The organism is Sphingobacterium anhuiense, from assembly GCF_042686355.1.
Classification (GTDB): Bacteria; Bacteroidota; Bacteroidia; order Sphingobacteriales; family Sphingobacteriaceae; genus Sphingobacterium; species Sphingobacterium anhuiense.
On record NZ_JBHUPE010000001.1, the window covers coordinates 57,672 to 115,342 of the forward strand.

The 57,671-nt window shown below is 34.7% G+C and carries 49 protein-coding genes and 1 tRNA gene (2 of these 50 cut by a window edge); 26 read left to right on the plus strand and 24 right to left on the minus strand.

The features are described from left to right. The 8 genes from ACFS6I_RS00240 to ACFS6I_RS00275 all read left to right on the plus strand — a co-directional run. Nucleotides 1-688, plus strand: partial view of a hypothetical protein gene (locus ACFS6I_RS00240; protein WP_380917281.1) — the 3' portion only. It extends 512 nt beyond the left edge of the window; the window shows 688 of its 1,200 coding nt (coding positions 513-1,200); the start codon falls outside the window, past its left edge; the stop codon is at nucleotides 686-688. 133 nt (nucleotides 689-821) lie between these two features. Then, nucleotides 822-3,245: a TonB-dependent receptor gene (locus tag ACFS6I_RS00245; protein WP_380917283.1), complete on the plus strand. Its 2,424-nt coding sequence runs from the start codon at nucleotides 822-824 to the stop codon at nucleotides 3,243-3,245. Nucleotides 3,246-3,267: 22 nt separating this feature from the next. Continuing rightward, nucleotides 3,268-4,491, plus strand: a complete 1,224-nt coding sequence (locus ACFS6I_RS00250) for a hypothetical protein (RefSeq protein ID WP_380917285.1) — start codon at nucleotides 3,268-3,270, stop codon at nucleotides 4,489-4,491. An 85-nt stretch (nucleotides 4,492-4,576) separates the two neighbouring features. Then, nucleotides 4,577-5,098, plus strand: a complete 522-nt coding sequence (locus ACFS6I_RS00255) for a hypothetical protein (RefSeq protein WP_380917287.1) — start codon at nucleotides 4,577-4,579, stop codon at nucleotides 5,096-5,098. A gap of 13 nt (nucleotides 5,099-5,111) precedes the next feature. Further along, complete coding sequence (locus ACFS6I_RS00260) at nucleotides 5,112-5,258, plus strand: hypothetical protein (protein WP_380917289.1); 147 nt, start codon at nucleotides 5,112-5,114, stop codon at nucleotides 5,256-5,258. Nucleotides 5,259-5,282: 24 nt separating this feature from the next. Further along, entirely contained in the window at nucleotides 5,283-6,623 is a 1,341-nt protein-coding gene (locus ACFS6I_RS00265; RefSeq protein ID WP_380917291.1) for a PepSY-associated TM helix domain-containing protein, read from the plus strand. 72 nt (nucleotides 6,624-6,695) lie between these two features. Beyond that, complete coding sequence (locus ACFS6I_RS00270) at nucleotides 6,696-9,053, plus strand: TonB-dependent receptor domain-containing protein (protein WP_380917293.1); 2,358 nt, start codon at nucleotides 6,696-6,698, stop codon at nucleotides 9,051-9,053. A 341-nt stretch (nucleotides 9,054-9,394) separates the two neighbouring features. Then, nucleotides 9,395-9,784, plus strand: a complete 390-nt coding sequence (locus ACFS6I_RS00275) for a hypothetical protein (RefSeq protein ID WP_380917295.1) — start codon at nucleotides 9,395-9,397, stop codon at nucleotides 9,782-9,784. 426 nt (nucleotides 9,785-10,210) lie between these two features. On the opposite strand, the gene ACFS6I_RS00280 is transcribed toward ACFS6I_RS00275, so the two are convergent. Beyond that, nucleotides 10,211-10,420, minus strand: coding sequence for a PepSY-like domain-containing protein (locus ACFS6I_RS00280; RefSeq protein ID WP_380917297.1), 210 nt, complete (start codon nucleotides 10,418-10,420; stop codon nucleotides 10,211-10,213). A gap of 736 nt (nucleotides 10,421-11,156) precedes the next feature. On the opposite strand from ACFS6I_RS00280, the gene ACFS6I_RS00285 reads away from it, so the two are divergent. From ACFS6I_RS00285 to ACFS6I_RS00300, 4 genes are all read left to right on the plus strand, one after another. Further along, the gene (locus tag ACFS6I_RS00285) at nucleotides 11,157-12,281 is read left to right on the plus strand and encodes a serine hydrolase domain-containing protein (protein WP_380917299.1); all 1,125 of its coding nucleotides are present in this window, start codon (nucleotides 11,157-11,159) and stop codon (nucleotides 12,279-12,281) included. Between the two features lie 107 nt (nucleotides 12,282-12,388). Further along, nucleotides 12,389-12,910: a DUF4269 domain-containing protein gene (locus ACFS6I_RS00290; protein WP_380917301.1), complete on the plus strand. Its 522-nt coding sequence runs from the start codon at nucleotides 12,389-12,391 to the stop codon at nucleotides 12,908-12,910. 351 nt (nucleotides 12,911-13,261) lie between these two features. Then, nucleotides 13,262-13,933, plus strand: a complete 672-nt coding sequence (locus ACFS6I_RS00295; RefSeq protein ID WP_380917303.1) for a hypothetical protein — start codon at nucleotides 13,262-13,264, stop codon at nucleotides 13,931-13,933. 182 nt (nucleotides 13,934-14,115) lie between these two features. Beyond that, the gene (locus tag ACFS6I_RS00300) at nucleotides 14,116-14,337 is read left to right on the plus strand and encodes a hypothetical protein (RefSeq protein ID WP_168126068.1); all 222 of its coding nucleotides are present in this window, start codon (nucleotides 14,116-14,118) and stop codon (nucleotides 14,335-14,337) included. A 196-nt stretch (nucleotides 14,338-14,533) separates the two neighbouring features. On the opposite strand, the gene ACFS6I_RS00305 is transcribed toward ACFS6I_RS00300, so the two are convergent. After that, complete coding sequence (locus ACFS6I_RS00305) at nucleotides 14,534-14,995, minus strand: hypothetical protein (RefSeq protein WP_380917305.1); 462 nt, start codon at nucleotides 14,993-14,995, stop codon at nucleotides 14,534-14,536. Between the two features lie 570 nt (nucleotides 14,996-15,565). Between ACFS6I_RS00305 and ACFS6I_RS00310 the strand changes: the two genes are divergently transcribed. Beyond that, nucleotides 15,566-17,101: an ArnT family glycosyltransferase gene (locus tag ACFS6I_RS00310; protein ID WP_380917307.1), complete on the plus strand. Its 1,536-nt coding sequence runs from the start codon at nucleotides 15,566-15,568 to the stop codon at nucleotides 17,099-17,101. A gap of 860 nt (nucleotides 17,102-17,961) precedes the next feature. On the opposite strand, the gene ACFS6I_RS00315 is transcribed toward ACFS6I_RS00310, so the two are convergent. The 3 genes from ACFS6I_RS00315 to ACFS6I_RS00325 form a co-directional block, all read right to left on the minus strand. Beyond that, nucleotides 17,962-19,053, minus strand: a complete 1,092-nt coding sequence (locus ACFS6I_RS00315) for an efflux RND transporter periplasmic adaptor subunit (RefSeq protein WP_380917309.1) — start codon at nucleotides 19,051-19,053, stop codon at nucleotides 17,962-17,964. Nucleotides 19,054-19,134: 81 nt separating this feature from the next. Next, on the minus strand, nucleotides 19,135-22,425 hold the full coding sequence (locus ACFS6I_RS00320; protein WP_168126064.1) for an efflux RND transporter permease subunit: 3,291 nt from the start codon (nucleotides 22,423-22,425) through the stop codon (nucleotides 19,135-19,137). Between the two features lie 10 nt (nucleotides 22,426-22,435). Next, nucleotides 22,436-23,824, minus strand: a complete 1,389-nt coding sequence (locus ACFS6I_RS00325; RefSeq protein ID WP_380917312.1) for a TolC family protein — start codon at nucleotides 23,822-23,824, stop codon at nucleotides 22,436-22,438. A 172-nt stretch (nucleotides 23,825-23,996) separates the two neighbouring features. Between ACFS6I_RS00325 and ACFS6I_RS00330 the strand changes: the two genes are divergently transcribed. Together ACFS6I_RS00330 and ACFS6I_RS00335 are read left to right on the plus strand one after the other, a co-directional pair. After that, entirely contained in the window at nucleotides 23,997-25,007 is a 1,011-nt protein-coding gene (locus ACFS6I_RS00330; protein WP_315398753.1) for a sensor histidine kinase, read from the plus strand. Nucleotides 25,008-25,009: 2 nt separating this feature from the next. Then, a complete protein-coding gene (locus ACFS6I_RS00335) occupies nucleotides 25,010-25,705 on the plus strand; it encodes a LytR/AlgR family response regulator transcription factor (protein WP_380917315.1) in 696 nt (231 codons plus the stop codon). Between the two features lie 346 nt (nucleotides 25,706-26,051). On the opposite strand, the gene ACFS6I_RS00340 is transcribed toward ACFS6I_RS00335, so the two are convergent. After that, nucleotides 26,052-26,510 carry a DoxX family membrane protein gene (locus ACFS6I_RS00340; protein ID WP_380917317.1) on the minus strand — a complete coding sequence of 153 codons (459 nt, stop codon included), beginning with the start codon at nucleotides 26,508-26,510 and terminating at the stop codon, nucleotides 26,052-26,054. Nucleotides 26,511-27,078: 568 nt separating this feature from the next. Between ACFS6I_RS00340 and ACFS6I_RS00345 the strand changes: the two genes are divergently transcribed. Next, nucleotides 27,079-28,335, plus strand: coding sequence for a hypothetical protein (locus ACFS6I_RS00345; RefSeq protein WP_380917319.1), 1,257 nt, complete (start codon nucleotides 27,079-27,081; stop codon nucleotides 28,333-28,335). A 345-nt stretch (nucleotides 28,336-28,680) separates the two neighbouring features. On the opposite strand, the gene ACFS6I_RS00350 is transcribed toward ACFS6I_RS00345, so the two are convergent. Next, on the minus strand, nucleotides 28,681-29,487 hold the full coding sequence (locus ACFS6I_RS00350) for a helix-turn-helix domain-containing protein (protein WP_132771406.1): 807 nt from the start codon (nucleotides 29,485-29,487) through the stop codon (nucleotides 28,681-28,683). A 447-nt stretch (nucleotides 29,488-29,934) separates the two neighbouring features. Between ACFS6I_RS00350 and ACFS6I_RS00355 the strand changes: the two genes are divergently transcribed. Beyond that, nucleotides 29,935-30,372 carry a hypothetical protein gene (locus ACFS6I_RS00355; protein WP_132771405.1) on the plus strand — a complete coding sequence of 146 codons (438 nt, stop codon included), beginning with the start codon at nucleotides 29,935-29,937 and terminating at the stop codon, nucleotides 30,370-30,372. Between the two features lie 213 nt (nucleotides 30,373-30,585). Here ACFS6I_RS00355 and ACFS6I_RS00360 read toward each other — a convergent pair whose 3' ends face one another. The 9 genes from ACFS6I_RS00360 to ACFS6I_RS00400 form a co-directional block, all read right to left on the minus strand. After that, the gene (locus ACFS6I_RS00360; RefSeq protein WP_380917322.1) at nucleotides 30,586-31,089 is read right to left on the minus strand and encodes a hypothetical protein; all 504 of its coding nucleotides are present in this window, start codon (nucleotides 31,087-31,089) and stop codon (nucleotides 30,586-30,588) included. Beyond that, on the minus strand, nucleotides 31,043-31,423 hold the full coding sequence (locus tag ACFS6I_RS00365) for a hypothetical protein (RefSeq protein WP_380917324.1): 381 nt from the start codon (nucleotides 31,421-31,423) through the stop codon (nucleotides 31,043-31,045). The genes ACFS6I_RS00360 and ACFS6I_RS00365 overlap by 47 nt, the downstream gene beginning before the upstream one ends. A gap of 5 nt (nucleotides 31,424-31,428) precedes the next feature. After that, nucleotides 31,429-31,878 carry a lysozyme gene (locus tag ACFS6I_RS00370; protein ID WP_132771402.1) on the minus strand — a complete coding sequence of 150 codons (450 nt, stop codon included), beginning with the start codon at nucleotides 31,876-31,878 and terminating at the stop codon, nucleotides 31,429-31,431. Between the two features lie 140 nt (nucleotides 31,879-32,018). Beyond that, nucleotides 32,019-32,207, minus strand: coding sequence for a hypothetical protein (locus tag ACFS6I_RS00375; protein WP_132841662.1), 189 nt, complete (start codon nucleotides 32,205-32,207; stop codon nucleotides 32,019-32,021). Between the two features lie 339 nt (nucleotides 32,208-32,546). Then, nucleotides 32,547-33,470, minus strand: a complete 924-nt coding sequence (locus ACFS6I_RS00380; RefSeq protein WP_132771401.1) for a Dyp-type peroxidase — start codon at nucleotides 33,468-33,470, stop codon at nucleotides 32,547-32,549. Between the two features lie 340 nt (nucleotides 33,471-33,810). After that, complete coding sequence (locus tag ACFS6I_RS00385) at nucleotides 33,811-34,968, minus strand: redoxin domain-containing protein (protein WP_380917327.1); 1,158 nt, start codon at nucleotides 34,966-34,968, stop codon at nucleotides 33,811-33,813. 542 nt (nucleotides 34,969-35,510) lie between these two features. Next, entirely contained in the window at nucleotides 35,511-35,732 is a 222-nt protein-coding gene (locus tag ACFS6I_RS00390) for a hypothetical protein (protein ID WP_132771399.1), read from the minus strand. 3 nt (nucleotides 35,733-35,735) lie between these two features. After that, a complete protein-coding gene (locus ACFS6I_RS00395) occupies nucleotides 35,736-36,740 on the minus strand; it encodes an SPFH domain-containing protein (RefSeq protein ID WP_380917329.1) in 1,005 nt (334 codons plus the stop codon). Nucleotides 36,741-36,743: 3 nt separating this feature from the next. Further along, complete coding sequence (locus ACFS6I_RS00400) at nucleotides 36,744-38,129, minus strand: hypothetical protein (protein ID WP_132771397.1); 1,386 nt, start codon at nucleotides 38,127-38,129, stop codon at nucleotides 36,744-36,746. Nucleotides 38,130-39,044: 915 nt separating this feature from the next. On the opposite strand from ACFS6I_RS00400, the gene ACFS6I_RS00405 reads away from it, so the two are divergent. Next, nucleotides 39,045-40,109, plus strand: a complete 1,065-nt coding sequence (locus ACFS6I_RS00405) for a S41 family peptidase (RefSeq protein ID WP_380917331.1) — start codon at nucleotides 39,045-39,047, stop codon at nucleotides 40,107-40,109. A 305-nt stretch (nucleotides 40,110-40,414) separates the two neighbouring features. Here ACFS6I_RS00405 and ACFS6I_RS00410 read toward each other — a convergent pair whose 3' ends face one another. Then, the gene (locus ACFS6I_RS00410) at nucleotides 40,415-42,154 is read right to left on the minus strand and encodes an alpha-L-rhamnosidase-related protein (protein WP_380917333.1); all 1,740 of its coding nucleotides are present in this window, start codon (nucleotides 42,152-42,154) and stop codon (nucleotides 40,415-40,417) included. Between the two features lie 530 nt (nucleotides 42,155-42,684). On the opposite strand from ACFS6I_RS00410, the gene ACFS6I_RS00415 reads away from it, so the two are divergent. The 4 genes from ACFS6I_RS00415 (at nucleotide 42,685) to ACFS6I_RS00430 (ending at nucleotide 45,464) form a co-directional block, all read left to right on the plus strand. Next, nucleotides 42,685-43,461, plus strand: a complete 777-nt coding sequence (locus tag ACFS6I_RS00415; protein ID WP_380917335.1) for an NIPSNAP family protein — start codon at nucleotides 42,685-42,687, stop codon at nucleotides 43,459-43,461. 191 nt (nucleotides 43,462-43,652) lie between these two features. Further along, complete coding sequence (locus ACFS6I_RS00420) at nucleotides 43,653-44,279, plus strand: YIP1 family protein (RefSeq protein ID WP_380917336.1); 627 nt, start codon at nucleotides 43,653-43,655, stop codon at nucleotides 44,277-44,279. 149 nt (nucleotides 44,280-44,428) lie between these two features. Beyond that, entirely contained in the window at nucleotides 44,429-45,097 is a 669-nt protein-coding gene (locus ACFS6I_RS00425; protein WP_380917338.1) for a hypothetical protein, read from the plus strand. 293 nt (nucleotides 45,098-45,390) lie between these two features. Then, nucleotides 45,391-45,464, plus strand: a tRNA-Ile gene (locus ACFS6I_RS00430). Between the two features lie 211 nt (nucleotides 45,465-45,675). On the opposite strand, the gene ACFS6I_RS00435 is transcribed toward ACFS6I_RS00430, so the two are convergent. Then, nucleotides 45,676-47,088: an MFS transporter gene (locus ACFS6I_RS00435; RefSeq protein ID WP_380917340.1), complete on the minus strand. Its 1,413-nt coding sequence runs from the start codon at nucleotides 47,086-47,088 to the stop codon at nucleotides 45,676-45,678. 143 nt (nucleotides 47,089-47,231) lie between these two features. Between ACFS6I_RS00435 and ACFS6I_RS00440 the strand changes: the two genes are divergently transcribed. Next, nucleotides 47,232-47,705 (plus strand): Lrp/AsnC family transcriptional regulator, encoded by a 474-nt coding sequence (locus tag ACFS6I_RS00440; RefSeq protein ID WP_132841647.1) that lies wholly within the window; start codon nucleotides 47,232-47,234, stop codon nucleotides 47,703-47,705. Nucleotides 47,706-47,797: 92 nt separating this feature from the next. Here ACFS6I_RS00440 and ACFS6I_RS00445 read toward each other — a convergent pair whose 3' ends face one another. After that, nucleotides 47,798-48,547 carry a DeoR/GlpR family DNA-binding transcription regulator gene (locus ACFS6I_RS00445; RefSeq protein WP_132771392.1) on the minus strand — a complete coding sequence of 250 codons (750 nt, stop codon included), beginning with the start codon at nucleotides 48,545-48,547 and terminating at the stop codon, nucleotides 47,798-47,800. A gap of 97 nt (nucleotides 48,548-48,644) precedes the next feature. Here ACFS6I_RS00445 and ACFS6I_RS00450 point away from each other — a divergent pair, with 97 nt between their 5' ends. After that, nucleotides 48,645-49,178 carry a 5' nucleotidase, NT5C type gene (locus ACFS6I_RS00450; RefSeq protein WP_380917342.1) on the plus strand — a complete coding sequence of 178 codons (534 nt, stop codon included), beginning with the start codon at nucleotides 48,645-48,647 and terminating at the stop codon, nucleotides 49,176-49,178. 201 nt (nucleotides 49,179-49,379) lie between these two features. Here the strand turns inward: ACFS6I_RS00450 and ACFS6I_RS00455 are convergent, their stop codons facing one another. After that, nucleotides 49,380-49,877 carry a GNAT family N-acetyltransferase gene (locus tag ACFS6I_RS00455; protein WP_380917344.1) on the minus strand — a complete coding sequence of 166 codons (498 nt, stop codon included), beginning with the start codon at nucleotides 49,875-49,877 and terminating at the stop codon, nucleotides 49,380-49,382. A 486-nt stretch (nucleotides 49,878-50,363) separates the two neighbouring features. Then, nucleotides 50,364-50,783 carry a MarR family winged helix-turn-helix transcriptional regulator gene (locus ACFS6I_RS00460; RefSeq protein ID WP_380917346.1) on the minus strand — a complete coding sequence of 140 codons (420 nt, stop codon included), beginning with the start codon at nucleotides 50,781-50,783 and terminating at the stop codon, nucleotides 50,364-50,366. A 50-nt stretch (nucleotides 50,784-50,833) separates the two neighbouring features. On the opposite strand from ACFS6I_RS00460, the gene ACFS6I_RS00465 reads away from it, so the two are divergent. Beyond that, entirely contained in the window at nucleotides 50,834-53,089 is a 2,256-nt protein-coding gene (locus ACFS6I_RS00465) for an ATP-binding cassette domain-containing protein (RefSeq protein ID WP_380917348.1), read from the plus strand. A 117-nt stretch (nucleotides 53,090-53,206) separates the two neighbouring features. Here ACFS6I_RS00465 and pepF read toward each other — a convergent pair whose 3' ends face one another. Together pepF and ACFS6I_RS00475 are read right to left on the minus strand one after the other, a co-directional pair. Then, nucleotides 53,207-55,117, minus strand: coding sequence for an oligoendopeptidase F (gene pepF / locus ACFS6I_RS00470; protein ID WP_380917350.1), 1,911 nt, complete (start codon nucleotides 55,115-55,117; stop codon nucleotides 53,207-53,209). 242 nt (nucleotides 55,118-55,359) lie between these two features. Continuing rightward, nucleotides 55,360-55,758 (minus strand): response regulator, encoded by a 399-nt coding sequence (locus tag ACFS6I_RS00475; protein ID WP_380917352.1) that lies wholly within the window; start codon nucleotides 55,756-55,758, stop codon nucleotides 55,360-55,362. A 408-nt stretch (nucleotides 55,759-56,166) separates the two neighbouring features. Here ACFS6I_RS00475 and ACFS6I_RS00480 point away from each other — a divergent pair, with 408 nt between their 5' ends. Beyond that, nucleotides 56,167-56,829, plus strand: coding sequence for an ankyrin repeat domain-containing protein (locus tag ACFS6I_RS00480; protein WP_031287579.1), 663 nt, complete (start codon nucleotides 56,167-56,169; stop codon nucleotides 56,827-56,829). 108 nt (nucleotides 56,830-56,937) lie between these two features. Here ACFS6I_RS00480 and acnA read toward each other — a convergent pair whose 3' ends face one another. Further along, on the minus strand, nucleotides 56,938-57,671 hold the 3' end of the coding sequence (gene acnA / locus ACFS6I_RS00485) for an aconitate hydratase AcnA (RefSeq protein WP_132841634.1). 2,041 nt of this gene lie beyond the right edge of the window; only the last 734 of its 2,775 coding nucleotides appear in the window; its start codon lies off the right edge, out of view; the stop codon is at nucleotides 56,938-56,940.

A 57,671-nucleotide genomic window follows, 5' to 3' on the forward strand; every position in this document is an offset into this window, starting at 1 on the left:
TGTCGATGTTGAAAATGAAGATCTTTGGTTAGCCTACTCCTTTTTTAAAGCTATTGGAAAATACGGACATACAACCTCCGATACAACCTATTACGCAACCATAAAATACGACAGCTTTAAACTTGTAAATATTCAGAAAGAAACCCGTTCAACTTATCCTGGAGGCTTCAATATCATACAATCCTATAGTTTTAAAGACGAACAGGGTGATTACTATTTTATGACTAACCCGGGTATAGCCCTAGGTAATAACCCCAATTTACCAACAGCTATCTTCAGAAAAAATAAAGGGAAGCAGCTAGTAGATCAAGACTATATGATCAATATTTCGAAGATAATCGGAAATCACGCTTACGGGATATGGTACGTTGGCAATGGAAAGGCTATTATCCGTAATGAGCAAAAGAAACTGTATACAGATTTCTCTAATTTTCATGCTGTCTATCAGTTTGAATATCGATTAGTGGATTTAAAATCCGGTTCCATTGAAAAAATCGACCTTCCTTTGGATAAAGGTACGCAGAAAGAAAATGTCTGGACTGACAAAAAATTCGTATATATAGCCATAGATGATTCAAATGACGAACATCGCGTTTGGAAATATAACCTGCAGACAAAAGAAATTTCGAAAGGAATTAAACTTCCAAATACGACGAACTTTACCGTCCGTATGAATTATTTGAAGTAATAACACATTCCTTATTAAAAAAAATAAACCTCATAATCAACCACTTGTATATTTTTTAAAAAAATAACCAATATCAACATTCGGTAATTGATAAGTATAGGCAACCCTCTTATATATACTTAATCTAAATAAAATGTTGAAGTCAACATCTACTTTTGTACTGTTATTCATTTTTACTGTATTTACTCAGGCACAAACCTCCAAAAAGAATGCTATTTCAGGTTTTGTCAAAGATAACTTTGGAAAACCGATTGTAGGAGCCACCATACTTCTTAAAGATCAACCCATGGGTACCTCGTCAGATGTAGACGGATATTATAAATTACAGAAAACAGTATCTAATGAAGCCATAATACGCGTGACCGCAGTTGGATATAGACCTCAAGAAAGAAGCCTAGACAATAAATTAATACAGGATTTTCAGCTTAAAGAAGATCACAATTATATCGATGAAGTGACTATATCCGCACGTGGAAAAACTGAAAATGAGCATCAAGTAGCATCGATAAAGCGTTCAGGATTCAATGTGAGCGTCATTAATATGAACAAGCATGCCAATGAAGCCGCAAATTTAACCCAAGTTTTGAAAAGAGCCACTGGAGTAACGATACGTGAAGATGGTGGATTGGGATCCAATTTTATATTTCGGATCAATGGATTAGATGCAAAAATTTACATCGACGGTGTTCCCATGGAGAACTTTGGTACATCAATGTCTTTAAATAATATCCCCGTCAATCTTATAGACCGTGTTGAAGTTTATAAGGGTGTAGTACCTGCATTTTTAGGTTCTGATGCCTTAGGTGGTGCCGTCAATATCATTACCAAACGTCGCGCAAGACCTTATTTGGACCTCAGTTATTCGCTTGGCTCCTTCAATACGCATCAAGCCGCAGTAGTGGGTACATTTACCAATCCGAAAAGCAAACTATCACTCCGAATGAATGCATTTTACAATCATTCTGACAATGATTATACTATGTACACAGCGGAAAAGTATAATGTTATTTTAGAAAAGACTGTCGATAATAAGTTTGTTCCCGTGCCCAAAGTCAAGCGATTTAACGATGCTTACACTTCTGCTATGGGACAGTTAGAAGCTGGTTTCAGGGATGTATCTTGGGCTGATCAATTTTATGCAGGTCTGACCTACTCCCAAAATCATAAAGAGAACCAACTAGGAGCTTCCATTAACAAGGTGTATGGCGGATCATGGTCTGAAAGTAACTATTTGATGCCAACCCTGAGTTACAAAAAAAGCAATTTCGTTGTAAACCGTCTTTACGCCGACGTTTTCACAAGTTATAGTTACGACACTCGATATGTAAGAGATACCGCATTATACAATTACGACTGGTCTGGAGGTTGGATATCAAATCAAATCGGTACAACGCCTAACCCGCAGAAAGATGTAAAGTATAATTTGTCCAATTACTTAGCGCGGGTCAATTTAAACTACGATTTTGATGAAGCCCGCAATCAAAGTTTAAACTTCAACTACAACTTTAACAACAACAACCAAAAAGAATATGATAGAATCGGGAACTACGACCGATCTGGATTACCATCCTATTTGGGAAGACATATTTTAGGTTTATCATGGCAAAACCAATGGTTTGATAAACGATTATCAAATGTTTTAGCGATAAAATATTATCGATTAGATGCATCCAAAGATATTGATGAACGAAAATTTGATGGAAATAACGAGTTGCTAAGTGGAGACATCATTCATCAAAAAAAACAAGGCAGTTATTATAGCATGAGTATTGCCTCAAGGTATAGAATCACAAAAGATGGTGGATGGAAGCTGTCGTATGAAAGAGCATACAACTTACCATCCATGACGGGCCTTTTTGGCGATGGCCAAAATATTACGTCCAATTGGGATTTAAAACCTGAACGCAGCGATAATATCAACACCGGATTTTACTACAATACTTTCATCAACCAGGATCATTTTATCAATGTAGATGTAACGGGTTTCTACAGATTAGCAGATCATTATATTAACACCCGCGCCGTTACACAGAATGGAAACGATTATTTTCAATATTACAACGTTGATGGTGTCAAGCTCTATGGCTTCGAAGCTGAAGTGAAATATGGATTTAAGGATCTTTTTGCTATTACGCTAAATGGCTCTTACGATAAAGCCATCGACAATGCAAAATACACAGATGATTCCGGTAATCAACAGGTCAGCTTAAATTATGGCCACCAACTTGCCAATCGTCCATGGATCTATGGAAACGTAGATGTAAGCCTTATCCAGAATAACTGGTTTCAAAAAGGAAGCAGAATACAATTATCCTATTTACATCAATATTCCCACTGGTTTTACCTTACAGAAGCATACCTCGGTTCTCTTGAATCCAAAGATCATATTCCGTCTCAAAATATCCATTCCGCTGTACTTAGCTATACTTGGGATCGTAATAAATACAACGTATCCTTTGAAGCCAGAAACCTGACAGATGAAAGAGCATACGACAATTTTCGCCTACAAAAGCCTGGACGTGCATTTTATGTCAAGCTGAGATTATCAATCATGTAAAAACAATAAATACATATTTTTTATGAAAATCAACAAATTCGCCATCGCAATATTCGCTGCGACAGTATTATTTTCTTCTTGTAAGAAGTCTCCTGACATCACCAGCCCTGAAAAGCCAACACAGACTTCAAATAGCTTATATAGTGTATGGGTGACAACCGCATCGGGTTCTTCCTACCTGCTCACTGCAGACAATTTGATGAAAGATACGCTATTGACTCCCAACAACAATCAAGGAATCGATATTACGTCTCACCTTCCCGCATCTTTTTATGCTATTTACGCCTATGCCTATGAAGGGAAATACTATATATCCAATGATGGTACACGATTTAGTCAATTTGAAATCCTAAATAGCAAATCCTGGAAAGAGACCAATAACTATGCCTTCCCTGGAAATTTTTATTTAGGAAAAGTTTTAAAAGATATCAGTACAAAAGATGAAATGGTCGTCACTAAAACGGCCGGTGTTACGAATAAAGAGAAAAATGTACTGGAACAACCCATCTACTTTATGAATGTCAACAACATGACCATCAATAAGACAGTTGGTGTGGAAATACCAATGATCAAATTTAATCCTAAAACTCCAGAAGGAAAAGATCATAACCCCTATATCGTACCGACAAGCTTCACGCAAAGAGGTGACAAATTATTTGTTGGTCACAAATATAGAAGTAATGAGACACGTCAGGATATCATCGATACAGCATATATGTATGTTTGCGATTACCCAAGTTTGGCCAATGGTAAAATTATAAAAGATGGACGCGGTGGCTTTACCGCTGGACACTGGGAGGTACAAACACTATCTTTCACAGACGATAATAACGACCTGTATATCGTAACTAAAAAAACCAATGCGGCTACCTATGCTCTTTTACGTATTAAATCGGGCGAAACGACCTTCGATCCAACTTATTTCTTCGATTTAAAAGATTATAACGTATTCAAAAATAGCACTGCACAGGTACAAAAATTAGGAAACGGTAAAGTTTATATCAGTCCATATGTCATAGATCCTTCAAACAAAAAAGTTATTGCGGATCTAAGAATTCTAGTTGGTGGCGGTGAATCAAAAACAACAATGAATTTTATGGAGAATGGTAAACTGTACGATGTATTCAAAACAGACGAATCGAAATGGTTTGTATATGAATACGATCCGGCTAATAATTCCGTAAAACGTGGCGCCGAGATCGACCCGGGAATTACGCAAGTTTATCATCTGAATAAACTCAAATAAAATTAAACAACTTTTAAGAAATACCGAGGAGGTATCACATTCCTGCTCGGTATTTCTCTATTCAAAAACCCGAAAGTTAAACTATATGAAAAAATTAATATTCACACTCCTCTCCTTTTTTATCGTTCTATCGGCTTCGGCACATGCGGTATTTATTGAAACCTCACTAAAGGGCATTCAAGGAAAATCCCACGCTATAAAAATAGTCTATGGCGAACCTGATGAACATGAAGTCATCTCCAAATGGTGGTGGTACAAAGCAGGTATGGAAATTACATTGACACTGATTAAACCGGATGGCAGCACCTCGTCTTTAACCACTACCGCACAGGATGATCACCTTTTGACGTCATTCATTCCTGACCAAGACGGCGTTTATCATGTTTCTCTAAAAAGAGATATTGAAAGGAAGGAAGGCGCCAAAACACAATATCAGATCAATGCAATAGCAACCATTCAAGTCGGAAATTCCACCATTGGCAATACAGCAACGCACCTTAATAATGAGTTATTTGTCTTCGCTGAACAAACTGCATTTAAAAATAAAAAAGAAGTCACTCTGACTTTATTCCAAAAAGGCAAGCCTGCATCCAATACCGCGGTTTAAATCATTGCACCGAGTGGCTGGATTAAATGGCTGGAAACAGATGAGCAAGGTCGAGTCAAAATTTACTCCCGAATGGAAAGGCAAATATTATGCTGAAGTCTCTAAAAGAGAAAAAGTAACAGGACAGGTTTTGAAGAGTACAGCCGAACGAGTTCGATGAGCTTTGCTGTAAAATAAATTGAGGATGGCTGTAAGAAAAAGGAAAAACACATCGATATTTCGATTGGTTAATAATTGGCTACACCTTTGGCTGGGATTAATTTCCGGGATTATTGTCTTTGTCATCTGCTTAATGGCTTGCCTCTGGGTTTTCAATCATGAAATCACAGATCTTGCCATTCCGAAAAAAGAAAGACAATATATCCTTGCTTCCAGCCAATCGTTGATTGCTCCATCGCGCATTTTTAGTCTTGCGGACTCACTCTATCCAAATACTGTTGTACGAGATATTACTTATACAAGGGATCACCCCGTTTCCTTTACCATTCATGTAAAAGACAAAGACGATACTAAAAAAACACAACCACAGGTGCACTTATTACACCCTTACACAGGTAAATACTTAGGCATGCAAATGGAAGATAATTCGGAAGAAGCACAGTTAAGAAAAAAATTAAATAGCTTTTTTGCTTGGACACTCAGTGGACACCGATTTCTCTGGCTTCCGAGAGATATTGGACGTCCAATTGTCAATTATGCGACGCTGATATTCAGTCTGACGTTAATCACCGGATTGGTGTGGTGGTATCCAAAAAAATGGACAAAATCCACACGTGAGAAAAGCTTCCGGATCAAGTGGAAGGCCGGCTGGAAAAGAGTCAACTTGGATCTCCATAATGTAGTTGGTTTTTATTCTTTCCTTTTGGTTCTATTACTGGCTGTAACCGGTATGTATTATGGTCTAGAATGGTTCAATAGAGCACTATATTGGTCTACAAACTGGGGAAAGCCTTTAGCCGAACGGACATCTGTTCATTCAGATTCAACGAAGATTGATCAATTGGCGCACTTTCCAAAAGCTTTTGATCGAGAAATCCGAACTGTACTTACGCAATATAAAGATCCACATTATTTGACAATCACCTATCCGGATAACTTAAAAAAAGATGCCACGATTTCAGTATACATTAGAAATGATATGGATAGGCAGTACAACAATCGCTATTATTCATTCGACCAGTATACGGGCACATTTTTACCGAACAATATTTCGCTATTTAATAAGGATTTTTATGAACTCCATGCAGGTGAAAAATTTAGAAGACTCAATTATGATATCCATGTTGGTTCCATCTGGGGGTTTCCCACGAAAGTGTTAGCATTTATTCTGACCTTCATCGCTGGCTCCTTACCCATTACAGGTTTTATAATCTGGTACAACCGGAAATGGGGAAAGAAAAAAGGGCGTAATAAACCTTTAAAAGGAACAGTTGCCCATGACGCTATGCATGTTCAAAATACGGAAGCAGATGCAACGATTAGAAAAACGTCGATACGTTTTCGGCCAAAAACCACAAACACATAGGCTTCCTAATCATCACTATTTAATTTATGCTTAAGAGGGTTCTTTCTTTAGAAAGAACAAGAGATACTATTTATGAAGAGATCTACATTATTAACGATTCTGCTTTCAAGTTCTTCTATGGGACTCGTAGCACAGACGAAGGTGTCTGGAAAAATATTTGACAAAGATGGACATTCAATTAAAGGAGCTACAGCAAGTCTTTTACGTTTACCCGATTCGGCATTAATCATGCAGGCAGATGCGGCAAAGGATGGATCATTTCAATTGCATGCGACCAAGGATGGCGATTATGTGATTCGTTACAGTTCCGTTGGCTACACGACGATGAACAGTAAAAAGTACAAACTGTCGGGAACAGATCAGACAATAGTACCCGCTTTTTTACAACCGTCCGAACATAGGATGGAAACCGTCCAGGTGATCGGAAAGCAAGCCAGTGTACGGCAGTACGCCGACAAGATGGTTGTTGATGTCGAAGGAAGTGTATTGGCTGAAGGAAATAATGTCCTCGAGCTCCTCGAAAAGACCCCTGGTCTTGTCTCTGACGGAAAAGGGAATTTTTCAATTCAAGGCCGTGCCGGTGCTAATGTGCGTATCAATGGCCGCGATATGTATGTATCTGGAGAACAGCTCGCGAGTATCTTGCGTGGACTTCAGGCATCTGAAGTTTCAAAATTGGAGTTGATCAGCAATCCTTCGGCTCGTGAAGATGCTTCGGGAACAGCAGGGATTATTAATATCGTGACCACGCGAAATACAAAGGTAGGCTTTGGTGGGAATGCTTTTGTCCGAGCTGGACAAGGGCGAGCGTTTTATGGTGGTTTTGGAGGAGGACTGCATTATAAGGTCAATGGTCTCGATATGTACGTTCAGGGCAATAAGAGTTATGACCGCAGCAATAGTCACAATCTGACCGAAAGAAGCTTTTTTGATCAAGGAAACTTAACTTCCTTTCAACGGCAACAAGAAAACAAAAAACTCGATGACGCCGCTTTTCATAGCGTTCGGGCAGGCGCAAAATATGAATTTTCCGATGGCGGAATCCTTGATGGAAGTGTGCACTGGATGAGGGGTAATTATAAGCCATACGCATCCATCGAGATGGATAGCTGGAATTATCCGGAAAACATACAAACTGAACGCGCAGTTAGCAATAATCATTTTGATGAGTCTTTCAAGAATTGGACATTTAATATTAATTATGTCAACAAATACGAGGGTGAAGATCACTTTTTAAAATTTAATTTTGACTTCGCTCCTCACGGTAATGACTATAATAATCGCTTTGAGACCGAACAATTCAATTTACTAACGGATCAAAAAACCGCTATCGGACGGACCAATGTACAGGATTTGAGTAATACGACATATTCCGGAAGATTAGATTATAGTAAACCACTAACTGATTCGAGTAAAATTGAACTTGGCTGGAAAGGCACGTACTTTTTTATCAATAACGATGTGGTCAATACCCTACTGGATAAGGGTTCATGGATACGCGATCATGCCACTTCAAACCGTTTTCAATATACACAACACATTGAAGCCCTATATGCCATCTACTCTGGTAAATTCAAGAAGATCGAATATCAAGCTGGCCTCCGTGGTGAATATACATTTATAGATGCCAATCAAGTCACCTTGAATAAGAAAAATGATCAGCGCTATTTCGATCTGTTTCCGAGTGGGTCATTGTTATACCACCTGAATGACAAAAACACATTAAGAACATCATTCAGCAGCCGTATTGAACGACCGGGCGATCACGACATCAATATCTTTCGGATCTATGAAGATGCTTATAGTTACAATGAAGGGAATCCAGATTTAAAACCGGAGAAGAGTTACATCACTGAAATAGGTCATGGGTATAAAAATAAATTATTCACCACATTAGGCGTTTCCTATGGACGTGACATCATCAACTGGATTGTTCGTCAAGGTGATCAAGTTGGAGAAAATTTATCGAGACCCGAGAATATTGGACGTTATCTGAATTATAGCGCAAGTATCATGTACAATCAGACATTACGTCCTTGGTGGACAGCAAGTCATTATGTCAATGCATTTTACAACAACTATTCTGGAGAAATCGGAACGATCAACCTAGATTCAAAAGGATCCAGCTGGACAGCCAATAGCCGTCATACACTGCAATTTAAATATGGATTGCGTGCCGAAATAGCAGCTTACTATCGATCGGGAGTTACAACAGGACCTTCAAGAACTGACAAAAGGTATGGTCTGGATTTGGCCGCAGAAAAGAAAATGTTCGGAGAACGAGGCATGATTAAGCTGACCGCAAATGGCTTAATCAGAAATGCTAACCCACAACTGGTAAGTGAATATGGAGATCTAAAAGTATTTTATTCAGATTTTCCAGATAACAGAAAAGTGTTATTGTCATTGAGTTATCGATTTGGTAATTAAAAAACAATAGCGTAAATAATATACTATTATGTTATCTCAGTAAGAAATTTGTCAAATTAGCCAGTCGTAAGGCGCTATTTGACAAGGTCCGCTGTTGATCGACTTCGTACTATAGCTGGACTATAACTCATTTCAAAAAAAAATTAGAAAAAGAAAAATACCGCTCATTGAAAATAGAACCAAATCAATTTGGGAACAAGATATTTGTTTGGTATCTTAGGTATACACTTTACTGTATGGAAAAGTCACTGAATAATTTCAGTGTAATTAAAAAAACAACAACATAGTAAATTATCTTTCAATAAATTTTTTAAATATTTAGGTAGCATATAAAAAGTAATATGGAAATTTTTTTAGGAGTAGACGGAACATATCACTCAGAAGGATCTTTTCTTGGAACTGATGGTAAATATCATCCGGCAGGATCTTTTCTCGGAACTGATGGACAATATCACCCAGAAGGATCTTTCCTTGGAACTGATGGAAAGTATCATCCAAAAGGATCTTTTCTCGGAACTGATGGACAATATCACCCAGAGGGATTCTTTCTTGGAACGGATGGACAATATCACCCAGAAGGTTTTTTTCTTGGAACGGATGGACAATATCACCCAGAAGGTTCTTTCTTAGGAACTGATGGACAATATCACCCAGAAGGAAGTTTCATTGGAGCAGATGGCAAATATCATCCAAAAGGATCTTCCCTTGGAACAGATGGAAAATACCATTAATTTGGCTTTTAACTCTTGAACACAAGTGGGTATTATGCCCACTTCTTTTCATACACTTAATTAAGTCTTTATAGATAATTTAAAGAATTCGGAAATAATCCTTTCAGATTCGTTAAAGTATGAATCCCAACTTATTTAAAATAGGTGAATTGTATCAAGGCAATTATTGAAAAACAATGTGAGATCAATCTACGAGAAAAGTTGGTCGGCTTAGTAACAACGCTATTAAGAAAATAATGGAAATATACTTTGTTATAATTGCTAAAAAACAATAATAAGTGAAACTGCCATATCGAATGTAAATATTCGATATGGCAGTTCTTCTACAGAGCTTTATCTTCTAGAGCCTCTTTAAAGTTCTATCCAGTAAAAAGAGATACTGACAGAACTAATTCTGTATTAGGCAAATGCTAATGATAGCGTTCCCTAATTAAATGCCTTTACAAATTGTCCTTTTAAATCGAAAATAAGATTCGCTCCTCCTCTAATATCTACTTTATAATTGTTATACTCTTTTTCGATAAATTCAACCTGGCTTGCAGGATAATTTCGTATAATGTAAGACAAAATATTTTTTCTGATATCCTGTGCAGAAAATTTTCCTCCTAGTCCGTTTATTACATTCCAATTAGTCATATACTTCAAGTTTTAAAATGTTAAATATTATGATGGCTCTCTAATCATGTCATCTAATTTCCAATCTTCATCTTTTATAATAACCTAAAGCTAAATATCAATTTGGGAAAGAATTAGGAAAGCCCATAGTTATGATTTTTATTTGAATGGCTTTGTATGTATTTAATATGATATAATTTGAAATTCATTTCTCATTTTGCAATAGTCAATAACTAAATCAAAAATTTTGATACCAATTTTTCAATTGAAATTTTCCTAACCCCTTACTCCTATATTTCTCATGCTCATTACACTCATAATAGCAATGCCTATAGTTTGATATTAACTTGCATCAGCCTTTCATCCACCAAGTCATCCTCTGGTACTTAAGCAATTTTTGATTCGTTTGTAGGCTGTAAATTGTCCCTCATCTATGACGCTTAGCCTGACATATTAAAAACCTGCTAAATAAAGGAAATGGATAGATTAAATTATGAGGACTTTTTGACCCCCAAAAATTAAGGTGATGTCTAATTTATTAAGTGGAAGATATAATACTTATTTGCATCAAATAAACGATTTTTGGCAATAAATACTGAACTTCTCAATAAACAAAGATTATATGTGTTCCAATTTTGCGACAAATTTCAATGAATATCGTGATATATTACTAACTGGTAAAAGTGATTTAGATTATTAACTTTGACAAATATTGGATATTCAAATCAATTTAGAAAAATATAATCAATTATAAATAATGAGAAATATTGTACTTTTTATTTTCTTGCTATCATCTGTTTTTTGCTTGGCTCAACCCTCAGAAGGAGAAAAAATCAAGATTAATCTTTTAATTGATACCGTAGCAAACAAAATGCTTAAAAAACCTTTAATTCATTCTACGTCAATCGCGATCGTTTATCAAGGAAAAGAATATATTGGTCACTATGGAGAATTAGAGAAAGGAAAAAATAACTGCCCTAATAATGAAACATTATATGAAATTGGTTCTCTAAGTAAAACTTTTGCAGGAACACTTGCCGCGAAGGCTGTCTGTGAAAATAAATTGAATATTGAAGATGAAATCCAAAAATATTTACCGGAAGGCTATCCAAATCTAAAATATAAAAGTCACCCCATTCTTGTAAAACACCTGCTTTCGCACACAAGCGGTTTTCCAAACATGATTCCACTAGAAGCAAATATAATACTTCAGGATTTCACCAACCATGATACTCCTGCTAAAATCAATGAACTTCATCGTAACTATAGGCAAAAAGATTTCCTTAGAGATCTCCATAAAGTCAAGATTGATACAGTTCCAGGTTACAAATATGCCTACTCTAGTGCAGGCAGCGAAATTATCGCTTTTATATTAGAAAAAGTATATAAAACTAAATATGAAAAATTATTAACAGATTACCTTGCTAAAAGTATCGCAATGCAGAAAACAAAAATCAGCCTTTCTGATCAAGAAGCTATAAAACTTGCAGTAGGTTACCACAGTGATAATAGCATGATCACCTCAGCAATGCCACAATTACCTTGGGGAGCATCCGGTAATATGAAATCGACAATACCTGATATGGTTAAGTATATGAAATTTCAATTAAAAAATAATAAGATCGTTGCCAAATCACATGAATCAATTTTCAAGGTTGATCCTGAGTTCAGCATTGGATATTTTTGGAATATTGCCACTGATGATAAAAAATTAGGTACATACTATGTGCATCACGGTGGCGTGCCTCGCTCCCAATGTTATATCTACATTATTCCAAAATACGATTTAAGTACATTTATTATTACCAATCAAAGCGGTATGAACACAGCCAAGGTTATGGAAGATGCATTAAATGAAATATTTGAAAAAATAACACAGTAAGGTCGAGATGGATAAGGCTATCAAAGATACGGGAGTTTTTTATGAAAAATACTGCTAAACTAAATACAGTCCCTGCAAGCTTTTAACTTTAATAGCTTTATAATCAAATGAAAATTGACTTCAGAAATATAGATTACCTTAAACTTGGAAATACCAAACAAAGGAAAATACATAAAATAATAACCGAATATCATCTTTTCGAAATTCTCAACGAATACAAACCAATTTTAGTTGGAACAATTCCAATAAATATCGATCTAGACGAAAGTGATGCGGATATTATTTTACAAACTATTAATTTGAAAAATTTGTATCAATTATTGCTACAAAATTTTTCCAAATATGGTCAATTTCAATTACGTATATCTGATAGTAAAGTACTAACCTCTAGCTTTATCATAGACGAAACTCGAATAGAAATATACGCAACAGATATTGACACAGAAAAACAAAATGGATATTTACATATGATTAAAGAGTACGAAATCCTACAGAATAGAGATGAAAGTTTTAAAATGGAAATAATCAAATTAAAAAAACAGGGAATAAAAACCGAGCCGGCATTTTGCAAACTACTGAATATAGGTGGAAATCCATATGTTGAATTATTAAACTACACCGGTCAATAGTGCTGATCAACTTAGCATACCGTTATAAAAACTCACAAACAAAGATGAGTTTGGCAGAAAATTACCAGAAGCCTTAAAGCAGGTTAATAAACTTTTACAAAGCCATTCCTGAGCGAATGGCTTTGTGAGTTATGTGCTACTCGATTGCCTTTTTGATGAATTGTAAATATACCACAGCGAATTGTAAATAGTTTATTCGATTTTGACCTTTTGATGTAGATTTATAATTAAAAATAACATAAATTATATGTGTATAAATGAAACTATAAAATTTTAAACAAACACTAAAGAATCAGCAACAGTCATTTTATCTATTGACTGTAATTATATAAGCGACGAACTAACAATAATATGAAAAAACTTTTATTACTTTTTACAATTGCTCATTTTTTGACTTCTTGTAATGGGCATGAAACAAAAAAAATGGATAATAAAATTGAAAAAATTGCAACTGAAAAAAAAGATACTATTAAAATCAACGAGATTAACTTAAATTCAAGTTTGGATAAAACATTGATTCCATTTGGCCTAAATAAGAATGATAATAATAATTCAGCATATAACTTAAATTTAGATTATGAAGAATTTTCATTTTCTCCTCAACAAAATTTTAAATTCAATGATCAGGATATTGGTAAAATAAAAAGTTTAATCATATACTATTTGAAAGAAGACAACACTGCTTTTACTTATGAATTAGAATTAGAAAACAACAATAATTGTGAATTATTAATAGGTGAATTTAATAAGATTTTCGGCAAGCACCTGTTTTATCAAAAAAATGAAAATACAAAAGAACGTCCTATATTTTTAGATGAAAACGGAGAGCAAGAAACGCGACATATAATTGAAGAACTGATACGATGGAATGATAGTCAGCATAATGTAAGCTATTTTGTGACTTATAAAAAAAACCTCACTACAAATGAAAATAAATTAACCGTAATAGCGATATGTAACATTCATAAAAAATATGCGGAATGGATAGATTTTAGAAGCCTCAGTATGGTTTTTCCAAAATAATCAAAAAATGATTGCAAAGAGGGATTTTGCATCAGGCAGTTAGTATGCCCAATTAAAATAGAGATTTATTCAAACATAAATTGATTACATCGCCACAGAAATAAGTAATCTTCCTACAAATATCAATTAGGTCTTATTTATTGATCGACTTATGAGTAGTTTAAGAGAAAATTTTAAAAATTATGAAATCAATTGAAAATTTAACAAAATTCGAGCTCGTTCAAGACGAAGAGCAAACGATACAAGGAGGATTCAATCCAATGGGTGGAATCTCGTTATCATTCTCACCTGCTCAAGGAGGAGAAAGTGGCGGTACAATCGGCGTATACTTAAATGGAAGCCATATTTCAAACACATACTTTTTTACCGAACACAATTGGGTATATACTAGTAGCTATATGTAGGCAATAATGAAATCAACTTTCCGAAATTAAAACGAGTTTTAATTTCGGAAAATTGATTTCATTGTATTTAACCACTCCAAAAAAATTCATTCAATGGAGTTTAGAACTATATCCATAAATACCTTATGATGAACAGCTGATATGAGCAACAAACATTTAAATCCAATTTATTGTATTTTTAAGGTTTTCTCCAGTACTAATCTGTGAACAAGATATTACTGACTATCTTATTTTTCACTTTTTTATATTCAAACGTTCCTCCAGCACCGCTTTGTGATGTATACGATAGGCTATCGGCACTCCAAACAAAATCTTCTGATTTAAAAAGCAATGCAAACAATTTTTTTATTTCTGAAACTTCTGTAAACGGAATCGCTAACTGATAAGAGCTAACGCCAACTGGACATTCTTTTTGACTATAACTTATTCGATTTTTAAATTGTTGCGAAAAATCACATTTTTCTCCCAAAATTTTTTGAGGTCCAATAGTATCGTAATGACAAACAAGGTAGGCATATAATGAGGAATAAGATTTGTGAGATTGTAACCAGTCAATTTTAGTCATATCGGGTTTGACAAGTACAAATCTTTGATTTTTTGATTGTGCAAATGAAAACTTACATACCAAAAGTAAAGCAATCAAAATTGTTGTCTTCATTTAGTTAGGAATTATATGGCCAATCTTAAACTCATAATAAATTGTTTCTGTAGAAACTTGAATAGATAAATAGGAAATCTTCATCATCGATATTTTTAATTTAAAGGACGGCAACTCCAGGCTTTTAATCTTATTTAAAAGCCGTTGACACTTATAAAATTAATAAATTATTTACGCAAGACCAATTTACGAAAAGATTACTCAAGTTTGTTCACCCAATCTCCTCTTTATTAATTCCAACTCTCCAGCTATGACATCTGGTCTAGAATGACTATATGGTTTAGAGAAAGGCTTGGGACTTTACTAAAAGATAGGTTGAAAACTATATTTTCTTAGCATGGAATGTAAAAAATGGTGTCTATTAGTGAATAGACATTAGTACATTAAAAATTATATTTATAAATGCTTATTAATAAATAAAATCAATATCTTAAGGTTTTTAGGTTAGTCCCTATACTTTTAAAGTAGTATCTTAGGGTGAAAAAAATTACAATATCCGGTTTTATGATGAGTTCACTTGCAAATTTCGTTTCTGAATAGAAAAAACAATTTTATACATTCGATTGACAGATGGGAAAGAAACAATATGAAAAAAATATTATCCTAATATGCTTTATTTTAGTCAAATTTCTTATTCAATATTCATTGATTGGTCCTGAATATGAATTGCAAAGAGATGAATTTTTGCATATAGATCAGGCAAACCATTTGGCCCTTGGATATTTTTCTGTTCCACCAATTACATCCTGGATTTCTTATATTATTAAATTCCTTGGAAATACTGTTTTTTGGATTAAATTCTTCCCTACACTTTTCGGGGCGTTGACAATTCTCTTGGTCTGGAAAACAATTGAAGAATTAAAAGGGAATCTTTTTGCGCTTATCTTAGGGGCAAGCTGTGTGACATTTTCAGTATTATTCAGATTAAATACCTTATTTCAACCAAACTCACTAGATGTCCTGTGTTGGACTTCACTGTTTTATTTCATTATAAAATATTTAAACAGTAATCAGACTAAATGGATATATCTCATTGCATTTACATTTGCGATTGGATTTTTAAATAAATACAATATCATTTTCCTTATTTTAGGAATTATTCCCTCTTTACTATTAACAGCTGAAAGAAAAATCTTTCGCAATAAAAACCTTTATTTTGGAATTGGATTAGCTTTCATTATAATTTCTCCAAATATAATTTGGCAATTCAATAATCATTTCCCTGTTGTCCATCATCTTCATGAACTTTCAGAGACACAGCTTGTAAATGTGGATCGTTGGAGTTTCATCCGCTCTCAATTTCTATTTTTCCCAGGAACTTTGATCGTTGTTTTTTTTGGACTTTTTGCGTTGCTAAAGCAGCAGAAATTCAAAAAATATCGTCTATTCTTTTGGGCATTCTTCATAATAATCTCAATTTTTTTGTTTTTAAAAGCTAAAGATTATTATGCGATTGGAGTTTACCCAATTTATTTTGCTTTCGGTTCAGTATATATTTCAACTTTATTAGAAAATAAAATTGGTAAAATCTTAAAACCATTATTTATCCTTTTGGTGGTTGTATGTTTCATTCCGATTTACCGTGTTGCATTTCCTAATAAAAGTCCGGAGTACATTGTCAATCATCCCGATAAATACAGAAAATTTGGAATGTTAACTTGGGAAGATGGAAAAGAGCATCAATTACCACAAGATTTCGCAGACATGTTAGGTTGGAAAGAACTTGCCAAAAAAGTGGATAGTGTTTACATGACTATTCCAAACCCAAAAAATACGTTGATATTATGTGATAATTACGGGCAAGCCGGAGCTATCAATTATTATTCAAAGAAAGGAATCCGTGCTGTAACATTCAATGCAGATTACATCAACTGGTTTGATTTTGAAATAAAATACTATCATTTAATCCGTATCAAAAATGCTTGGGAGAAAGAAAATGAATGGACAGAAACTTCTCCATATTTTGAAAATGCTCGTATTGCAGATTCGATCACGAACAAATATACTAGAGAATACGGAACAACAATTTTTTCTTTCATGAATGCCAAAATTGATATTAATGAAAGAATAAAAAAAGAGGTAGAGGACGTTAAAAACTTCCATTAAAAATCACCGTATTGCAAGAACTAAAGTCACACCAAAGGGTGCCATACTTTTACGCATACCTTTGGCCAACTGCATATCGTTATATACAACACCATGATGCCTTAACCCTCTTGACATAGCGCTGTCACAGACCTTAACTAGTTTTGTGACATATTAAGCCACTTAAAGTTTGAAAACACATTACTAAAGATAATAAATTGTGGTTGCGTATAGATCTGTTTTTAACTTAACCTTCATTGTGAATTCCTTGGTTTTATATGATATGGTGCTTTTTACGAATAATAATTTTGATCTGCAGTATTCTAATTGCCATGATTATGTCATGAAACTAATTGTCACAATTTAGTATTATATTTTAATTTATCTTCATTTCATGAAGCAACTACTAATCGTATTAACCTTATTAATTACACAATCTTGTCAAATAAGCAACCTCGGTAAAAAAGACCGCCATGCATTATATATAAATACAATTATTCCAGCGTATTCGTCACTAAAAATTTCAACTGAGGACGCGAAGTCTTTTTCGTTTGAGGTGATAATTAAATCTGATAGTACGATTCATTTAAGAACTCATGATACGGAAATTAGCATGGAAAAAGATAATAAATACGCTTTAAATGTTGACGACAGTGAAAGTGTGATATTCAAAAATTTATCAAATCGGAATAGTGTCATTAAGCTTAAGATTTTCAATCATTCTGCCAAAGTAATGCAAACCATAGATAAATTATAATATGATTCGAAATTAGAATCAAATCTCCTACAACAGACTTAAAATTTATGGAATTAAGATGAAATTATTGGTTTACTTGAAATAAAAAGAAAGGCCATAATGATAATCATTATGGCCTTTCTTTTTATTTGACGGGAGTGCCATCTGCGATCTCTTCATCTGCTTTACTGAGGAGTAACATTGCTGGATTAAGATTCCCAAATATTTCTACCTGCTCCTCAATACTGCGTCCTTTTTGTACGGGAACACGGCTTGTTTTATTGGCTATAACTGTTATTACAAAACTACCTTCACCTGAAGTGTAAATGGCTGCTTTGGGTACAACAAAAGTACTATCCTGAGAGGTTAACGGTAACTCCACCTCGGCAACCATACCGGGAAGAAGTTTGTTGTTGGTATTGTTAATGTCAATTTCAATCCTTTCTGATCTCAATTTGCTATCCAGTGCTCCTGACTTACGTGCAATCTTGCCTGTAAAATATTGTCCTGGCAAGGATTTTACGGTGAACTGCAACGGCTGTTCTGCAACCAGGAAGCCCGCATACTGTTCAGGTACAGAAACAGCTAAACGCAGCTTGCTTTGTTGCTGGATTGTCATGATCGGCATTTCCGAACCTCTACCTGCCGGTCCTACATATGCACCTTGATTAACATTCCTTGTTGCAATAACACCATCAAATGGAGCGCGTATTTCAAGATAGTTCAGCAGATTCTGCACCTCAGCATAGGCCGATTTTGCCGCCTGAAACTGGGCATAATCGGCATTCTTTTTCGCCTCTGCGACTTCCAGATCCAATCGAGCTACGGTACCTTCAACTTTACTGGTTTCAAACAATCTATCGTAAGTGCTTTTGGTAGCCGTATAAATGGCTTCTTGCGACTTTAACCTCGATTTTGCAGTTGACAACTGTGAACTTAATTCTGGAGCTTCAAGGACAGCTAACAACTGTCCCGCTTGTACCTTACTACCGATATCGACTTTTAAAGTCTGCACATAGCTACTCACTTTGGCATAAATTTCGACCTGCTGAAATCCGCTGATCTCGCCCGGTATCTGCATTTTACTTGTTAGTTTTTCCTTAGAAAGGACAAATGTTTCTATTGCTGGACTTTCTTTAGTTACTTTTTTGCCGGTTTCCTCAGCAGCAGACTGACATCCGGTTAAGTAGGCGAATAAGCCAATCGCGTATAATATTCTTAAGAAATTACTTTTCATCTGTTTAAATTATTGATATGTTTTTAAGCTCTTCAGTATAAATGAACTAATTCACCTCGATTTGAATGAATCATGATGATTTCATTTTAAAGGTTTTAATGCTGCTATATAATGTTTACTTTCTTCATCTTCCGGATCCAAAGAGATCGACTGCGTGCTACTTTTCTCTTGTATCCAAGCGAATATTAAAGGTAAAATAACAAGTACGGCGAAAGTTGAAAACAATAATCCCCCGATTACGGCACGTCCCAGCGGGGAAACTTGCTCCCCTCCTTCACCATGACCAATTGCCATTGGTAACATCCCGACAATCATAGCCAAACTGGTCATAATAATCGGACGTAGACGAAGTGAAGCCGCCTCTCGTGCCGCAGCCAATGCATTTTGATTGTGCTTACGTATATGTTCTGCGTTGGTGATCAAAAGTACTGCATTGGCGATGGACACCCCTACAGACATGATAATTCCCATATATGACTGTAGGTTAAGTGTTGAGCCCGTCAGTAAAAGCATCAATAGAGATCCAAGTACCACGGCTGGAACTGTTGTTAGGACGACCATTGAAACTTTAAAGGATTGAAAGTTTGCCGAAAGCATCAGAAATATGACTATAATCGCAATTGCTAGGCCTGCCTGTAAACTATCCATTGTTTCGCCCAATACTTTGCCCAATCCAATCTGCTCGACAGAAAGCCCACGTGGCAATTCGCCTAAAGCGACAATACTGCGCTGTACATCTTTAGAGGCTGTTTTTAGATCGGTATGATCAATATTGGCAGTCACAGAAATGTACGGCATAGCGCCTAAGTTATCGTTCTCACCATAGGTAAATGATGGCGTAATAGTTGCAATATCGCTCAGAATAGGTCGTGAAGAATTTTTTAGCAATGGAATTTCGCCAATCTCTTTTTCATCTTTCATTTTGTCTATTGGGACCTGAACTTGCACGTTATAAGATAATCCAGCTTTTTCATCAATCCAGGTATTCTTTTCCGTGTAACGAGAGGATGAAGTCGCGGCAATTAGTGAGCGCGATACCTCTGCAAGGTCAATACCAAGTTGAGCAGCGCGTACACGGTCAATTGTAATATCATAGGACGGATATTTAATGGATTGTGCCAGTTGAATATCTCTGAAGTATGCTATGGTTTTTAGTTCTTCTATTAGTTTTCCTGCGTATTTTTCATTATTCTTTTTGTTTTTACCTGCAATCCGTACTTCAACAGGTGTTGGCGAACCTTGGCTTAACACTTTGTCCGTGAGTTCGATCGGCTCAAAAGAAACCTGTACATCTGGAAGAGCAGTTTTGAGTCGATTCCGATACTCATCGCGGAAGCTATCCATATCGTGATGGTAATCTTGAAGAGCTATTTGGAAAACAGCTTCATGAGGCCCTGCCATAAACAAATAGATCGGTGATACAGAAAATTGTCCTGGATGTTGACCGATATAAACAGATGATATGCTAATATGTTCTTTACCTACCAGTTTTTCAAGTTCTGCTAATGCACGTTTCGCTTTTTCTTCCGTACGTTCAATACGGGTACCTTCGACGGCCCGTAGGCGCATTTGAAACTGGCTCGAATTCACCTTTGGAAACACATCCTGTCCAATGACGGAGAGTAAAATCACCACCAAGCTAATGGCTCCACCTAGATATACGATGGTGATGATTTTCTTTTGTTTAAACAGTTGATCAATCATGTTCATAAACCGATTTCTGAATCGTTCGAACAGACTGATTTTACCATCGTTATTAAAATCTTCGCGTTCGACTAGAATTCGCTTTTGATTTAGCGTATCTTGCTCAGATTCCACTGAAAGGCCTGTTTCCGCAAATTGCACTTCATCTGCACTCAATCCTTTAGGATTAATCTTATGTGCTCCTGCTTTATGATGATCTTTCATAAGCCAGTTAGCCATAATGGGTACAAAAGTCTGTGACAATAAGAAGGAGGTGATCATTGAAAATCCAATGGACAAAGCCAGTGGTAAGAATAAAGATCCTGGGATACCTGTCATTGTAAATGCCGGAGCGAATACAGCGAGAATACACAATAAGATCAAAAGCTTCGGAAGGGCTATTTCCTTACAGGCATCCCAGATCGCCAATGCTTTAGGTTTTCCCATGTCCAAATGTTGATGGATATTCTCTATCGTTACAGTACTTTCGTCAACCAGAATACCAATTGCCAGCGCCAATCCACTCAGTGACATGAGGTTGATGGTCTGTCCAAATAGTTTTAGGAAGAGTACTCCCGCTATAACAGAAATTGGAATTGTTAAGATAACGATCAAGGCAGCCCTTCGGTCACCTAAAAATAGTAAAACCATTAACCCGGTAAGAATAGCGCCGATTGCTCCTTCAGTGATTAGACTTTTAACAGAGTTGATAACATATACCGATTGGTCAAACTCATAGGATAATTTAACATCTTCGGGCAAGGTATTCTGAATTTTTGGAAGTGCAGCCTTCAAATTTTGTACAACTTCCCAAGTCGAAGCATCACCAGCCTTGGCAATACTGACATAGACCGATCGTTTTCCATTGACAAGCGCATAGCCTGCAGTAACATCGGCTCCATCCTTCACGCTAGCGATATCACCCAGATAAAGATTTTGGACACCGCCTTTAAAAAGGGGAATTTTCTCAAAATCTTTGACATTACGAATGGTATTATTAGTTGACGTAATGTAATTTTTATCCTTTATACGGACATTTCCCGCTGGTGCAGTCTGGTTATTAAGCTTTAACGCTTCTACGACCTGATCAGGGGTCATGTTGTGGCTACGCATCAATTCAGGATCAACATTGACCTCTATTGTCCGCGGACTACCCCCAAATGGTGGTGGGGAAATTAAACCCGGTATGGAGGTGAATGAAGCCCGTACATAAACATTGGCTAGATCCTGTAATTCATTATTCGAGCGCTTATCACTACTAAGTACCAATTGGCCTACAGGAAGTGAAGATGCATCAAACCGAATAATAAAAGGCGGTTGTGAACCCGGAGGAAATGAAGCCTGTATCCGGTTAGCGAGTGCGCTCAATTCCGCCGCTGCTTGTGCCATGTTGGTATCTTCGTAATAAGAGATCTTCATTAAAGTCAAACCTTGAATATTTTTGGTCTCAATCGACTTTACCCCATTGGCAAAAAGTAAAATATTAACGTAGTTTTTAGCAAAATAAGACTCCATCTGATCTGGAGAATAGCCTCCAAAAGGGTGCGCAATATAAATAACAGGAAGGTTCATTTTGGGTAAAATATCAACCTTAATCGTGCGTACTGCACCTATTCCAAACACAATAAGACCCATAACCAGCACAAGGATGGATATTGGCTTACGTAAGGCAAAACGTATTAAATTCATGCTTTGTTATTTATAGTTCTTTGTTAAAAATATCGAAATCTCCAGCGGAGGCGGCTTTCAGTAATAATGATTGCCAGAGGTTAATATGGACGATTTCGCGGTCTGTCTCGGCTCGATTCAGTGTATATAAAGTTTGGGTGATATCAACAAGCGTAGCCAGTCCATTTTTGTACATGGTCATCTTTTGATTATAAGCTTGTAAAGCTGCTGATACCTGTTTAGGTGCTTCAGCGTCGCTTTGCTGTGCTAATCGCATCTTAACCTCAGCAGCATCCAGCTGTGCAAAAAATTGCGCTTCCGTGGTTTGATATTCCTCACGTAAAGCATCGTTGGTGTAGCGCTGCGCACTGATTTTTTTATTCACTCGTGCAATAGATGTAATATTCCAATTGATCCCTAACCCCAAAAGATAATTTTGCCTATTGGGACGAATACCATTCCAATAGTTGCTTGTGAAGGCCTGGAGATCTGTCGCGTATTCACTTTTGAATCCAGAACCGCGTGCCTGGAATACACCAAAGGCAGACAGACTTGGTAAGTATTCTTTGCTTGATAACTTTAGCTGTTGCTCACCAACTTCAATTCGACTTCTGTAATATTGAAGTATAGGATTATTGCCTACCAGAGATACATCTACTGCAAGCGGCTGAGCTGGTGTTCTTGTCACTAACCCCGTGTCAATCTGAAGGTCTGTTGCATTGATTCCCATCAATACCGTTAATTTATTATTTTGTTCTTTCACATTTTCTCCAGCTTGATTCAAGCTGATTTTTGCACGAGAGACCTCAGCCGAAGCCAAGGTTGAATCGACACCGGGCAAAATCCCATTCTTGGCTTTAGTGGCCGCAATATTAAAAAAGACTAATGCGCGATCTAGATTTTTCTGTTGATTTTTTTGGAGACGCTGACTCGCCAGAAGATTTAAGTAAGCGGCTGCAATCCTGATCTTATGTTGAAATTGTTCTTGTTGGAGATCAATTTCTAGTCGTTTACTGTCGGCCTTACTCAATTCAATACGCTCCTTTTTACGACCAAAAGTGTAGATATCCCAATTGATGTTTGCCAGATATAGGGCTCCAAAGGCAGCATTCCAATTCTGTTCTGGAAGGGCTGCTCCTGAGGAAGCTACTCCCAGCCCCCCAAATCCGTATAATGGACCATTTTGTCCATTAATGGTTCCATAATCTTGTTGCGCTACGACGGTCAAATTAGGCCAGAAGTCGCGTTTTACTTGTTCGTTGGTCTGTAGTGAGGATTGGACATAATACGTCTTTGCCTTGATCATTCCATAATTTGCAAGACCTTGGTCTACAGCATCTCGGATAGTAAGCTTCTGTGCAAATGAGGTTGAGGTCGCAAGTGATACAGCCAATGACAACACTAAATTCAATTTCAGCATAGGTTATATATCATTTTATGGAAACGAAGATAAGCCCCAAGTACGATGCAGTATTAGTTTAAAATGATCTATAGCGTTTAAAAGTGACCAATTTAATTCGTCATTTATTTTTCGGTGGTTATAAACTTAATACTTTTACTTTGTAACAGATTTTTAACAAAAACAAGGGATTATGAGAAAGATTCTGGAGAATAAGATCATACAGGAAATCGCATTATTGATTTTCTCGTTTATCCTCTTTACTTTGAATGATTGGATTTTGATCTTGAGCTGGAAAGGCTTTTTAATGGGGTTGGTCTATTTTCTGATCTTATACATACACGCACAGGTGAACCGTTTTTTTCTGCTGCCAATTCTAATTAAAAAAAATAAAGCCATACTTTATGCGTTGTCTTCGACCGCAATACTCCTGGTTTTTGCTTTTATTCTAAAGGAAATCACGGAAAATGTAATTTATAAGAATTGCTTTCTGTACAAAAACCTCGCTCAGAAAACTTTCCATTATCAAGTTGGGGTATTGCTGGGATCGCTAGTATGTATTTTAGGAAGTATCCAATTTATCGAATTTTATCGTTTCCAGCGATTAAAAACAAGAAGAGAATTACTTTCCAATCAAACACAATTGTCTAATTTAAAAAAGCAGCTGAATCCTCACTTTTTGTTTAATACTTTAAATACAATCTATGGGATCAGTCTTAAATTTCCGGAACGTACCTCCGAACTGATTATCAAAGTATCACAATTACTACGTTATCAAATGGAAAGCAGCGACAGGGAATTTGTCTCAATGGACGATGAGATTGATTTTATATCAAGTTATATCGAATTGGAACGCGAACGTTTAGGTTATCGTACAAAAATTGATTTTGATTATCAACCAGAAGTGGGAATCAACAACCAAATTGCACCGATGCTGCTGATCACATTTATTGAGAATGCTTTTAAACATGGTACCTGTAGTATAGAAGATTGTTACGTAGCGATCTCAATAAAAATTGAAAAAGGGACCTTATATTTGCATGTACAAAATTCAGTCCCCATAAAAAAAAGGAATGTATTTTCAGCAAAAATAGGTTTAGAAAATACGGTAGCACGCTTGAAGTTATTATACCCTAATCGCTATCAATTGAATACGAATGCAAATAAGGAAGAGTTTGAGGTCTCCTTGGTCATAAATCTTTAGCAATGGATAAAAATCGCTGCATTGTGGTTGACGACGAACCAGCTGCACATTATGTATTGGTCAATTATATTGAAAGAAGCGCTGATCTGGAGTTGGTAGCCCAATGCTACAATGCATTTGAAGCGCTGGAATATATGAGAAATAATAGGGTTGATCTTATCTTTCTGGATATTGATATGCCAGAAATTACTGGGATGGAGTTTTTGAAAATGCTGGATAATCCTCCAAAAATAATACTGACAACAGCATATTCGGAATATGCTTTAGAAAGTTATAATTATGGGGTGGTCGACTATCTATTGAAACCTATATCTTTTCCTCGCTTTTTTAAAGCTTTACAACGTTTTCTATCCTACAACAATAGTGTTATTCCTTCAGAAGATGAACCTAAAACAATCAGTATCCGTATGAATGGTCGGCTTATTGAGATTAAGCTTTCACAAATTGATTTTATACAAAGTTTTGGTAACTATGTAAAAATTGTCACTCCGGCACAGACGTACCTCACCGCCATCACCACGCAACAGATTTTAAAACAATTGCCTGCCTCTAAATTTGTCCGCATCCATAAATCGTATATTGCTTCTATCAATAAGGTCAGCAAATATGAGCATGGTCTGGTGCAGATCAATAATATGAACCTTCCCGTTGGAATCACTTTTAGAAGGGAACTACAAGAAAAATTAGAAAACACATAATTCCTTATCTTATTACTAATACTTAATCGATTATTGCAATCTGTCTTTTTTAATATGAAATTAGCGGAAGTTCAAAAATGATTATTTTTACAATAATAGATGCTCAAAACACCATAAATAACCAAAACCAATTCCTTATAAAAGTACGTAATAAAGTTAATTACTTTAATACATCCCGAAAAAATAGCACTTGACGGCGCTTTATATAAACCCTCTAAAATCCATTCATTTCACAACGACGGGACGTTCTGTGATTTTCACTCCAGTATTTATATTCGTAGTTCTTGCTATGATATGCTGAAGAAATTAATTAGCAATGCTAAATGCTGTTAAAATTAGGAGTTAATCAATCCAAACATTTCGTTTTAAAAGATTTATTAATCAAGTATGCATCTAAACTATATGAATATCCATTTAAAGTTCCCAAAAGGAAACATGCGGAGGCACTTATCCATACGGAATAATCAAAAGTAGGTTTAATTCCCACAGATATTGTCATGGATACAGCAAAAATTGTTAATAAAAGACCAGATGCAAAACTGATCATTTTTGTTTTGTATCCAATAAGCATTAGCAAGGAAAAAACAATTTCTAAACCCGTGGCTATAATCGCTAAAACCTCTCCGATTGCAGGAGATACAAAGAAATTAAGTGTATTGGAGTAATCTACAAAATGTCCCCAATCTCCCCAGGAGACATTCTTACTTCCTGGATTTCCCCAAATGCCAAACCGGTCTGCTACAGCCGATAAAAAAGCAATCGCCACAGTGATGCGAACAAATAATTGAAAATACTTCTGATTCATTTTTTTAAGAATTTTATTGGTCAAAATTATATCTTACAGAAATGAAAGTAATTAAACCAGTTTAAGAAATGAGATTACTTTTTCTTTTTTTACATCATCAATAGTAGGATAAGAACATTTTTAATGTACTAACCATGAACAGAAAGACAACTTAAAATACATGAAATTGAATAAAATAAATGCATTCTCTTTTTCTAAAAAACATCCAACTTATGATTAAAAAAAGAGATAAGATCCACATATCATTGGCCTAAATAAAAATACAAAAAAAACCACATCTTACGACGTGGCTCTCTCTAAAAAATAGCGACTTATATTTCTGTATTACAAAATGTGTGACGCCCAAATGGATACAATGTATTTTTATTTGGATTGGCAGCTTAAAACGAGAATGGTGATTTTTTAAATTTGGCCAATTGAGATCTGAAATTTCCGATTGGATATTTTCATATAGAATTGATCCGGCAGTCAAAAACCCCCATTTTCAGCTAATGCTTCAAAAGAGAAAACTACTTATCTTTGATATAGAGAATCTTTTCAATTACAGTCAAATATAAAACAGACACGTATGCTCAATCTATTCAAAAAGAACAATTCTTATCCGAAAGAAACACAACCGGGAAATATCCATATCCAAGATGATCATCTTTTTTATGAAGATCATACCAATGAAGAGCGTGTTAATTTATCTATATTAAAATATGCTTACGTCGAAATTTTAGGTGAGGATCCATACCTATTTTTGTTCGACTACAGACAACACTACATTCCCATTCTGCAAAATGGTTTTTCTAAAATCTATCCACAACTATCTGAACGTTTTGGCTTTGACAATGCATTATTCTTTAAAATCATAAATAGCAAAAAGGAACAGAAACATCGTATTTGGATTGATAAAAAGGAAACAAATTATCAAATACTTACAGACCGACACAGCGACTATATTGATGGCCTTGAAGTACAAACAACTCCCCCTCTATTTGTTTCTTGGGATACATCATACGAAGAATTCTTAAAACTGAATATTGGTCATTTGTACGAATCAGAGTTTGAAACGAGCTACTTTAAAATCGATTATCCTGTTCGAATAGGTTCTTTAGTTATAAATAATCTGGAGTTTTATTACGATGAAAACGATCGTCAAAATATTGCTGTTCAATCTTATTTTACAACATTATATGCTGACTCGAATAGCGATAAAAGTTATTACGAATTGCGTAAACTTTGGCTGGAAGAAATTCCTACTGACATCGAAAATGCGGGATACGAACGGGACGATCAAAAATACCTAACATTTGATTTAGATGGCATAGGTTTGTCGATCTGTTATACTTATGATGTAGATAGTCAATATGATGACGGCGGAACATCATTATCGATTAATAATTATAGGGATTATTCGGAAGTAATTGCACGTGACACAATTGAATTAAACCCAGAAACGACAAAAATTCTATCGTTTGAAACCTGGTTAGATTTTCAGCCCGATTATAAAAATAATGCTCATGTTATCGCCGTACCACAATTATTGAATGAAAATGCCCAATATCACAATGCCGTGTGGCTAGCAAATGATCACACATTTGGTTTTACGGGAGATCAATATGCTATTCAGTTTAATCGTACTGATATAAGTCAAATTATTGTACAAAATGTGTTACCTGCAAAAGGTGGTGGTTATGTCGAATTTTTTGTTCGATTAAAATCTGATGATTTAGTGGCAATTTATTACGGCGAACAAAATGCATTGGATGCCTATGTGCAACCTTTACAAGAGCTTTTGGGCATTGAAGTGCTAACACCAGAGCCTTATTACAATTGCTAATCGAGATTGAAATTTTACAGTTGAAGAAATTCCTTGAAATATGATTGCAAAATCACACAACAAATTGCTTTTCAAAAAAGTTCAGACAGCAAACAGTTTTACCCAACATGAAGGTACTTGAAAAGGACATAATAGCAATTTTCGCTAGTCCTCGCTCCTCTTTATGTAACTGTCCTTCAGATCATTTTGACTAAGTATGTGTTAGAACCAAATATTTCAATTTCTAAAATTTAATCAAAACGCAGACTTTATTAATAATAAGCTGGCTTTAATCGACAGGTTATAATAAGAGATTTCTCCCATCATAAAATAAACTGTGCGAGCATCAGCTTTTATTTGAGCAGACTATAGCGACCGACTGATATCCACGACATTGAATATCTGATCGACATCATCGAGAATAATCGTAAAATCTGGATATCTATCCTTATCGGTATTTAGAGAATGTAAGGTAAGTATTCCTTTCTCAACATCATGATCGATAATTTCTTTGATAATGACACCTTCGTAGCGGTGGACAATAACCCAATAGCGATATTTATGGGTATGAAATTTAGATTGCCACAATTCTCTTTTTATCAAACGTCCAGTAACGATATCGCCATCCAAAACACTTGCATCCGTTCCATCTGTCATACTGTCGCCACTGACTTCAAAAGAACGATATATACCACGGTGGAACTCATTGACCGTAATAAAATGTGCAGGTAAATCATCCATATATTCAGAATCGGAAAAACCTGATAAATAACCCGCTTTTGCCTTCTCCGTCACTAATTTGGTTTGCATCAAATAGCGACCAGGGGAAACTTCAAAAAAGATATTATTTTTATTTTCATCCATGAATTTCACTTCATCCGAAAAATAACCGATGGATTTACCGTTGCCCACATGCATCATAGAAACAGAACCTGACTGAACAGCAAATTCACGCTTCTCACGTTCTCCACTATTATGCACCAACCAATCATAATTGACCTTCGGAAAGGCATTTTCTATGCGCGTCTTCATCGTAAGACCAATTGGATATTCGCCTTTTTTAATACGTGAATAGACTTGCTCTCTTACACCTAAAATAGCTGCAAATTCACGATTGGTCACCTTCATTTCCAATCGTAATACCTCAAAATTATTACTTAGGTATAATTCCATGATTTTCATAGTATTTAACAATTGTTACACAATAACATAACAAGCTGAGACTAAGTTACACAATCTAGTTAACCTTAACAAATAATTTGCAACAAAAAACACATAAAACACTCTATTTCAATATATTAATTGTAAACAAAAAAGTTTATAATTTTCAATATTAGTGTTATAACAGCCTATAATTAATTGCAAAAAATCTTGCAAGTTTAACTTTAATGTTTAACTTTGTTTAACATTTGAAATTCCATTTAAATATTATAGCAATATATAAGTCAAAAATAAGATTATGAAAATAAAATCAGCACCACTAGCATTAGCCACACGACCTAATAATCTGCTCATCCGGAATCATGGATCACAATTCCAGTCCAGATCATCATCAAGTGTCCGATTATGACAGCTTTGTATTCCGCTAACTGAATTATAAAACGATTAACAATTAAAAACATGAACACATTATATCATTCTTTTATTATGAACTTTTTGACAGAAAATCATCCGGAAGTTCTAAAAACGATCAATAAGATGTATGAACCTGATTTGTCCAAAATTCATGCGGTACTTGACTGCTACTGTGCTTTTGTGGGTATCAATCCTGTGCAGATCAGAGGTGAATATATCAACTATAAAGATATCCAACATCGCTATAAAGCCATATCGGTTGTATTAAGAATCTTTCAACCTGAAAAATTAGTATTATTAAAAACCAAGGTTAAAAGCTCCATTTATAAGGAAACTTTACCTTATTTAAATATCAGCAACGATACTTTACAAAAATCTATTATCTGCGCATGTAATCAATACGATCTCTACAGTGATTTTAAAAAAGAAATCAAACAGATCGCAAATTATTATCTCATTCATAGCCGATTTAATAGTAACTAAATAAGTAATATCGTTATGTGAAATTACCTAATCAGAAATTGATTATAACAGCACGGCTCATAGATAAAGTATAATATGCATTTATTTCTAAAAATAAACCAGGAATTTAATCAGAAAAACCATTTACACTGCCCATACAGAAACCGCCTTCAAGAAATAATAAAAGACCATCTTATCAAACTGTAAGTGGTCTTTTTATTTTATGAAGCATAATTATTTAATCTTTTTCTTTAGCCAGCGGAACCAAAGAAATATCAGAATAATTAAGGCTGCGAAAAACCAGATAAAAAAGTGGTATTCCGGCTTACTTACCTGCTTTGACGAAACTTTTTTAAAAGCAACTCTTTGTTTTGCCAAATGGGATGCTTGTTTTTTTTCAGAGTAATTTATATCTTCTGTCCGATTTACTAATTGCATTGTATTGGATCGCTCGATTTCATGAATAATGACTTTTCCTTTACCCATTCGAACGTTTCCATTTTTTTCCAGCGTAATATCTTCTCCTTCAAATTCTGTTTTAGACTCACCATCTAACTTAGCAAATGATTGTACATTCACATTCCTTTTTATTTGAGCTTGGTGATCATACCGGAAATCTCCCTGCATTGTTGTGCCAGCTTCATACTTTTGTGATTCTACTGCCTTCGATTTTTTCCTTAAGAGACCGCAGCTACTCACCAGTAACATGATGACGATCAATTTTAATATTTTTTTCATTTTTCATCCTCCTTAATTCAATCTGTAACTCGTTATAAAGCTTTTTGAGGTCGTCGTATTCGATCTGTAAATTCGTTAATGTCTTTGCACAAAAAGCTTTTTCATCATTAACTAGCTCCAGTGCTTCATTCAATTCTTCAATTGCAGCACGCAACTGTTCAATGTTTTTCTCCAGATGATCTGCATAACTGGCCCATTTATCTATGACTTTACCTGCATTTTCAACATTGGTGGCTTCCACCTCTGCTTTTTGTTTTGGACGCCCAACGAGATAACCGCAGATTCCAGTAATCAACGGAGCTCCAAACCGCTCTAATAATTCTACCAATTCCATATACACTAACTAAAATATAAATCTGATTCTGCCTGTCTTCTGCGAATAAGACCAGGTAAAATCTTACCTCCAGCCTTATTCCATTTTAGAAATTCTTCAACAATACGAGTGTCTTCAGGATTGGTATTAATCTTCTTTAGCAATGTTGATCTTGCTAAATTAGTTGCGCCAAGATTGTAAGTAAAAGACACTAATGCATCGAATTGATTTTGATTTAATTTTTTCATTAACAATCGTTTAACGTCATTCTCATAATTGGAGAGAATTTCTAAAAGCATAGCTTCTCCTTCTATCCTGGTTAATGGTGGATCATCCATCTTCACTTTTCGACGGTTAGGTAAGTAATAGGTAAATCCGTAGCCAATAGTCGCAATACCTATGGGATCCCTATAGGGAGTGCTATACCAACCTTCAAAATCTTTTATTAGTTGTAATCCTTTTTGTCCTATTTTCATAATTCAAGTATTTATGTTAAAAAAAGCCCTCCAACAGGAGAGCTCATGGATTCTTTTTTTCTAAACAGAAATAAATCAAAAGTTATTGGCAACAATAGCCAAGAATTCATGATGAACACTTTAACTTTCTCAACCATAAGCTAACCACCTATATCTCCATCAGTTTGAAAAGTATTTAACAACCCTTCTACATCTTGGAAAACCCCATCAATATCTTCTTCATAAAGTACTTTTTTTGCTAAATAGTGAGCTACTTTTACAATTGCATTTGCCCCAAATCCCAGATCTTTATATTGTGCTGTGAGGGCGATTAAAAACTTCTCTTTCATGTTTGCCTTATCTAATTTGATTTATCTTACTACAAAAGTAATGGGCATACAGTATAAAAAGACTAGAAATATGGAGTATGTAAGCGGTATAGACAAGATACCGAAAATAATAAAACACGGTCTTCATAGATCATGCTGATACGCAACAACTTCTTACCTAACAACAATATAGCGAGCCCAAGCTGCAATAAGACTGGTTTTAATCAATACAGTTAATACCGTAAGTTTATGTAAACGAATAAAGCCATTCCTTATAGAATGGCTTTATTCGTTTACCGCAGATTTTAAGTCTTTTAAAATTTACACTATGTCTTGCTATATTTAATCGATAGCGATATCCTAGTCCGAAAATGCATCCAGCATATCGAATGTTGGAACAAAAAATAAAGTACCCGTTTTTGCAGTGCTAAAATCTAATATTCGATCATAATTACCTACAGGCACGCCGATAAACATATTGTTTAGCATCTTTTTTATCGTAATAAACGAGCTGGCGTAAGCAATAAAATAAGTCCCCATTTCATTGGTCCCTACTTTACCAAAAGGCATATTGTCTCGAACAATTTTAAGATCATCACCCACATTTGCAAGTGCTGAATGTGAATTTGAGGGTTTTACACCATCAGGCATCTCGATATCATCAGATTTCGACCTACCAATAACTTTTTCCTGTTCACTCACAGGCAAAGATTTCCATGCAGACATATTATGTAAATATTGCTGTACAAACAAATAACTACATCCTTTATAAGCGGGATCTTCATCACCTATAATTCCAAAAGTGGCCCTTTCTTGGCCATGCGGATTTTCGGTACCGTCTACGAATCCAAGAATACTGCGACTGTCCCAATATCTAAAACCATGCACTTCTTCTACGCAAACTGCTATATTTTGCAGTAGTGTGGAAATAACTGCTGCCGTATCGATACAATAACTATTTTCACTGGCTCTGAAGTGGAAATGAAGATCTCCTCTTGTGGATACCGCTGTATGTTTGCTCCCCTTAATTTGTTCAAAAACTTCAAACTCCTTAGGTAACGGCAAAGGTAAATCTAATTTAATCCAAGCTTCCAAACTGATACCCATGACCACGCTAGCTCCGGAATTTGGAAAGCGAACGTTTGCAGAATTATTAAGATTAATGATAAGAGCACAGAGCTGTTTGAAAATTTCTTTTACCTCTATAACACTCTTAATATTCCATACCATAAAAATGGTGTTGTTATTTGTATAATCTAATACATTTTGTGGATTAGTATCCATAAATTAAAGTCTTTATCAATTATATCATTAAGCGTGTTCTTGACATAAGCGCTCATAGAAGTAAATCACATGGTTCTCATTTTTAACAGCGCTATTGCTTTATGCAAATATACCGCAACGCCCCCCTACTTATTTCCTTATATTCAAATTTGGAGTTATATCAAGTTTAAAAATAACCATTTTCTAGAGAACGAAGTAAAAAACAAGACCTCTTAATATGGGCTTCACTAAGATATGAGTTAAATAGATCTACTTGTATATAAATATGGAAAACAAAAACAGTGAGCTACTCGATCCTGTAAACAAATTTTAAACAGCAAAATTATATTTATAAACACAATTAGTACATATTCGCTTGCATATTTACTACTTCTTTTATTTTATCTGTCAAATCTTGACCTTTTAAATCCTTCGCAATCACTTTTCCATGGGGATCAAGTAAAAAGTTGCAAGGTATAGTACCTATACCGTACTTCTGGTAAACTTCTCCGTTACTAGCTTTAAGATCAGAAATTTGACTCCATATTAAACCATCTTCAATAATAGCATTTAGCCACTTATCTTTTTTGCTATCTATAGAAACGCTCAAAATATCAAAATTAGCTCCTTTAAAATCATCATAAACCGCTATTAAGTTTGGATGTTCTTGCCTACAGGGTAAACACCACGATGCCCAAAAATCTAACAATAAATACTTACCTCTGTAATTTGACAATTTAATATTTCTTCCAAACCTATCGTTCATTTCAAATTCAGGGGCAATAGATCCAATGCGAACCTTGTTTTTATTTAAAAAAAACTCTTTTGTTACTGCAGCCTTTGGCAATTGCAGTAGACTATCAGATAATAAATTAAATACCTCTTCCGCTAAATGATTATATTTATTATTCCTGGCTATGTTGTTCACAAGATCTAGGCTGACATAGGAGTTAGAAAATTCTTTGGCAAATGCTAGTTGAACATCACATTGTTTATAATAATTAGCTTCCAGTAAACTCCTATTCTTATTTACTAAAGCAGTATCTTTCCTTTCTTCTTCGCTAAAGTAATCTGGATCTTTTATTGAAAGTCGTTCTTTTTCCAAAAGAGCTAATCTTTCCTGTAATAGTTGAAACGTATTATTGACAGCAGTTCCACTTATACGCGCATTATTTAACGAATCCATACTTTGAACAGAAATTATTCCCTCTTCGAGGTATAAGCTTAACCGATCGTAAATAAAATCATAATTGTGCGTAGAATTCTGATTCCGATATAAAGAAGCCCGAATAGGTATATTTTCTATAATTCCTTCAAACTTAAAACTATTATTCTTAACAAATGTGGAATCCAAAATATATCGCCCTTCATTTCTATAGCTTAAATATATTATTTCTCCATCCAGTATTTGTTTTCCAGTACCCTGTATATCAAATTTTCGTTGTGAAAATAATGGTGTGACGATAGTGATGAAAACAAATATAATAGCAAGAATTTTCACTGCTCTTTTAAAAATCATAATCTAATGCTTAATATCTAAGGCAACATAAAATACCCTTCACCAAGATAATTATTACTGCTTTAATTAACAAATAATTACACGTGAAGTAAAGGATATGATTCGCTACAAGTATTTGTATAGTGCGTTGATTTATAGAGGGTCTTTTATGATAACATCAAACACAGGTGTTATCTATATGGAATATATTGCCAATAATCGGAATTAGTTTACACAAGATCACTAAACACCACACGTAGGAAAAACCTAGAGAAACATCGAATATTTACTATTGACTTCTGCAAAATTCAATTTCTTAAGCAGTTGAATGGTGGTATTATTTCCAATTTGGCATTGCGCAGTAATTTCTTTTACGTCCTCGCGTTCATTAATTCCACTTTGATTTTTATTTTACAATAATAAACGACTGTCATACGTTTTTTATATCATATGGAAATCTTACTCTTATTGAGCATTCTTACTTTGATTAAAATAATTTTGAAGATGAAGCTCTTCTTAGCATCTTTATGATCAACAATTAAGTTCATTTCTATGAAATAAGATTAATCTTTTTTTCCTACATCCCGCTGATTATCTTTTCTTGCATATCCAGCACTAAAGACCATTGCAAGCCCTGTCCCAATGAAAATAACCACCAATATAGATATAAACACTTTTACGAGTCCAGTATAATCTATCGGGAACCACTTCCAGATATAATTCAGGGCGACAAATCCCAATACGAGTAATGAAGCTACAAATAGAAATGTAATGAGGTGTTTCATCGGCTAAAATTTATTTAAATACTCTTTTTTCTTCTGATCAAATTCTTCCTGCGTAATGATATTTTCGTCGAGCAGCAGTTTTAACTTCCTTAATTGCTCCATAGGATCTACACCCGCCACAGGCTGTGTAACTTCATCAATTGAATTACTAAATACTTTTCCTAAGCTCATACCTGCTCCCAATCCCACTCCTGCACCCGCTAAACCGCCTTCGTTTTTAGCAGCGTCACGCAACGCACGGAGTTTTTCCAACTCAACATAGGTAAGACCACCTTCAGTCGCCGCTTGGCTGTCAGCAGTAATATCAGCAATCTTTCCAATACGATCTTGAGTATCCTGATCAAAAGAATTACCCTCAATCCTGAAATCATGTAGCTGAACGCCGAATGTTTCTAGATCCTGTAGGAGCTGTTCTTTCATATCGCTAGACAAGCGATCAATCTCTGCATCTATCTCCGTAAAAGCTAATTTTTCTTTCGCAAAACTAGAAGTTAAGACTTGAAGAATTCGAGACTGCACGACTTCACGAAAAGACTCGGTAGTATAGTTATCCTGTGAACCGACATAGTTGGAAAAAAACTTCGCCGGATCTTTGAGTCGATACGAAAAATTACCATAAGCTGAGAGCTGAATAGGAATCTTATAATAGTCGTCAAAATACTTGATCGGTGAAGCTGTACCCCAGCCCTGATTCAGAACTTCAGCTTTACGATAATAGTAAAGTCCCATTTTATGCTCACTTTCAAACAACTGTGCGACTTTGAGCAGAGAAGTGATAAATGGATGATTATCTGTGCGGATGTTGTATACCCCGTCCTCGTCGATCACATCTGTAATCCTGCCTTCATAAACAAGAACACATCCCTGTCCCGGAGAAATAATCAATTTACTTGCATTTTTTATTTCGTCTGTAGCTGCCCGATACCGCCATATCAATACGTTTTGATCCTGTGGTTGCCATTCTATAACCGTGGCTATTTGCCTCTTAAAAAAATTAAATAGTCCCATGTTCTATCTTTTAAATATTTCGTCTCTGTCTATATCTTTCAGTACTGTACCATCATTAGCTATAATGATGATCCGATTGGAACTGGAAGCCCCCGATCTATCGTAATAACTAAAAACAACTCCTCCAGTATAACCGTACATATCACTTTCAACAGCGTAATTATCGCTTTTGGGTGTATATGTCCAAATGATTTTCCCACTTTCGGTATCGATTTTCTGAATATAGGTATGACCTTCAGGATTGGCATCTGGCAATCCTGTAATATACAGACTCGTACTATCTTGGTATCCGATATCAGCTTTAAAATAAAGACGATCTGGTGTGAGATCAACAAATTTTGTAATCCGAGGTTCTTTCACCAATTTCTTTGTATATGGAAATGAACCGTAATAAATACCAGACTTCTTTGGATATTGATACACCTTCTGCCAACTCACTTGATAACTATAAGGAAGCATGATCGGATAACCGGAATTATTTTTATACCAATATTTTATCAATTGGATTTTCTCTTCTGGATAATCACTGCTTTTTTCGGAAAATGTATAATAAACAGACGTTCTAGCGCCTGGCAACAGGCTGGAAAGCCCTGTACCGGCCTCACGTCTCTGCATATGATCTTTATAGATTTTTCGAACTAAAGGATAATAGTAGTATTCCTTCCCATCGTTGGTCATGATATTAAAACCATCTCCTTCCCGATCTTGTGTAAATTTTAAAGTAGCTATACCAGAAGAAAATTCAGGAACATCACCAAAAAAGGTATTCGTTACATCTATGACTTCATTTTTTGCCGGATCAATTTTATATACCTTATTGCTCTTATCAGCACAGATATAAAATCCACCATCGCTAAAAACCCGAGTTTGTATATAAAAATCATCTTTCCATCCTGGAAGTGGGATATCATTAACTATTTTCTCTTTTAATGGATCATAAAAACGTGCAAAATATTCAGCACCTTCCCGAGAAAAAGCATCTTTGCTACGATTAATAATAAAAAGAAACATCGGATTTTTACTATTATATGCTGTAAATGCTAAATATTCCTTGATTCGATCTACATATTCCTTTTTCTTAGGTGAATCGTCGGAAGAGACTAAAGTCGAAATACCTCCACTTTTGTTTCCACAGGTTCTGATGATACTGCTAAAAATTACAAAAAACAAAATGCCAGCTACAACAAAAAATAGATACTTTTTGGTTTTCGGATCTAGTCCATTAAATCTTCCGTCGCCGTATTGATGCTTTACATTAACGTTAATATCGTCATTATCCAAAAAGTACTCAGTGCCACAATTGTTGCAGATATAATGGTCTTCTTTAATATTCTGCTTCTTAACACTACCACAATGTGGACATTTTAACGCCTTAATTTGTTTTGCCATGTTCTCTATACAGATTATAATACTAAAAATATAAATAATATCTCATGTCTGTGAAATAATTATTCAAATTAAAGATTAGCTATTAAAATAACGAGAACAGTAGAGCGATTAAATCCTTTCTGATTTTTGATAGTTTCTTCCTTATCATTACAGTTTAAAGTTTAAACCAGTTTATATATGCGGTTTTTATGCGTTCTTACTTGGCTTTTGTTTCCATTCGCTGGTGCCAGAATGTTAATTCCTTAAAATAGGTTGTTTTGATTTGCTGGAAATACAGAAGCAACGTGTCATGATAACGTTAAATATAGCCTGATATCGGTTTATATAGGTGCAACATTTGAAGTTAAGCACCATCAGACAATAAAAAACAACTTAGATTTACCGCAAGATATAAATACCTCTTTTGTACCATAAGGCTACATGCTAGTATCCCGCTTTTAACAAAAGTCGTAACTGCGCCGTACTTGCACCACCCTTGCACCGTCCATGCACAAGGAAAAGGACGGTGCACCTGCGGTGCAGATACTGTGCAACTATGGGAGAAATTAAAAGCGTGTTAAAAGAAGGTACGAACAACGTTAAAAGAAGATCCGAATAATGGCATGCGCGATTTGGAGCATTTAAGGCGCTTCAGGACTATCATATACAGAAGATAGTTGGCGGGACCTCTGATTTAAAAATCTGTTGTGACAAATACTGCAATCAAGGGATTTAAGAATCTTTAATAACGACACTGGATCTGCAAATCCCTAAATCAAAAGATACAAATCAATCCGATTAAGTAGCTGTTATGATTTTCATAATTTTGTACATTTGATTATACAAATTAAAATTTTAAGAAAGACGAACGTTAGCAGTATCGATTATAACCTCAATAAAAAAAATGACATCAACAAACTAAATAATTAATATCGCATGAAGAAAAGAATACCATTAATTTCCTATTTTATAATTTGTATTATAAATATATCTTTTGCTCAAAATGAATGCAATTGTCAAATGGCATTAGAACGTTTAATAACTAAAATAGAAGTTGATTATCCAGGTTTTAAGCAAAAAACTGATGGAAAATTCGATTTATACAATAATCATAAAGCTTTAGTTATTGCAAAATCCGACACCACCACTAATACCAACTGTATCAAAGTGTTAAATGACTATGTTTCTTTTTTTAAAGACGAGCATATTTACATCGAAACAAGTATAAAAAACAAAAATGAAAACGAAAATTTGGGAGAATCAAAACCGAAAGAAAAAGAGGTAGATGGAAAGTTGTTAGCATCAAATGTTTTTTATATAAAAATCCAAAGTTTTAAATATGACAATATTACCCCTGTACAGGAGCTCATAAAACTAAATCAAAAGAAAATTGAAAAATCTAAAGCACTGATTATTGATATAAGAGATAATTTTGGTGGTACTGATGATGTTTATCAGCCACTACTACCGTATATTTTAACAAATCCTTTGCGAATAATGAATGTCGAATTTTTGTCTACGAATACACTTATTAATGGCTTGCGAGATTATGCGATGCAAAACGTCCATAAAGACTCTTTAAAAGCAATTAGCCAAATTGAAGATGGACTAAAAGAATATAAAGATAATTTGGGCAAATTTATATTATATGATGGTAAAAAAGTGACGATTGATACGATAGCATTAAAATCAGAAGCACCTAAACAAATAATTATTTTAGCAAATAAAAATGTAGCAAGTGCCGGAGAGAATTTTTTATTTTCAGCACGTCAAAGTAAAAAGGTGAAAATTTTGGGAACACCTTCAATGGGAGTGTTGGATTATGGTTCGATAAGAGAGTTTAAGTTTGGTTGCGAGAACTATACACTATACCTACCAACTTATCGTTCAGCAAGACTTCCTCAATATCAAATTGACAACATAGGAATTCAGCCTGATGTGTATTTAGATGATACAGTTGGAGATTGGTTGAATTTTGCGCTGAATTATATTAATGAATAAGATGAATATTGAGAACAAAGGTTCTTTTTATCAGTTGGGTTGAAAAACAAAATTCATAGATCGCTTTTTTATACCTTAATTGATAATCTATAGCACACAACTTTTATTGCGGTTTTGGATAAAAGTTGTGTTACTATAAAACATCCACAATTTTGATTGCCTAAATCTTAACGTGGATTCTCCACTCCAGGTATCCCCAAAGTAATTGAGCAGGGTGATGATCATATTCTGATTGCTGTACGCATTTCTACACTGCAAGAAACAAGTACATCGTATTATTTAATAAAATACAATTCTTTTTTGCTTCATGTTTGTATTATTTTAACTTCTTTAGGTGCTTTGATCACTGTTTTGATACGTCCATGTTCTTTCACATGCTTAACATATATCTGCCCATAAGGTGTTGGAAATGTTCCTTCTGCCCAATTAAGATCGCCTAAATGAGGTTTAACAGTATATGCCCTTCCACCTGGTTGCGCTACTTTAATTCCTAATACATGCTCAGATAACCACGCTGTTGGTCCTGAAGCCCAGCCATGTGCTAAGCTATGACGAAAACCTTTATAACAGTAAGCTCCAAAATCTGCATGTATATCCGATTTTCCTTCTGGTACAAGCTCATCAATACGACTGGCATTGGGCAACCAATCCATATTAAAATCTTCCCAGAATGTTGTCGCTCCTAGATCCAGCATAGCACCCCAATAGGTCGAGATAATTTCCATAGCCTCTTGATACTTTCCTGCTTTCGCCATTGCTTCGAGCATGTAATAACCGTAAAAGGTTGAAAAATTTTTCGCCCCTCCTATAGATAATACCTCCGTATACGCTTTTTTTGCATCGATTAATCCGACTAATGACATCAATGCAGCGGCTTGTTTTGAATGATGCAGTGGCGGAATATATTTTCGCATCTGCGCAACTGTTTCGTCACATCTATTTTTTGAACTATCATCACCTAATATCTGAAAGAGAGCCGATGCATTCTCCAATGATCTTATAGTTAGTGCTTGAAGACCTGCATGTACAGCTGCACTATCCTCACTTGATGGCCAATCTAAAAATCGAGCGCCATCCATCCGTTCTTTTCCATTAACAACCTTCCCAGTAATTTGCTCAACCAATCCTTGTAAATAAGGTTGCTGCTCCTTTAAATATCCTAAATTCCCATAATTCATATACCAATCATATTGCAAGATAATCCACCACATCGAATAACTACTATGTCCAGACATCCAATTGGGTAGTGGTGTCGATTCTCTCGCAAGATCTAAACTTCTGGGGACAACTTCGTTATACCCAAATACGGTATTGACAGTAGATACTTCAGGGTGAAGATCTCCTACCCAAACTAAACGATCCCTTTTTATACCATCCCATAAATAGTCTTGCATGTTAACGTGTACAGTGTATGCACCTACTTCCCATATTTTATTAAGTCTTTCATCACTGCTTTTAAAGCTCCCTAGATAGGGAACATCTCGAAAGGTAGCTACAGCCCTTACTTCTCGCAAATGTAATTCAGCATTAGGTTCTAAAAAATCAATACGTACAAATCTGAAACCAGATTCACCAGATCGATTGCGACCAAGCCACGGTACTTGCATCATAAAATCTCGTATTGCATGGTCATTCGTAGCACCCATAACGCCAATTTCGGACATTGCTTCACTAACCGATTCCCCGAAACGTATACGAACATTTTTCGGTAAATTATTGCCCCCCCACATGCCTGTGATGATTTCAACAGATGCATTCATCTGAATACCAAAGTCTAATAGTATGCTAGTCCCTATTTGATTATTTTCATTTTTAAATACAACAGTATTGGGGTTGTATAAATTTGCCTGACCATTACCCCTCTTTAATAAATTTGTAGCATGTATCACATTTCCCTCTTTCCATACGATACGAGTAGGATAAACATATGCAGATGTTAATGGGCTCACTTGATTAAACTTATCACTTAATTTATTTTGCGCATTGATCTCACAAAAGCAAAAAATAAGCATTAAGAAACTTAAAATAGCACGGTTTGAATTCATAATGGGATACTTATAAGTATTAAATGTATTAAATAAATAAGAGGCTACTATCCTGTACTTTCATGATGGATACATATATTTCAACTACTTAAGACCAAAAAGTTTTTTTCTGTATTGGAGAATCTTTAGCACAAAACCAAAGCTTTATAAACTCTAATTAAAGCATAAAGGCATCCTTCACTTGTAGGTCTCACCACTATGGAATATTGCCAAGACATTATTAGCTTCAAGCATAAGCAAAAATAAGTGTCTATAGGAATGCTTGCCAAAGATCTGTAACTTACCCAACATATTTATTCTCATTCTCTCGTAAAAGCAGTTATTAAAAATATATTAACCAAAATTGCCTTATATCTCTATGATGAGCTTATTTTCATAAATAAGATTTCTGTTTGAGGTAAAAACTATCTTCAAAAAAAGTTTCCACACACTAAACTTCTGATTATTTGTTAGAACGGCCTTATAGAAAATAGGATTAAATTTATATATTTATTCTATCTAAATCATTTATTATAAAACCATTGACCAGTATGAAACGCAGAAAATTTCTTCAATCTTCACTAACTGCAGGTTTAGCAACAACGATAATTCCAGTAATAGGAGTCGATAATAATGCAACTGAGCCGGAAATATATGAATGGCGTGAATACGAAATACGATTCGGTTCTGACCAGCAACAACTGGACAATTATTTTAAATCTGCCCTTATTCCCGCACTGAATAAATATGGTGTAAAAGCAGTTGGTGTATTCAAAGAATTGGTTCCATCTGAGCCTGCCAAATTTTACTTATTAACCCCTTACTCTTCTCTTGACAATTACCTATCCGTCAATACAAAAGTAAAAATGGATGCAGATTACATTGAAAATAGCGCTACATATAACAGTATTCCCGAAGACAAAGCGCTATATGATCGTTTTAAATCTTCCTTAATGATTGCCTTCGAAGGTTGGCCTAAAATCACTATTCCATCCGATAAATCGCGGATATTTGAGCTAAGAACATATGAAGGCTACAGTGAAGATGCTGTAAAAAGAAAAATTAAAATGTTTCATGATGGCGAATTTCCTATCTTCAAAAGAGCAAAATTAAATCCGGTATTCTGTGGTGAAGTGATTGCAGGCGACAGGTTACCTCGTCTCACCTATTTGATCACCTGTAAGAATATGGAGGAACGTAATAAGGGATGGGTTGATTTCATTGCTGATCCTGAATGGAAAAAATTAGTGTCCGATCCTCAATATGCAAATACTATTTCTAAAATTAACAATACATTTTTAATACCCACAACTTACTCTCAGGTTTAAAAGCAAAATCTTATCTTTCTAAAATTCAATAATTTGATTCTACCACATTACTATCCCCATCCGCACATACATAAAAAATTTCCAGGAATAAGCATATGTAAATACGGAATCAACCAAATTTTTAAACAAACGAAAAATAAATTTGCATGGATTAATTAAATAATTAAATTTGATCAACCATATATGACAACATGAATATAGACCTTCCCGAAAATCAAGATTTTAAATTTATTATCACGAATTTATATACAAGACCTAAGTGGTTCTTTAGATTTACACAAGAGCACTGGTATAATAAGTATGCTTGGCTTCTACTTTACCTAGCGCTATTAGGAAGTCAATTTGGAAGAATATCCTCGGGTAAACTCAATATTGAAAGTTGGACAGAACTTTTCTTCAAAGTTATAATTTTTGGGTCGGGCATTAGCTTACTTTTTTACATAATGTTTGCTTACATCTTAGCTGGTACTGCAAGATGGCTAAAAGGTATAGCAAGTGCAGCAGATATTCTCCGCGTTATTGCCTATTCATCCATACCAGGGATAATCGTATTACTATTGTATATCATCGGATCTCTGATATATGGTATTTCCTTTTTCAGCATATCATTCTGGGTAAATAATGAAAGTTGGTCCCAAACAATCTTTAAAATATTTTTGATGACAATAAATGGATTTGTTGGCATAAATATCGCCATATTTATGGTCTTAGGAATAGCTACAGTTAATAACTTCAGTATATGGAAAGCTATTCTAAGCATGATTTTACCCGTGATCATATTGGTAGTTGTTTTTGCTGTAATAGCATCCTTTCTTTAACAAAATCAATCACTTAATTCTTCGCAAACACTAAGAAAGAGATAATATCCAAAAATGATCCTGGAAAATGCATGATCCAAATTTGAAATCCAACTAAACCCAGAAACATATGCAAAACGATTAAAATAACGATTTAAAATATATTTATTATGAAATATCTCGCTGTGTATTTTTACATGATCTTTTTCTGTTCCTGTCTAACGAATAATCAAGAATATCAAAAAAATATAATTGATCTAAAAAAACTTGATTTTAACACCTTCAATACGGAAGATTTTTATAGAAATGCAAATAAAGACGAAAATTTAAAAATTTCAAATAATAATCAATATGTAGAAATTAGTGATTTTGACAATGGCTGGGTTGAATTTCAAATAAAAAAATCATCAGATAATAATATAGTAGCTAAATTTGACAGTATTAATTTTTCAACCCTTAATGCAATTGCTTCAAAAGACGGGAAATTGAAAATAATTAATGCGGAGACATATCTAAAACCTGAAAGATTAAATAAACTATATCTGAATATCAAAGGTGTATATGGCAAAGAAACAAAAACTGATTCTAGTGATTATAATAAATATGTGCATATATACACCTACACCTGGGACGTTAAAGACAGAATAATTAAATTGATTTCTATTTTTGATCCGAGAAGTTCTGAAAATCTTGAAAAAATAAACGCTAAAATCCCGGATCAGGATTCAAAAATTGTTAATGAAAGACCTAAAACCATACTATTTGTCTGTAACAAGGAAAGCTTAAAAGATGTGCTTAAATTAAATAATACCGACAATAATTGGGCAAAATTTAAGTAATAAAGAATTCTGAAATTTCTTTATCAAGCTACTCTTAAGCGAAGTATGCTTTATAAAAATAAAATTGGTTCTCAAAAACATCCTTACTCCATTAAACTTTTATCACGAACTTGTCTTTCTTCTGATTCTTTGAATAACTATTGATGATAAAATGATAAGCTAAACTTTGATGCAAAAAACAGAAATGCTATACCATATTTTGATAGTTCTTTCAATTATTGTTTTATAATAAAAATGGAATTTGTTATCTTTGTGGAAAGCTGATAAAAATAAGCTATAAATATTAATAACCCGCTCCTATAGCTCAGTCGGTTAGAGCGTCAGACTCATAATCTGCAGGTCACTGGTTCGAGCCCAGTTGGGAGCACTACTTAAAAAAATCCTCATCAAAAAATGAGGATTTTTCTTTTTTATAAAGCGTAATAAGTAAATAATCCTAAAAATTATCTCCATTAAACTCTGCGATATTTAGAATAATACAGGTCTTCTCATGGTTAATTATTTAAATACTTTCATCTTTAAGCAGTGACCAATTTTCAAACATAAACTGTCGCAGAGAGACGGTAATCAAGTTTTCATCATTCAGAAGCGATTTCACATGAAGTAATAGCGACAACCTCAGTTTTTTCGTCTCTTAATTCTTTAACCATTAAATACCTCAATATACCCATAGCAACAATAGCATAACCCGCCAAGATAGCTAAACTTAAATGATCCACGGCCAGTGTTGAGGGGAAAAGCTGACTCATTAAAGTCATAAATGACAATCCGATTCCTGCTCCCAAAAAATAGCTTGTACTGGTTAAACTTGAAGCAACACCATAATGAACGGCCTCTACATCACGAATACCTAAAATTGATAAACTTGTAAAACAAATCGTCATTCCAATCCCTGAAATACATGCTGCCCCAAATAAAACAGTTTGTAGGGGATGATCTAAATAAATGGATACTAGTAAAGATAAAGCTCCTAATAGCATAAAAGACCAGCCCAGGATACCCATTTGCGTAGGATAAAATTTTCGGCAAATATAAGGCAATATAAATTTGGCTACCAATGCAGACATAATACTGAAAGGAACCAGCATTAAACCTGCAGAAGCGGCGCTGTGATGCATATCTTTCTGAAGCATCAAAGAAATCAAAAATAAAAATCCTATAAAGAATGCGCCTAGTGTAAAAAATGCAAGATTTGAAGCCATTAATGATTTATACCTGAATAATTTGAGATCAATTAATGGCTGTGATACTGTTCTTAAACGATGGATCACAACACTCAGTAAAAGAATAGCCAATAGCAATGAACCAACTATTAATATTGGACTCTCTTTGATGTTTATGAGTTCATGTGTCCCATAGGTTAAACTTAAGAGTCCTAAGACAAGCAGTAATCCGGAAATACCGTCTGTCTTCTGAACATTTTGAGCCTTTTCATCTGTAGGTAAATAATAATATGCTAGAATTAATGTAATCAAAAGAATCGGTACATTAATCAGAAAAACCCAATGCCAGCTTAAGTAGGTACTGATGAGCCCTCCCACTGATAATCCACTTCCCGATCCTATTGCTGCAAAAGAACTAAAAACTCCCAACGCACGGTTCCTTTCTTGGTTTTCGGTAAAAGTATTGGTGACAATTGATAAGGATGACGGCATAATAAAAGCAGCGCCAAGCCCCTGCAAAGCTCGGAATAAAGCCAGTACCTCAAAATTAGGTGAAAGCCCTGCTCCTAGTGAGGCTAACATAAAAATCATTCCCCCTAAAAGGAATAATTTTTTACGTCCTATCTCATCAGAAAGTTTACCTCCAATAATCAGAAAGCCTCCAAAAAACAACACATACAGGGTCTGTAACCACTGAACCTTTTCTGCACCGAGATTAAATTGCTCTTGAATAGAGGGAATAGTGAGATTAATAATTGCGATATCCAACGCTTCAACAAAAGTTCCTATCGATGCCAGTATTAATATTAAATTTCTCCTTGTTCCCATACCATTCAAATTTCCTACAAAATTAAAATTATTGGAACATACTATAAAATTACTTCTTAAATTTGGAACAATTAATTAATTTAGATAAATTACAAAGAACAAATAAACTTTAAAAACTATTTAACCACCAAATATTAGAACAAATGCCCTCAGAAAATTATACTCTAGATGAAAAGGATCTTGCTATTCTGCGCTTATTACAAAAAGATGCCAAGCTTAGTGTGCGTGATCTTTCAGCACAAATCAATCTAAGCTCTACTCCAACACATGAACGAATTAAGCGCATGGAAAAATTGGGGATTATAAAAGAATACACCGCAGTATTAGATCGCAAAAAAGTTAATAAAGGAATGATGGTCATCTGTATGATTGCACTAAATGCCCACAATAAAAAAACAGCAACGAAATTTATAGAAGAAGTATGTAAATTGAATGAAGTGGTCGAATTTTACAACATCAGTGGTGATTTTGATTTTATGCTAAAAATATTGGCTCCAAATATGGATGAATTTCATGATTTTTTCGTTAATAAGCTATCTGAAATAGATGGTATCGGACAAACAAAAAGTATTTTTGTTATGAATAGTATTAAAGAGCGTACTCAGATTATCTATTAAAAGTCATTTGCATACGCACTAATTTTAGATAAAAATCTTTAAAATATCGTGTGCCATATGCGATAAGGTCATACCAAAAATATTTAGCAGTTCTATAAAATCTCAATTCCAAGTTCTCGGTATACCTGAAGCGCAGTATGATGAGGATCTGCCTCAGTAAGAATAGTATCCAGATCAGTCACAGGCCCTATACAAAAAGCTTCCGCTGTGCTGGTTTTTTCTATGGTAGACAATGCAACTGTTTTAAGAGCCTGTGCAATCATTATTTTTTTAATTTGTGCATCTTCATAATCTTTAGCTGTTATCCCAATGACATGGTGGATACTACATACGCCAAGGAAACAAATATCTGCTCGAACTGATTTCAATGTATTAATCGCATCTTCACCGATTGCGGTAAAAGAAACTTTACAGAGGCGGCCTCCGGCAAATATCACTTCAACGTTGGGATGATCTTCCAGTACACTAACTACCGGAAAACTATTGGTAACGACCGTTATTTTTAAATTTTTAGGCAGACAGGCTGCTAATGCCACAACAGAGGTCCCACCATCAAAAAATACCACATGCCCATCCCTTAAAAAGCTTAAGGCCTTTAAAGCAACAGCCTGCTTTTGTCCCAAATCGTATTTTTCACGATCCCTATAATGATGTGGACTAGGAGAATTAGCCAATGCCCCTCCTCTTACCTCTTTTAGAAGACCCTGAGATCCCAACACCTTAATATCGCGACGTACAGTATCTTCGGATACGTTTAATAGTATACTAAGCTGTTCGAGGCGAACTTTATTCTCCTTAGAAAGCTGCTTTAATATGAGCTGTAAACGTTCTTCTCTTACCATATCTCTTTATATTATATGCAAATATATAAAATAATACTTTGCAATATATTGCAAAGTATCGCAACACTTAGTATCTTTATTGCAAAACTTATTAAATATGAGAAAATCAATAGCTATTGATATGGACGGCGTCATCGCCGACACGGAACCCCATCTTATTGAATGGTACAAAAATGAAACGGGCATTTCTTTGACCCCTCAACTCATAAATGAATTAGGAGAAGATGCTGCTTTTGCTGATAAAACAGCACTGCACAAAGTACTTCATACCCAATCATTCTTTAGAACAGTACCTGTAATGGACAAAGCAGTAGAAAATGTCACATTATTAATGGAAGATTATGAGATTTTTATTGTTTCTGCAGCTATGGAATTTCCCTTGTCTTTGTATGAAAAGAGAGAATGGCTACAAGAACATTTCCCTTTTATTAGCTGGAAGAATATTATCTTCTGTGGTGATAAAAGTATCATCGATACAGATTATATGATCGATGATTATTGCAAAAATCTTGATTTCTGCAAGGGAAAAGCGCTAATGTTTAACGCCTACCACAATGCACATATCAATCATCATATCAGGATCAATCATTGGGATGAAGTGCCTGAACTACTTAAAACACTCACTTACTAGTACTGAAAATATACTGTAAAGTATATTTTCAGTTTTTGGATATATTAATTAAATAAAATACGACCTGAATAATTGATTATAAAAATTAAATCTATTGCGGAGTATTTGAAAAAACCACAGCTATCATTGCAGAACAACTACTCTAAGCTAATGTCAAAAAGATCAATATAACGTTGTTTAGATAGTTGTAAAAGTAGATTATTAACTTCTCAAATAATCTCTTTTTAACATGAGTTTTTCTGTCGGTAATCCTTCTTCGAAACCTTTAAAATAGGTCTTAAATCCTAACTTTTCTAATATTTTTTTTGAAGCCAGATTATGAGGATCAATAATTCCAATAATATCTAATTGGGGAAATAGTCTATTTGCTGTATCTACTACCGCTTGACCTACAGCACATCCATAACCCTTCCCCCAAAACTCCTTATTTATGACATACCCGATTTCAAGGACGTTACAATCATTACTGCTATATGCTAACTTACAATATCCGATATACAGATTTCCGTTGTCAAATACTTTAAAATAACCCAGATCATCTTCATTACGATTGACTTCAAGTATCGCCTCAAACTTTTCCTTAACTTGAACTTCTGTCCAGCCTTTTCCAGTTATATATTTCATAATCTCATCATCAAGGAGTAGCGGTTTAAATAGATCAAAATCATCCGATGTATACTTAACAAGTGTTATATTCATTCCTGTTTTTTCGTAAAATATACATGATCTTAACTAAATTTGACACTAAAAACTTTAAAAATCCATTCAATAAAAATTAAAGCACTTATTTTTAAAGAATTAATAGGCGTTTCCTGAGTCTTTAGTGGTGAGAAATTAGTAATCAATATCGCTTTGAATACCAATATTAAAATTTGAAATGGACTAAAAAATTTTAGAAGCGAACTTCTTAAATAATGTGAAAAAACTCGCAGATAAATTTGAGAAATCACCAGACTTTCTGCGGGATCGACCATTTGTCGATGAATAGTAAAGAATCTATTTTACGAAATACTGAAGAGATTATGGACTATAATAAGTACCACTTGATCCAATTTTTTTTATCCGAAAAATAATCCTTGATTTTGTATAGCGTTTATATTGTATGGTAATGAAAAGCATAAGCTAAATCAATTATTAAAAAAAGGATAACGAGCTAAAAAAGTAGGAGCAACATTTTTTAATTTTCTAATTATGGTCTTCCAAAGCTTTCTTCAACAATGAGGTAAATGTTATAAGTTCATTGGCTGAAAGATTTGACGAAAATTGCTTAGTTAAATTCTTTCTAAAGGTTTCAGAATTGTCAACAATGAATTTCCCCTTATCAGTTGCAGTTAAAATATAATTTCGCCTGTCTACCTCACTCTGTATTTGTTTTAGCAACTCATTTTGAATTAAAAACTTCAACTGCTTAGAAATAGCGGCTTGACTAACATTCAATGCTACTGCAATCTGTTTAGCAGTAGCATCTTTTTTTCGATACACAAACTCTATGATGTTATAATGGGTTGCTGTAATACCAATATAATCGCCCTTATTCATGTTCGCCAAAATGAAACATTGGAAGTCTGTAAATACAGTAAAAAATTCTTTTTCAATCTTTTTCATAAAAAAACACTTAACTTAGTTAAGTAGTTGCAAAGTTAAGTAAATTAGTTATGAATAATATTATTATAACAAATGCTAGGCAGAATAATCTCAAAAATGTTTCTCTTCAAATTCCGAAGCATAAAATAACGGTATTTACGGGTATCTCGGGTTCAGGAAAATCATCACTCGTATTTGAAACAATTGGCGCAGAGGCACAACGTCAGATAAATGAAACACAGAATAGTTTTATACGTACACGAATGCAACATTATGGTATACCGGATGTCGATAAGATTGAAAATCTGAATGTCCCCATTATTATCAATCAAAAGAGAATAGGCGGAAATGCGCGTTCAACAGTTGGTACCATAACTGATATCTACGCGTCTTTACGATTGCTATTTTCTAGATTAGGTTCGCCATTTGTAGGTTATTCTAATGTTTTTTCATTTAACAATCCACTCGGCATGTGCCTAAACTGCGAAGGTTTGGGTTATGAGCAAACTATTAATATTAATACTTTAATCAATAAAGAAAAATCCCTAAATGAAGGCGGAATTCAGTTTCCCACTTTTCAACCTGGAGGATGGAGGTTAACTAGATATACCTTGTCAGGATATTTTGATAACGACAAGAAAATAAAAGATTATTCAGATAAAGAATGGGAAATATTACTTTATTCAAAAGAACATAAACCTAAAAACCCAAATAAAGATTGGGGAAAAACAGTGAAATATGAAGGGCTCATACCACGTATTGAAAAAGCATTTTTAAAAAAAGATTCAAAAGAAAATACAACCAGAAAAAATGACCTTCAACACATTACCACAAGCAGAATATGCGCAGTATGCAAAGGTAAAAGATTAAATAAAAAGGTACTCTCCTGTAAAATAAATGGTAAAAACATAGCCGATTGTACTGCTCTTTCAGCTGACGATTTAATGGAATTTATTCAATCGATAAACTCAAACACCTATGATATTGTTGTAAAAGAGCTTATTAAGAAATTAAATAATATGATTAACATAGGCCTGCAGTACTTAACCCTCGATAGAAAAACAGATACGCTTTCGGGAGGAGAATCCCAACGGATTAAAATGGTAAAAAGTCTAGGCAATAGTTTAGTGGATCTACTGTATATTTTTGATGAACCGAGCATTGGGCTTCATCCAAAAGATTTACAAAATATTACTTCCATTATTGAACAAATTAGAGATAAAGGTAATACCATTCTGATTGTTGAGCATGATCCAGATTTAATCAAGATCGCAGATTTGATCATTGATATGGGACCCGGATCAGGAAAAAATGGCGGTGAAGTTATCTATAAAGGAACTTTTAAAGAACTTAAAAATTCATTAGGAAAAACGGGCTTATATTTTGCAAAGAAAACCAAAATTAAAACTGATCCAAAAATTGGAAAAGAATATCTAGAAATTAAGCAAGCGACCTTACATAACTTGAAGGGTATTGATTTAAAAATCCCTAAAAATATTATGACAGTAGTCACTGGCGTTGCAGGCTCAGGAAAAAGTACATTAATCAGCAAAGTTTTGCCGGATTACTATAAAGATGCAACAATTATCGACCAGTCCTTATTTACAGCTAGTCCCCGGTCAAATTTACTCACTTACTTGAATCTATCTGATAAGGTCAGAAAATCATTTGCTCGAGCCAATCAAGTTTCTGATAAAAAATTCAGTAGGAACAGTGAGGGCGCCTGTGAAAACTGTAAAGGACTGGGCATGGAGCGGATAGACTTAGCATTTATGGATGACATTGAGCAAGTCTGTGAAGTTTGCTGTGGTTCAGGATTTAATCCCCAAGTATTGGAATATAAATACAAGGGTAAAAATATATTTGATGTACTGAACTTTACTATACCGGAAGCTATACAATTTTTTGATGATCAGATATACCTTGAAAAGTTTGAAATACTTTTAAAATTAGGCTTAGATTATCTCACACTCGGACAACGTATGGATAGCTTTTCTGGGGGAGAAAGACAACGTTTAAAACTCACGAAAGAATTAAACAACACAAATAAAATCATCATTATGGATGAACCCAGTACAGGACTACATCCAAGTGATACGGAAAAGTTACTATCTCTTTTTGAGGAATTAATTGAAAGAAATAACACATTAATTATAGTAGAACATAATTTGGAAATTATTGCTCAGGCAGATTGGATTATCGATATCGGTCCGGGTGCTGGTAAATATGGGGGTAATGTTATTTTTGAAGGTACCGTAGAACAACTTTTAAAAAATAAAAAATCGTACACTGCCGAATATCTCAAAAAACATTTAAAATGGAAATAAAAATAATCGACTATAATTCCCTTTTATTTAACTCTTTGTATTCGTTAAAAACCCGGTGAAATAGAAAAAATAAAAGCCGCAATAATACGGCTTTTATTTTTTGTTAAAATTTAATCCTTATTTCCCCTGTCTGCTTAGAATAGATTCCATCTCAGCCATGACTTTATTAATTTTTGCAATCGTCAAATCAAAAGGTTCAGAAGTATTCATATCCACACCTGCATCGACAAGAAGATCAACAGGATATTTGGTACTTCCCGAAGCTAAGAAATTCAGGTATTTCTGACGATCTGCATCCGTCCCACGCAGGACTTTTTCGGAAAGAGCTGTTGATGCAGTAAAAGATGTCGCATACTGATAAACGTAAAAGTTATAATAAAAATGTGGAATGTAAGACCATTCTGATTTCACATTGTCATCAACGACACAAATATTTTGATCATGACCATAATACTTTTTCGTTAGAGCCAGATACATCGTATCAAAGTCTTCTCCAGTGAGTGCCTCCCCCTTTGCTACTTTATCATGGATCATATATTCGAACTCAGCAAACTGAGTCTGACGGAACAATGTTCCTTTTGCGCCTTCAAGATAATTTCCAAGAATAGCAAGTCTTGTTTCATCGTCCTTTATCTGCTTCAGCATATAATCATTCAATAACTCTTCATTTAAAGTCGAAGCCACTTCTGCAACAAAAATTGAATAATCTGAGTTAGCATAATGTTGCTTCTTATTGGTCAAATAACTATGCATGGTATGTCCCAATTCATGAGTCAGCGTAGACATATCATTGTACTTGCCGTTATAATTCATGAGGATATACGGATGTACATCGTACCCAGAACCATTAGAATATGCACCTGACCTTTTTCCTTCGTTAGGATACATGTCAATCCATCTTTCTTCGAATGCTTTTTTGGAAACTTCTATATAATCAGTCCCTAAAGGCTTCAAAGATTTCAAAATATTCTCTTCAGCTTCTTCTACCGTATAAGATAAATCGACTTTCGCAACCAAAGGAGCATAAAGATCATAATAATACAGTGTATCCACTCCCATCATGCGTTTACGGAGGTTTAAATAACGATGAAAGGTCTTCAAATTTCCATTTACATTTTTTATAAGATTATGAAAAACATCTGTCGGAATATTACCGCCATCTAATGCCATTTTTAAGGTACTGTCGTAGTTTCGGGCTTTTGTTGCAAACAATGCCGCATTGATATTTCCATATAACTGCGCTCCAAATGTTCTTTGAAACTCATTCAGTTTACCAAAATAAGTGGCAAATGCTTTACTCCGAACTCCCCGGTCTTCACTCGCTCTATATAATGCAAAATTAGCAGCGTTAAGCTTTACGCGTTCACCGTTCAAATCGACCTCTGGATATGGAAACTCAGCATTTATAAAGGTGCTATAGATATTGGCTGCATTACCGGACATTAAAGAAGAATATGCCAATACTTTTTCAACTTCTTCAGAACCTCTATGGGCGCGTTTGCGAAGTAAATCTGTCAGGTAAAACTTATAAGTTACCAACGCTTTTTCTTTTGCCAAAAATGCGCTAAGCTGATTTTCTTTTAAAGTCAGCAATTCCGGTTCCAGGTATGAAGTCAAAGCGCCATATTCTGAAAAAAGCTGTTGCAATTCTTGATTCATCCCTGCATACTTAGTTACTCGGGTATCTTGATCAGCTTTCATCGAAGCATAAGATGAGAGACGAGCCATATCCTTGATAAGCGAACTATTCAGCTCTAATGCTTGCAATAAAACGTTCGCAGATTGTGTAAGCTTACCTTTGTATAAAGCCGCTTCTTTCATCTTTTGTTGTAAACGTTCCTTTTCTGTTTTCCAAACGTCATCTGTAGCATAAAGATGAGACAAATCCCATTTATATTTTTCAGGTAATTCTTCGCGAACTTTCATCTGACTTACTGCAATTGTTGTTGAGAACAGCATCACCGTTGTGATCAATTGTGTTTTTTTACGCATAATGTATGTAAATAGTGTTCCCAATTTACAAAACATCTTTTAGATTTTTATAGCACCAACAAGATCAGTCCATAAATTTATAGTGTAAACCATATCAGATTATAAATAAAGATACATAACATTAGAAGACGAATAATAATTGGAAACCGTTTACTCCAGCACAGTTTTTTCAAAATCGACTTCATTACCTAGATTTCAATAAAATAAACAGATAAATTTTATTAAACCTGATTATCATCAATATGGCAGTAGATTATTTAATCAAAAGCAGTATAATTTCAGACTTGACACAAATCATCATTGTAAGTCCACGAATTTATTTTTTCTAACATAGAAGTGGGATTAGTTTTAGGAAATACGTGCACACCACCATTTCGTTTAAATTCTTTAATCTCGCAAAAATCTGTACTTGCTGTATATCCAAAAAGCTTAATTGATGGAAATCTTGCCGATATTTCACTAGCAGCAGCTACGCCTCCCATATTTGGCATATGAAAGTCAATAATACAAACTTCAGGTAACTCATCCTCGAATTCCAATCTTTTAATCAAATCTAGTCCATCACCGCAGATAAAGAAAAGATCAAAAACAGTATCTCTTTCGATGAGTAATTGTATCATATTTTGTTGAAATATACTATCATCTGTAAAAGCGAGTTTAATTGGATGATTCCTCATGTTTGTTTTTATTTCTATTAACTTATTCACGACAAAATTACCAACGTTCCTCCAGCGATAATACCATTATATCTTCTTAAATTATCACATGAAGACCAATTTTAAATGGATTGATATTAAAAAGCTTGTGTTTTCATATCATCTTTTCAGTATAAAATATTCAGATTTAAAAAAGTGATCCTACTTTATCTGTATCTTAAACAAAGAGGGGCAGCATAGTTTTTAACTAAAAAATATTCTTTTGACCTTTTTTTAAAGACCAACTTTCCTTACCTCTGCCAACTGGGATATCAATTATAAAATGTACAAGTTTTCGCATAAATGGTACATTTTATTCAGAGCTTATTTGACTAACTTTGCTCATGAAACAATTGATTTTCAACACTTATCATCACTTATTTAATACCTATGCAACATCTTATCTTACTTTTTTCATTCATTTTCCTGAACTCCTGTAATAACGATATGAATACTCATCCACAAACGAACTTACTGGAGGCAGTCCAGAAAAATCAATTGCTATTCGTTGAAGAGGAATTGAAAAAGGGTGCAAACGTTAATTTAACTGATAAAAATGGAAAATCCTTATTACTGATCGCAACACATAATAATAACTTTGAGATGGCAAAGTTATTGGTATCTTACAAAGCAGATGTGAATCAACAAGATAAAATTCAAGATAGTCCTTTTTTATATGCAGGAGCGGCAGGACACCTAAAACTTGTACAGCTCTATCTATCTCATGGAGCTCGATTTGATATATTCAACAGGTATAATGGAACAGCCCTAATACCTGCCAGCGAACGCGGACATCTGGAGGTTGTGAAATTACTGGCCAACACAAAAGGATTTCCTATTGATCACGTCAATAGGTTAGGTTGGACCGCATTAATGGAAGCAGTAATCCTAGGTGATGGCAGTCAAAAATTTGTCAACGTAATCCAAACACTGATTGATGCAGGTTGCAATATAAATATTGCTGATCATGATAAAAAAACCCCATTAGCACATGCTAAAGCCAAAGGGTATTCTGACATTGTTCAGCTATTAGAGAAAACGTCCAAAAAATAAAAATCAGCTTATATCAAGTTTACTGAATATTAAAACAAAGAAGGGTTTGACTTTATAAATAGCCAAACCCTTCTTATATTTTACATATATAAATTGAAAAAATACGCATTAACTGTTTTTTAAATAATCTCTTAAGACGTATTGTAAAATACCATTATTTTTGTAATATTCAATTTCAATAGCCGAATCCATCCGGGCCTGAACCTTAAATTCGGTTATTTTCCCATTCCGATGTATTGCTTTCACATCCAAAAGCTTATGAGGTTTTAGATTATCCGCAATTCCTGTAATATCAAAAACTTCAGTACCATCCAAACCTAAAGTGGCGGTATTTTGTCCATCAATGAAAACTAATGGGGCAACCCCCATACCAACAAGATTGCTGCGGTGTATCCTTTCAAAACTCTCTGCAATAACAGCTTTTACACCTAATAAATAAGCACCTTTTGCCGCCCAGTCACGAGATGAGCCAGACCCGTACTCCTTTCCAGCCAATACAATCAGTGGTGTATGCGTTTTCTGATATTCCATAGCCGTTTCATAAACTGTCTTTACCTCACCACTTGGAAAGTATATACTGAAACCGCCTTCTTGATCTACAATTTTATTTTTAATACGCACATTGGCAAAGGTTCCGCGCATCATGACTTCATGATTACCACGACGGGAACCGTAAGAATTGAAATCAGCTTTATTCACACCATGTTCTGCTAAATATTTTCCCGCGGCACTATCTTCACGGAAAGAGCCTGCTGGCGAAATATGGTCAGTTGTAACCGAATCACCTAAATACAGTAATACACGAGCACCTGTAATATTAGCCACTGGATCAGGATTTACCT

Bases quoted from the DNA above. Each gene is read 5' to 3' on its own strand.
- ACFS6I_RS00245 (WP_380917283.1), top strand. From the start codon at position 822: ATGTTGAAGTCAACATCTACTTTTGTACTGTTATTCATTTTTACTGTA.
- ACFS6I_RS00250 (WP_380917285.1), top strand. From the start codon at position 3,268: ATGAAAATCAACAAATTCGCCATCGCAATATTCGCTGCGACAGTATTA.
- ACFS6I_RS00255 (WP_380917287.1), top strand. From the start codon at position 4,577: ATGAAAAAATTAATATTCACACTCCTCTCCTTTTTTATCGTTCTATCG.
- ACFS6I_RS00265 (WP_380917291.1), top strand. From the start codon at position 5,283: ATGGCTGTAAGAAAAAGGAAAAACACATCGATATTTCGATTGGTTAAT.
- ACFS6I_RS00270 (WP_380917293.1), top strand. From the start codon at position 6,696: ATGAAGAGATCTACATTATTAACGATTCTGCTTTCAAGTTCTTCTATG.
- ACFS6I_RS00275 (WP_380917295.1), top strand. From the start codon at position 9,395: ATGGAAATTTTTTTAGGAGTAGACGGAACATATCACTCAGAAGGATCT.
- ACFS6I_RS00280 (WP_380917297.1), bottom strand. From the start codon at position 10,420: ATGACTAATTGGAATGTAATAAACGGACTAGGAGGAAAATTTTCTGCA.
- ACFS6I_RS00285 (WP_380917299.1), top strand. From the start codon at position 11,157: ATGAGAAATATTGTACTTTTTATTTTCTTGCTATCATCTGTTTTTTGC.
- ACFS6I_RS00290 (WP_380917301.1), top strand. From the start codon at position 12,389: ATGAAAATTGACTTCAGAAATATAGATTACCTTAAACTTGGAAATACC.
- ACFS6I_RS00295 (WP_380917303.1), top strand. From the start codon at position 13,262: ATGAAAAAACTTTTATTACTTTTTACAATTGCTCATTTTTTGACTTCT.
- ACFS6I_RS00300 (WP_168126068.1), top strand. From the start codon at position 14,116: ATGAAATCAATTGAAAATTTAACAAAATTCGAGCTCGTTCAAGACGAA.
- ACFS6I_RS00305 (WP_380917305.1), bottom strand. From the start codon at position 14,995: ATGAAGACAACAATTTTGATTGCTTTACTTTTGGTATGTAAGTTTTCA.
- ACFS6I_RS00310 (WP_380917307.1), top strand. From the start codon at position 15,566: ATGGGAAAGAAACAATATGAAAAAAATATTATCCTAATATGCTTTATT.
- ACFS6I_RS00315 (WP_380917309.1), bottom strand. From the start codon at position 19,053: ATGAAAAGTAATTTCTTAAGAATATTATACGCGATTGGCTTATTCGCC.
- ACFS6I_RS00320 (WP_168126064.1), bottom strand. From the start codon at position 22,425: ATGAATTTAATACGTTTTGCCTTACGTAAGCCAATATCCATCCTTGTG.
- ACFS6I_RS00325 (WP_380917312.1), bottom strand. From the start codon at position 23,824: ATGCTGAAATTGAATTTAGTGTTGTCATTGGCTGTATCACTTGCGACC.
- ACFS6I_RS00330 (WP_315398753.1), top strand. From the start codon at position 23,997: ATGAGAAAGATTCTGGAGAATAAGATCATACAGGAAATCGCATTATTG.
- ACFS6I_RS00335 (WP_380917315.1), top strand. From the start codon at position 25,010: ATGGATAAAAATCGCTGCATTGTGGTTGACGACGAACCAGCTGCACAT.
- ACFS6I_RS00340 (WP_380917317.1), bottom strand. From the start codon at position 26,510: ATGAATCAGAAGTATTTTCAATTATTTGTTCGCATCACTGTGGCGATT.
- ACFS6I_RS00345 (WP_380917319.1), top strand. From the start codon at position 27,079: ATGCTCAATCTATTCAAAAAGAACAATTCTTATCCGAAAGAAACACAA.
- ACFS6I_RS00350 (WP_132771406.1), bottom strand. From the start codon at position 29,487: ATGGAATTATACCTAAGTAATAATTTTGAGGTATTACGATTGGAAATG.
- ACFS6I_RS00355 (WP_132771405.1), top strand. From the start codon at position 29,935: ATGAACACATTATATCATTCTTTTATTATGAACTTTTTGACAGAAAAT.
- ACFS6I_RS00360 (WP_380917322.1), bottom strand. From the start codon at position 31,089: ATGAAAAAAATATTAAAATTGATCGTCATCATGTTACTGGTGAGTAGC.
- ACFS6I_RS00365 (WP_380917324.1), bottom strand. From the start codon at position 31,423: ATGGAATTGGTAGAATTATTAGAGCGGTTTGGAGCTCCGTTGATTACT.
- ACFS6I_RS00370 (WP_132771402.1), bottom strand. From the start codon at position 31,878: ATGAAAATAGGACAAAAAGGATTACAACTAATAAAAGATTTTGAAGGT.
- ACFS6I_RS00375 (WP_132841662.1), bottom strand. From the start codon at position 32,207: ATGAAAGAGAAGTTTTTAATCGCCCTCACAGCACAATATAAAGATCTG.
- ACFS6I_RS00380 (WP_132771401.1), bottom strand. From the start codon at position 33,470: ATGGATACTAATCCACAAAATGTATTAGATTATACAAATAACAACACC.
- ACFS6I_RS00385 (WP_380917327.1), bottom strand. From the start codon at position 34,968: ATGATTTTTAAAAGAGCAGTGAAAATTCTTGCTATTATATTTGTTTTC.
- ACFS6I_RS00390 (WP_132771399.1), bottom strand. From the start codon at position 35,732: ATGAAACACCTCATTACATTTCTATTTGTAGCTTCATTACTCGTATTG.
- ACFS6I_RS00395 (WP_380917329.1), bottom strand. From the start codon at position 36,740: ATGGGACTATTTAATTTTTTTAAGAGGCAAATAGCCACGGTTATAGAA.
- ACFS6I_RS00400 (WP_132771397.1), bottom strand. From the start codon at position 38,129: ATGGCAAAACAAATTAAGGCGTTAAAATGTCCACATTGTGGTAGTGTT.
- ACFS6I_RS00405 (WP_380917331.1), top strand. From the start codon at position 39,045: ATGAAGAAAAGAATACCATTAATTTCCTATTTTATAATTTGTATTATA.
- ACFS6I_RS00410 (WP_380917333.1), bottom strand. From the start codon at position 42,154: ATGAATTCAAACCGTGCTATTTTAAGTTTCTTAATGCTTATTTTTTGC.
- ACFS6I_RS00415 (WP_380917335.1), top strand. From the start codon at position 42,685: ATGAAACGCAGAAAATTTCTTCAATCTTCACTAACTGCAGGTTTAGCA.
- ACFS6I_RS00420 (WP_380917336.1), top strand. From the start codon at position 43,653: ATGAATATAGACCTTCCCGAAAATCAAGATTTTAAATTTATTATCACG.
- ACFS6I_RS00425 (WP_380917338.1), top strand. From the start codon at position 44,429: ATGAAATATCTCGCTGTGTATTTTTACATGATCTTTTTCTGTTCCTGT.
- ACFS6I_RS00435 (WP_380917340.1), bottom strand. From the start codon at position 47,088: ATGGGAACAAGGAGAAATTTAATATTAATACTGGCATCGATAGGAACT.
- ACFS6I_RS00440 (WP_132841647.1), top strand. From the start codon at position 47,232: ATGCCCTCAGAAAATTATACTCTAGATGAAAAGGATCTTGCTATTCTG.
- ACFS6I_RS00445 (WP_132771392.1), bottom strand. From the start codon at position 48,547: ATGGTAAGAGAAGAACGTTTACAGCTCATATTAAAGCAGCTTTCTAAG.
- ACFS6I_RS00450 (WP_380917342.1), top strand. From the start codon at position 48,645: ATGAGAAAATCAATAGCTATTGATATGGACGGCGTCATCGCCGACACG.
- ACFS6I_RS00455 (WP_380917344.1), bottom strand. From the start codon at position 49,877: ATGAATATAACACTTGTTAAGTATACATCGGATGATTTTGATCTATTT.
- ACFS6I_RS00460 (WP_380917346.1), bottom strand. From the start codon at position 50,783: ATGAAAAAGATTGAAAAAGAATTTTTTACTGTATTTACAGACTTCCAA.
- ACFS6I_RS00465 (WP_380917348.1), top strand. From the start codon at position 50,834: ATGAATAATATTATTATAACAAATGCTAGGCAGAATAATCTCAAAAAT.
- pepF (WP_380917350.1), bottom strand. From the start codon at position 55,117: ATGTTTTGTAAATTGGGAACACTATTTACATACATTATGCGTAAAAAA.
- ACFS6I_RS00475 (WP_380917352.1), bottom strand. From the start codon at position 55,758: ATGAGGAATCATCCAATTAAACTCGCTTTTACAGATGATAGTATATTT.
- ACFS6I_RS00480 (WP_031287579.1), top strand. From the start codon at position 56,167: ATGCAACATCTTATCTTACTTTTTTCATTCATTTTCCTGAACTCCTGT.